Below are 56,408 nucleotides of genomic sequence, written 5' to 3' on the forward strand. Positions count from 1 at the left end.
TTCAGGATGCCGACAGCTGCGGGCAGGCAGAGAGCGGCGACGGCCCAGAAGGTTGCCCGCCAGCCGAGCAAGGTACCGAGCACCGAGCCACCGGGGACCCCGGCGATCGTGGCGACCGTCGTGCCCGACAGCAGCACGGCCAGCGCACGTCCCTTCTTGTCGGGCGAGACCAGCGTGGCGGCAGCCGTCAGAGCGACCGCGAGGAACCCCGCGTTCGCGAGCGCGGCGACGATCCGGGAGGCGAACAGGACCGGAAAGCTGGTGGTGAGGGCGCCCAGCACGTGGGCTGCCGCGAAAGCGAGGATGAACCCGAGAAGGCTGGAACGCCTGGGCCAGTTGCGGGCAAGCGCGGCCACCAGAGGGGCGCCGACGATCATTCCGATCGCGAAGGCCGAGGTGAGCACGCCTGCCGTCCCCACGGGGACGTCGAGATCAGAGGCGATGTCCGGCAAGAGACCGGCGAGCATGAACTCCGAGGTGCCCATGGCGAAGACCGCCATGGCAAGCAGGTACAGCGGGAAAGGCATCGAGTGGCTCCGAGGTGAGGAGAGGCATGAGAAGGTCATCTCGTCACCGCGGCCAGCCCCAGGGCACACACCGTCCCACCACAGAACGTGGTGCGACGACAGGGCTACAAGCTCAGTGGTTCAGGGGGCTGACGGCGTGACCGAAAGCCCCCACCGTGTCTGACTCAGGACTCGACATGGCCCGCACAGTACCCGACCGACGCCCGTGGAGACACCTTGGTCTCCCGGTGGCTGCCCATGGTCGCGGTCGGGCCGATCCCAGGACGGCCTTAAACGAAATGCCGTTCGTCGACCTGCCGTGGCACAGTCATCGGATGTCCAACGACGTCGCTTTCCCCGTCTTCCGTACCCCCGATCCGGTACTCGCCCTGAGCACCGCGCGCCGTCTCATGGAGTTCGGCTGCTGCGAGTATTCCAGGGTCTCCGCGTACGCGGAGTTTCACTCTGTCGCCGAGGTGCGGCGGGTCGCGAAGCTCATGCCCGGGGGATGGTTCTGCGGGGCATCGGAGCTCGAGGAATTCGAAGGGGTGCCGTTCAAGGACCAGCCCCCTTTCGTGGTGGGTGTCCCGGCGGCCGACCTGCCGGTCGAGGCGTCCGCGTTCGAGGGGCGGCTACCGGTGGAGTGGCAGGTGACCGGCCAGCCGGTCGGCAGCATCGAGGATGCTTTCACCGCGGCGATCGGTCCTGACATGGGCGAGATCCACTGGGATGCGTTGCAGTGGCCAGAGGCGCCCGAGGCGGGCTTCGCCGGCGAGTCCAAGCATGCCGAAGTGACACTCGTCTTCAACACCCACACCCGCTACACGAACGAGCCCGCCGACGATCACACCGTCCTCGTCCACGTCCGCAGCGTCAATATCGACGGTCGCCAGAGAAGAGAGCCGTACGCCCACTGGCTCGCCGCGCAGGTGGGACTCACGGTCATCGGCCCTGCGCAGGAGAACTGACGACGGCCGGCCTCGACCGCACACCGGACGGCGCAGCCGCCGGGACGACGGCACCGCCCGCCAGACCCGGGCGCCCGTGTCACGACGGCGCGAGCCTGACCGGTCATCATCAGCGAGGTGTGGCGCCTGTCCCCTGCCTGCCTATCGCAGCGGCGAGCGCGAGGAGCGCCTCGGCCTGGGCCATCCGCACGCGGGTCTCAGCACTCAGGCGCCCCTTCGACTCCCGCTCGACCGTTTCAAGCAACTTCTGAGCATTGTGTGCATGAGTGGCGTAGTCAGCCATGTGACCTCCAGTGTGAGTGATCCGTACGGTACCGGCCCTTCGAGGCCGGTGACGTCTCGACGGCTCGACCAGGTTCGCGACAGACCACCCTCTCGATCATGCGGCAGTTCGTGAGAGCTCGTTCCGACTGACCTCGCACGAAAATGGATCTTCGCGCACTGTCGGTTGTGACAGGGTGCTCGCATGTCGAATCCCATCGCGTACCCGGTCTTCCGCACCACCGACCCGGCACTGGCGCTGCACGTGGCGCGTCAGCTTGTGGCAGTGGGCGGCCAGCAGTACGCGGAGGTGTCGGTGGACGTCGAGCTGTGCACCGTCCCGGAAGTGTTGCGGATACGCGAGGCGCTGCCGGATGCCTGGTTCCGGAAAGAGGATGTCGAGGACTGGGCGCGGGACCCTTCTGACCCGACGGGCCTGCACGGCGGTGTCCATGCGCCCGAGCTCTCCAGTGATCCGGACTTCCTCAGCTCGCACCTGCCGCTCTGGGCATCAATGGAATACCGCGCCGTTGGCAGCGTCGAGGAAGAGTTCGCCGCCTTGGTGGGCCCGAACATCGGCGAGATCTGGTGGTCCGGTTTGATCTGGCCCGACGTACCGGACCGTGACATCCACGCCGAAGCCAACCACGCCGGGGTGTCACTGCTGTTCAACTGCCGCACTCAAGACCTCGACGAGCACGCCGATGCCCACACTGTGCTCGTCCATGTGCGCCGCAGGAATCGCGACGGGGCCGAGGAACGGCACGCTGCCTGGCTGGCCGAGCAGATCGGCCAGTCCGTCATCGGCCCACCACAGACATAGCCCCCGAGCAGAACCAGCCGCTCCAGGTCGACCACGTGACTGTCCCGTCTTCTCTCCGTTCGGGGAGGGCATGGGGCGGGAGGATCTGAGCGCTGCGGAGTGGGAATGGTTGGGGCCTTCCTCCCGGTCAGTACCAGGCGTTGTGGCAGGTGGCGGGGCCCCGGCAGGTGATCGACGGGATCCTGTACCGGGGGCGGACCGGGATGCAGTGACGTGACCTGCCCGAACGGATCGGGCCATGGAAGACCGTCCACGAAAGGACTTGCACCACGAACGCCTCGCAGGCTGCCTACTTCCCACCGGCCGGGACCGTCCGACGGAACTTGGGAACGACTGCTTCAGCAGGTCCAGTACGGTGCCGACGCAGCGGGTGAGATCGACCGGGGCATCTCGTCGACTCCACCATCGTGCGAGCGCATCAGTACTCGGCCGACGCCCGCATCGAGCTGCATCCGCCCTCTCCCATCCCTGCGCCGCGGCATCTGACTGAGGGAGGGATCCCCTCGCGGCCCCAGGTGCAGAACGTATGCCGGAAGTCAGACCGATTACCCGGAAGCCCGCCAGAGGCATGTGTTGGGACAGTGGCGCTACGGTCCTCAGCCACACCGGCTGGCCGACACGCAAGGAAATCCCCAGCCCGTGAGACGGGCGACCTGTGCCACTGGACTGCGACAGGGAAAGAGCCGCAGGTCCGCGGACACATCCGTGCCACTGATCATGAGACCCTACAGGGGTCCGCCCTCAGGCTAAGCAGACTCCCACCGTGATCGCATACCCCGGCAAGCTCCTCCAGGGCTATAACGAGGCGGCCGATTCAGGCGAGGTCTGCTCGGGTTACAAGGGTGCCAATTCCACCCTGCCGGTGAAGCTGCCACCTACTTGATCGGCAAGCCAGTGGACGCGGGCGGTCTGGTCGCCGTTCCGGTCCCGGGCGTGCACGTGGACGGTGTGGTCCTGCGAAAGTTCGTCCTGCTAGAGGTCCCGGGAATTCACGGTCAGCGTGAGGTAGGCGTACTTCTGCGAGATCTCTTCCAGTCCGGCTTCCAGAACCTCAGGCCATCCGTTCAGATCCCACCGGACAGCCGCGGGGTCTGGCCCCAGGGCGGCGATGAAGGGTTCAGCGAGGTCCCGCGGGCGCCCCCCAGCCCAACACTCGGATCAGCCGACAGTCTGCTGGGTCGTCGCCGGTCTCCGAAGACCCATGCTGTTTGCCGGCCAACGCCCACCATTCGAAGTCGGCAGGCAGTACCCGACGTACTCGCGCCATGACATCCGGCGATCTGATCTCAGCCTCGAAGTCGACCTCTCCCTGCTGGAGGCCTGCCACGCCAAGCAAGGTACGCACCGCACGTATCGCTGCAGACAGGTCGCTAGCTGCAAGAGAGTTACTCACCCCGGAACCTTAGGACGGCATCCACGCACTGGCCCGAACAGGTCACCCCGCCCCACGCCCACAGGAACGACTGCGCTCACAGGCATACAGTGACGGGCGTGGACATGCGGACAGTCGTTGAGAACCTCGTAGAGGAAGCCGATCAGCAGATCCGCGATCAGGTGTGGGTCCCCACCAGCGGCGACCGTGCCGTCGCTGCGAAGGCGGCCGCCGACCTGCAAGCCGCCATTGGCGCTCCACACTGTCAGGAGGCGTTGCCCGCGGTCGACCGGCTGGCACACCTGCGGGAAGCACTCGCCGCTCTGGCCATTGCCCTCGCCCACGTACACGGACGCCTGGCCTGGTTCCTCGGCGCAGCCGTCACCGTCTTCACACCAGTCCTGCACTGGCGCGCCCTGCCATCTGAAGACGGCCCGACCTTCGGCGCCATCACCCCAGAACCCCAGCAGTACACCGAAGCCGAAGACGCGATCCGCCGACTCCAGGGCGCCCTCGCCAGCATCACGGCCGCCTGACGCCACCCCCTAGCGTGTCTGCCGCCAGACGCCACTCGCGCGTGTCCGGGCCGGGTGGCGGTTGAGCCGCGGGGCGGGCTGCCTACGGGGGCCACGTGAAGGGCCGCGCGCGTGGCTAGAAGTCCGAGGGCATCTTGACGTTGAGGACCGCCACCATGCCGTCGGGTCGGGTCGAGGGTCGGGCCCCCGGAACACCACCGCGTCGGCCGTCTCCAGCCCCAGGAGCCGCGCGGCGCTTGTGCCCGGATGCGCGGTCGCCACATGCGCGCCGGCCTCCGTGAGGATCGTCGCCATCGGGTCACTCGCCAGGACCACCCGGCCCACTCCCGAACACCCCTTGCACCGCACCCAGGCCACGTCTACGCCCGTCTTGCTGATCGTCTCAGTGCCGTACGCAACGAGCCCCACCCTGGTGGATCACGGCCCACGGCCGGAAGGATCGAAGGCGGCCCGCCGGTACTGCTCCGAAGTGGGCCGGTCCCCCCGCGCCACGGGATGTGCGCGGACCCAAGGGACGGGGCCGCAGGACTAGCCGACTGGCGCGCGGTTGAGCCGGGGCGGGAAGTCGGCTTCCTGGATTGCTGGGTTTCAGGCGGCGTTGTCGAGGCCGATGTCGAGTGCGTGCCGGGTGCCGGTGAGGTCGAGCAGGCGGGCGAGCGGTCCGGGAAGCGGGCCGATGAGGACGTGCCGCTCGGGCCGGCACTGTGTGTCGGTCAGTGCGTGGACGAACGCGGAGTCGCCGAAGCGCACGGCCGCCAGATCGAGCAGGACCAGCTCGATCTGCGGGGTGCGTACCGCGTCAAGAGCCTCGTGCAGGCAGGGGACGGTGTCGGCGTCGAACTCGCCGGTGAGGACCAGGGCGGCCGTCGTCGGGGAGCCGACGGGGGCGTAGCGGACGAGGGCGTGGCCTCCGTCGGGGCGCCAGGCGGGGACGCCGTCGATGAAGTGGAGGGGGGTGCGGGGTCTGTCGCGCTGGGGTCGGTCGGGTATCACGGGCATCGCCTCGATCCGTGCGGAGAGCCCTCCGGCATGGTGCGCCCGCTGGCCTCCGCGGGGTGCCAGGCGTCGGGGCCTGGCGTCGAGGCGACATCACCGCGGGCGGGAAGGTGGAACGCCGGCGGGACCCGGATCGGTCCGGTCCCCCCACCATCCTCTCCACCGAGCCGGAATGCACACCCCGCAGGTCAAAGCCGTCGGAGAGAGGGGACGGGGTGGCGTGGGGCTGCGGGCCTACGTGACTGGTGCTGTCGTGTGGGCGCCGCGCCTGAGAATCCTTCCGGAGGCAGATCCCCGCATCAGGCGGGTCTGGGCCGCTTGATGCGTGCTGGCCGTAGCGCCTGGACTGACGTGAAGGCAGGGTGAATCACATGGTCTGCCAGCCTGCGGGGTGGCCGCCCGGGTCGTCGGCCAGGACGAGGGTTTAGATCCCCGCTGCCGACGTGCACCGTCTGCTCGACGACAGCACCCGCCCCGCCTTCGGCTCCTACCGGCGAGCGTTCGCCGCCATCGCTGCCACACACCGCGGCCGGCTCGCCGCCCAATCGTGCCGCTTCTGCGCGCGGCTTTCTTCACTGTAGTGGGCCCTGCCCACGGCGGAGCCCCGCCCCGGCCCCCGATCCACGGATTGCGCGGGGACGGGGCCCCGTTGATGCAGTGCTGTCAGTGGCCGGGCGACAGCGCGTCGCCGGAGTGGTCGATGACATTGCCGTTGGAGCAGTTGTTCTTGTGGTTGCCGGTCCAGTCACTCAGGGCGGGAACCACGGCGAGCTCCTGAATGCACACGTCAGCGGCGGTGAAGTTCCAGTTGTTCGCCGCGTTGACCCCACTGCCGAAGTTGCTGTCGTTGTCGGCGAAGGCAGGCGTGGCGGCGGAAAGAGCCGCGGCAGCCAGCAGTCCGCAAGTGATGATCTTTCGCATGACTGGTGAACGGTCCTTGCTTGTGTAGGTCACGCGAAACCGGCCGAACGTGAAGGGCCCGCGCCTCCGGTCACGGATTCAGCGAAGGACGGTACCGAGGTCTTGCGGGAACCTAGCGTTCCCGCAAGTCTTGCGGCGGTCCCACGACCGTACGTCCTCCCGGGCGGGGACGCGGTCATGCGCCCCCGGCCGATGCGCGGACGGCCTGGCCTGCGGCTTCGCTGAGCGTTCGCGCGCCGGAGGTGCTGAGGCGGCCGCTGCCGCTCTCCAGATGGGCGCGGACGAACCATTGGAACTGCTCCAGCTTCGCCAACTGCCCGATCAGCATGTCCTCCGTCACCGGGTCGATGTCGCCGGCCGTCTTCATAGCGGCCCGATGGTCCTCGATGACCCCGGTATAAACCAGGTCCAGCGCGCCGAGGTGTGCGACGGCGTCGGCGCGTCCCACTTCGTAGTCGTCCCAGGTGCGCCCCGCGACGAGGACGCCCGGCGTGCCGATCGGGACCCCGCCGAGGGCGGCCATGCGCTCCGCCGTGGAGCGGCCCTGAGTCTCTCGCGGTCAGCCGGCCTTGGCCGGTTCCTCCGCTCGGGCTCGGGTGGAGGCGAGGGGGTAGGAGTCGGTGCCGGTCTCGATGATGGTGCCGTTGAAGGTTAGGAGGTCGACGATGGCCGCGCAGAGTCGGGGGTCGGTGAAGGTCTTGGTCCAGCCGCCGAACTGGTGGTCTGCTCGGCCATCGCCGGGGCTCCTTGGTGTCGGTGGCGCCTTCCTGGGTGGTGCGCATCCATCAGACCGGGTACGGGCTGCCTGCTGTAGAGCAAGGACTGGTGACTTTCTGGGGGAAAGGTAGGCAGTGGTCAGCGCAGGTCCAGCAGTGTCTCCACGGCCCGCTGGTGGATGGCGTAGACGGTGGGGAGCTCGGCCAGGGAGGCGCGCTCGTCGATGCCGTGCAGGCCTTCGTAGGGGACGCCGAACCCGGCTGTGGCGGGGATGCCGTGCCCGGCGAGGAGGTTGCCGATGTTCGACGGGCCCGCAGTCTTGGCCCGGACGTTGAGCCCCGCGGCTCGGGCGGCGGACAGCAGCGCAGCGGCCGGCTGTTCGTTCTCCTCCAGCCGGAACGCCGGCCAGGAAGCGACTTCGGTCACCCTCGTCGGCAAGGGGGCGGCCAGCTCGGCGTCGAGTTCGATGGCGGCCTTGCGGACCAGGGTCTCGGCGGCGTGCGCGTCGAAGGAGGGCGTGGTGCGGACATCGACGTTGATGTCGACCCGGTCAGGGGTCACAGAGAAGCCCTCACCGCCGTGGAAGGCGGTGACGGTGAGCTTCGGCCCGAGCAGGAACCCGGAGGCGCCGTCGGGACCCGGCAGCTCGGCGGCGTCGAGCAGGCCCACCAGGCGCGCGGCGCGGGTGATGGCGCCGGTGACGGTGCGGCTGGAGCCCGAGTGCCCGGACGGCGCGTGCACGGCGATCGTGGCGCGCCATAGGCCGCGGCCGCCGACGACGACCTCGTCCATGCCGGGATACCCGATGATCACCCCGGCCGGGCGGGCGGCGTCAGGGTCGGTGAGGTAGGCGCGGGCGCCGCCGAAGTTGCCGGTGTGCTCGTCGACGTCCAGGAGCACGGCGAGGCCGCCCGCGAAGCCGCGCCCGCGGGAGGCGAGGTCTGCGGCAAGGTGGCAGTACATCGCGGCGGCAAGCTTCGAGTCCGCCGCGCCCCGTCCCAGCAGCCACCCGTCCCTCACCTGCCCGCAGGTGGGATGGAACGACCAGCGGGTGCTGTCGCCGTACGGGGCGGTGTCCACGCATGCGTCGAGAGTCCACCACGGGCCCGGCCGGTCGCCGGCGACCTCGACAAGGAGCCCGACCAGAGCGCCCGCGCTGTCGTGCAGGCGCCGGTGCGACACTGCGCGGGCGGTCAGCCACTCCTCCAGGACGCCGAGGACGGGGCCGTAGTCGTCGATCCCGCCACGGCTCGGCTGGCGGATCAGGTCATGCGCGAGCCTCACCACCGACCGCATCGTCTCGTCCTGCCCGGCCTCCCGAGGGCTACTGCTCATGCCCTTGCCACCCCAACTTCCCTATCTGTGGCGCACGGGCACATCCCGCACGTCCCGTATCGTGCCCAGCAGCCGCCCCGCCGCGCATGCCTCTCGCCCGTGGTGGACCAGCCCGGCCGCGGCCTCGCGGCCTCGCGGCCTCGCGGCCGAGGACGATGCCGCAGTCGAAGCCGTCCGCACTGTGCAGGAACGGCAGCGGCACCACGGCCTGGCTCTCCGAGGCCACAAAGAAGCGCTCCAGCGTCTCCCCCCGGTCGACCAGCCCGATGCTCAGGGTCCGGACCCCGTTGCGGCGCTCAGCCGGATCCCTCAGCTCCATGAGCCGCATCAGGTGCTCGGCCAATTCCGGGTGACGAGGCGGCCCGTAAAGCACCCGCGTGTGCATGAGGTCCGGGTTCTGCGCGACGGCCAATTCGATCGCACTCAGATACGCCTTCTCGCGGCTCCGGCTCCCCGCCACCACCAGGTGCTGCTTAGCGCCGACCACCACCGAGGTCATCGCCTCCACCAGGTCGGCCCACCGCGTGATGAGCGTGCCCTGCGCCTGGTGCAGAGCCTGCGCAACACCGTTCTGCCCGTCCTGGTGAGCGAACAGCACCTCACTCGGCTTGCCGTACAGCTCCACCAGACCGCGCCGGTTCCGCAGCCCGTACGCCGCCGTCCCGACTCCCACGCGCTGAGCTGACTGGTGTCGCTCGTCCCGCCCGTGTGTTCAGCTCCGCGACTACCTCCTCCAGCGTGAGGTTCTTCTCCAGCCGTGCGCGCTTGAGTTCCGACTCTCCAGACGTTCTCATCGTCGTCTCCTCCCGACTCAGCCGTGCCCTCAGAGGTCTCAGATCGCCGTGCGGTTGTGCCAGGTGGCACAGAGCGGGGACGGGAGCGCGCCACCAGATGCGTCCCATGCCCGCGTCCCTGCGGCTCACCCTGTTCGTGCAGGGTGCAAGACCACGCGTCTGTTTCCCGGGAGCAGCATGAGGAAGTCCATGCGCAGGTTCTGCATGGCCTGTGGTCCGCGTTCGCGGAGGGTCTTGGGGTCCCAGTGGAGCCAGATCTCCGGCCGGAGGGCGGGTAGGTCGTTCAGGTGGTCCCAGTGGGCGTGGGGACGCTACCTGACGACGGCCTCCACTTCGAGCGACCCCTACGGCGTCCCATGCCGCTTCCGCCGGTCCTTGGGCGAGTCCGAAATCGATCCGGACGCAGAGCCGCCGGAGGCGGGCAGGCAGTGGACGAAGGCCTGCTCGATGCGCTTACGCAGTGTGGAATGCGGCCACACGCGTTCGGGTCGGTCACGGGGCGGTTGAGGCGGTTCGGGACATGGGGTCCGGTGCGTTGGTGATGATGAGGGAGACGTTTTGCCCGCCGAAGCCGAAGGAGTTGCTGAGTACGGCCTCTTGGGGGGCGTCTCGTCGGTCTGCGACGATATCGAGGTCGATGTCGGGATCGACGCCCGCGGTGGTGAGGTTGCGGGTGGGTGGGATGACGCCGTGCTTCACGCTGAGGACGGCAATGAGCGCTTCGATGGCGCCGGCGGCGCCGAAGAGATGGCCAAGGGCCGCTTTGGGGGCGGTGACGGTGGCGCGGCCGAAGACTTCCCTGATTGCGTGTGCCTCGGCGACGTCGCCGACGGGGGTCCCGGTGGCATGGGCGTTGATGTGGCTGATGTGTTCGGGGGTCATGCGGGCTTGTGCGAGGGCTTTGCGCATGGCTGAGATCTGGCCGGAGCCGTCGGTTGCGGGTGCTGTGATGTGGTGGGCGTCAGCGGCGATGCCGGCGCCCGCGAGCGTTGCGTGGACGCGTGCGCCTCGTGCGGTGGCGTGTTCGGCGCTTTCGAGCACGACGACGGCGGCGCCCTCGCTGAGGACGAATCCGGTGCGGTCCGCTGCGAACGGCCGGGAGGCTGAGGCGGGTTCGGTGGTGTGGCGCGACAAGGCTTGCGCCTGGACGAAGCCGGCGACGGTGATCGGGGTGATAGCGGCCTCGGTCCCGCCTGCGATGACGACGTCCGCCTCGCCTGAACGGATGAGCATGGCGCCCAGAGCGATCGCTTCGGCGCCGGAAGAGCACGCCGAGACCGGCGTGTAAACCCCGGCCCGCGCGCCGTATTCGATACTGATCAGCGCTGCCGCCGCGTTGGGCATGAGCATCGGGACCGTGCGTGGCGAGACACGCCGGGTCCCCGCCGTCTCCAGTACGTCGTCTTGCTTGAGCAGCGTCCTCACGCCCCCGATGCCGGTGCCGATCGCTGATGCGAGTCGGTCGGCATCCACCTGCGGGGTGCCGGCGTCGGCCCAGGCCTCGGCCGCCGCTATGAGGGCTGCCTGCTGTGAGCGGTCAAGGCGCCTGGCCTGTACTGGAAGGAGGAGGTCGGCGGGGTCGATCGCCATGGTGCCCGCGATGACCTTGGGGAGGCCGGTGTCTCGGTGGCTTGGCAGGACATCCCCGCGAATGCCGGACTCGCCGGCCAGCAGGGCGTTCCATGTGGACTCCACGTCTTGACCGAGTGGTGTGATCGCACCGAGTCCGGTGACGACGACTTCTGTCCGGTGCATGCCCGTAGACCTTTCTTGTATGCGATACAAGCGAACGGCTTTGTTGTATCACATACAATGATGGTGTGGAGAAGAAGCGAACCGCAGCACGATCGACGCCGGCTCCGTCGCGGGACCGGGGTCGTGCGACGAGGCGCCGTCTGATCGAGGCAGCCGCACGGCTCTGCCGTGAGCGGCCCGGCGCCGAGGTAAGCGTCGCGGAGATCGCGGACGCGGCGGACGCCTTCCCCAACCAGGTCACCTACTACTTCGGCTCCAAGGACTCGCTGCTCGTGCACGCCGCCTTTCTGGCCTTGCTGCACGACGCCCGCCGCATTGAGCGCCTCGGTCGTCAGGCCGCCGATGCGGCGGCATTCCGACGCAACATCGCACGCGCAGTCCTGGCCATGCCCTCGCTCCCCTCGGTCGCGCGAGCACTCGCCGGCGGGATCTCCAAGCCGGAACTCGCCCCCGTGGTCGACCGACACCTCCAGCTGCTGTTCCGGCAATCCGAACACTTCGTGAGCCAGATCATCGACAGCCGCGGCTGGAAAACCCACCGCCCGCTCAGCGTGGAGACCAGGACGTTCTGGAGCACCGCGCTCGGCGCAGTACTCCTCGTCCGCGCCGGCGCACACGGCACCGTCGCCGAACTCGACCTCGCCGGAGCGCTGACCATCCACGACCAGCCGGAACACGACTAGGCAGTTTCTTACGGATCACTGCACGAGACCCGAGCGTTGGTGGTGTGATGACTTCCTGCGACCTGAGCACTGTGTGACCAGGAACCACATCGAGGTGTGGCAAGAACGCGTGCTGTCGTCGGGGCCGGAATGGATCAGGTTCGGGACGGTGCTGCGCGGCTCACTCCTGCCGATCCTGGTCTGGACCGGAGTCGCCTGCTTCGTGTACTTCGTCTACAACCCGCTCGTAGCGACGGTCCTCGCCGGTCTCTTCGCGTTGTCGTTCATCGTGGGGTTCGCGTGCGTCGCAAGGCGAATCAGTCGGTCCGCTGCAGCGTCTACGGTGCGCTGGGCGGGGTGCTCGACAAGTCCATGGCTGGGTTCTGAGGCATTGCGGCACAGGCGACCCCTCGTTGTATTGAGCGTGTTGACCGACGCCCAGTGGGCCAGGATCGAGCCCCTGTTGCCGGACCGGACTCCACCGCCGAGGGGAAGGTGGCGTGATCACCGGCAGGTGATCGACGCGATCGCCTGGAAGTACCGGACTGGATCTCCATGGATGGATCTGCCCGCGGAGTTCGGCTCGTGGAAAGGCGCCTACAGCCGTCTGCGGAACTGGGCGATCGACGGGACCTGGGAGCGAGTGTTCACCACCCTGCTGGCGCAGGCGGACGCTGATGAGGACCTGAACTGGGTGGTATCCGTCGACTCCACGGTCGTTCGGGCACATCAGCATGCGGCTGGATCCCGCAATAAGGGGCTCCGGCCGACGAGCCAGCGGACCACGCCATCGGCCGCTCCCGAGGCGGGCTGACTACGAAGATCCACCTCGCCGCCGACGGCAACTGCCGGCCGCTGGCTTTCGTGCTTACGGCCGGACAGGCCGCCGGCGACGCGCCCGCCTTCACTGACGTGATGGCACGACTGCGCGTCCCCCGCCGTGTCGGACGTCCCCGGACTCGACCCGACATGGTTCTGGCCGACAAGGCGTACTCCTCCCGGGCCATCCGCGAACACCTACGACGGCGAGGGATTCGGACGGTCATCCTGGCCCCAGCCGACCAGCAGGGCCACCGGCTCCGTCGGGGCAGCCACGGCGGCCGGCCGCCCGCCTTCGACCATGAGGCATAAAAGCAGCTCAACACCGTGGAGCGATGCATCAACCGCCTCAAACAGTGGCGAGGGATTGCCACCCGCTACGAGAAGACCGCCACTGTCTGCCTAAGGGCTGTCCCGTAAATGATCTTTGGGGTGGGGGGCTAGATCCTTCCTCGCACGAACCGGGTCCGGTGCCCGAGTACCTGGCCCAGCTCCGTGATGAACTCCGGCAGCAGCGCGGGCCCGTTCCGGAACTCAAACCCCAGGTAAGCGAAGGCGAACCCGTCCCCAGCCCACTCCCATGCGGCCAGCGACACCACCCGTCCGCACGCCGGACACAACACTTCACTCCTGCCGGTGTTCCACCATTCGTCCATGGCCGTCGAGAACACCTCACGGTGTCCGTCCCCGAACGCCACCGCGCAGTAAGGACAGACCGGCGGGCCGCTCTGCTGCGGCGAGAAGAACACCGTCCGCCCCGTGACAACAGTCAGCCCATCGCTCCCGCTCGCTTCCCGAGACCCGGTCACCCGCTCCCACCGTGGCCCGGGATCGTGGTCCGGCAGCCTCACGATTCCCTCGCCCACCAGCCATGCCGTCACCCGTTCCCCGTGCGCGACGGCGTCCTCGGCGGTCGCCTCCAGGTCAACGATCGTCTGAAAAGAGCTGCTCACAGCCGAACGGTAGGCGGCGTACTCGATTCCGCACAGCCCGGGCCATCCTGCACCGCTGCCGCCTGCGACAAGAGAAGGAGGCCAGACTTCCCCATGTGCAGCACGTCCCACATCACCGGCAAGACCTCCTGAGTCCCAGAGATCTTTTACGGGACAGCCCTTAGCCGGACTCCACGTCGCAGCCATCCTCATCTGGTCGGCGCGATGATCCGAGAGAATCTGCCTAGACCGGTTCACCTGCATCACTGCCGCCGTCCGAGGATGCCGTGGACGACATCCACTGACCTCACCGCGCCAGCGCACAGATCCCGTCCTCTGCGACCTTGCCGGCGTGACGCTGATTGCTGTCGCCGTTGACGCGTAGAGCGTCGAGGCATCTGCCCTGCGGCGCATGTCCGGAACCGCGATCGGTACCTCGTACACGCGGCGGGCGGAACGGAGGCGGCTCCGCACGGGGCCATCCCGGCGAACAACGCCGTGCCAACCAGCCCCGCCAGCCGGAGTTCCGGCGCGCCGCGGGCTGACGTGCAGCGGGCGCGGATCGAGCCGCTGCTCCCGCACGAACACCGCGGCGCAGGCGGGGAAGCTGCAGGCGCAGGTGCCATGCAGAGGTAACCGACGCGAGCACCTGCATGCCTTCGCCGGGACCACAGTGGATCCACTGTCTCGCGCAATACGACACGTGCGATGCGCCTGCGACCGGCCGCGGATGTGGAGAAGGGGTCGCGGGCCCTGGGCCCTGAATTCCGCCCAACCCCCTCGGCAGTTGCGCCCAGCCCTCGGCCCTTGCGCACCTGCCCGTGCATGGCGGGGTCGTTGTCGCCCCCCCTACGCCGAAGCTGCGGTCCCTGCGCTGGGGGCGAACCCGCCCCCTGCTCGGCGAACACCTTGATCGCAGCACCCAAGAACTCCACCAGGTCGGGATGGTAGGAATCGTGGAACGCCCTCATGGCCTCGCTCTCGGCATAGAAGAGCGACATGCCGACGTAAGCCTGCCTGGAAGGGATATAGAACCGGCAGGCGATGTCGAAGTGCCTGCGGACAAGCTCCTGGATCTGCTGGTCCCAGGGCAGGGAACCGCCGTCCAGTAGAGCCGTGATCTCCCGGTACAGGACAGTCCAGTCCTGGTGGACTGCCCCCTGTCCACGTGCGACCAGTTGTCGGTTGCGGCAAGGCTCTTCGCCTGCTCCTCAGCCAACGCGCGACGGCACTCATCCTCATAGCTGTTCCCCACGGCACCACTTCCCATCGTTTCCCCACCTCTCGGGTGGGTCCGAGAGGCCGCCGACATGGCGACATCGACCGACCGTCGATGATCAAATGCCGGACCAGGCCGAACGGTGGCACACAGCCATCCCGGCGACAAACCATTTCTCGACCGGCAGCGGGCATCGGAGGGCGCAGCCCTGGCCGCGGGCCGCCGGAGCAGGGCGGTCGGCCACCCGCCCGGGGCCCCTAGGCTCTGTCGTCAAATGTCACGCCCACATCAGGAGTGATGCAAGGGTGAGGGCTGCTTCGTAGGACTCGGTGGTCTTGTCATTTCGGGTGGCGAGGCCACGCCATTGCTTCAGTCGGTTGAAGGCGCGTTCCACGACGTTGCGGTGCTTGCAGGCCTCGCGGTCGAAGGCCTGCGGGCGGCCCCCGCGGCTGCCCCGCCGGGCCCGGTTGCGGGCCGGGTAGGCCCGCTCAGGAATCGTGTGCGGTATGCCGCGGCGGCGGAGCCAGGCGCGGATCGCTTTCGCGCTATAGCCCCTGTCGCCCAGAACATGCTTGGGCCGGACGCGGGGCCGTCCCGGCCCGATCCGGGGCGCCCGGATCGCTTCCATCACCGCGGTGAACCGGGCGCAGTCGTTGGTGTTGCCCCCGTGACGACGAAGGAGAGCGGCCGGCCGCGGAGGTTGCCTGGTGAGCGGAGTCCTGTACGCCGCGCTACCCGAACTTCTCGGCGGCTTCGGCACCGGACTCCTGCTGGCCCTCACCAACGCGCTCGTGCGCTTGCTCCGGGCCAGGTTCAAGCGGGCGCCGGCAGCCCAGTCCGACGGCGCCGCCGTGCCATAGCGCGGCACTACGACTAGAGCGTGTCCCTTGGGAGCGGGCTTCTGCGGCGCTCCTTGCGGTGGCGGATGCCGATGAGCTTCTCCTGGAGGAGCGTGCGGCATGTATCGCAACCTGGCTTCTGAGTGGTGATGCGGTCCGCGGCCTCCCGATCGTGACAGCCCACGCTCGTACCAATCCGCCGGCACTCTGGGCCAGGTCGAGAGGCGTGAGGGACACGAGCAGCAGTGACATCCGGGGCGACACGGGGTCCGCTTATCGATTAGCGGACCCCGGTGTCCGGCATGAACGCGGCCCTGTCATCCGTCCATAAGTCTCTTACGCACGCGTCAATGGAGACTCTGCAGTGGCGCGGCCGCGTATCCCTTACGGTTCAGCTCGTTCGGCGTCCCGCGGGCGGGACCGGCGGGTCTTCCGCAGGGAGCGCACGACGCCCATGAGGGTGAGCACGGTTCCGTTGAGGATGAAGCTCGCTACCAGCGCCAGCGTGAGGGAAGAGCCGGTCAGCATTCCCGCCAGTACCAGCAGGGTGTTGAGGATGATCACGATGAGCGCGACGGTGTCGTCGCCGATCCAGGTGGGCCGCCGAGAGTGCGGGGGCTCAGCTGCCACCTGAGGGGAGGGGATGTCTACGGAGATGGAGTTGCCCAGCCGCAGACTGATCGCTGTGACACCCCCGGCTTCAATCGATCTGTGAACGGCGACCTCGGCCAACTGCAACCGACGGAGCTCCAGTTCCGTTTCCCGATGCTCTGCCTGGTCCTGGAAACCCTGGCGTGTGCGCTCCCTCTCGTCCTCCCGGGCCCACATCTCGCGCCGCTCGTAGTGCCTCAGCTCCTCCTTCCTCAGCGCCACCATCTCGGGGTTGAGGCGCTCCTCGGGCGAACTCGGAGGCGCGGTGTAGTACGCCCCGCTGACGTCGTCGGTGAGCCCCTCACTCTCTTCAGGACCCAGCTGGCCGAGGTCGTCTTCGAGGGCCGGACGAGCGAGGAGCCAGCGTCGTGCACCGCGGCGTTCAGCGTGTCGATGCGTGCTGTTTCGTCGGGGTCGAGGGCGAGCTTGTCCAGGGCGAGCCCGAAGCGCCGAATCCTCTCCCGCTCCAGCGTTTCAGCGTTCAGTGCGTCGATGCGTCCCGCCTCGTCGGGGTCGAGGGCGAGCTTGTCCAGGGCGAGCCCAAAGCGCCGGATCCTCTCCCGCTCCAGCGTTTCGGCGCCGGCGGTGTTCCGCTCCTGTGCTTCGTGCATGGTCACTGGTCACCTCCTCGCCCGTCGGGCTCTTGCTCGAGCGCTCGTCGTAGCGCCCTCAGTCCGTCGTGGCAGTGGCGCTTGACGGTGCCTTCCGCGATGCCCAGGGCCGTGCTGACCTCTGCGACGCTCAACTGGTGCAGGTGGCGGAGCTTGACGACGGAGGCTTGACGTTCGGGCAGCATCTGCAGCGCCTCGTGGACAACGATGGAGGCGATCACCTCCTCGTCGGCCGACACTCTCGCCTCCTCGTACTCGCGCGCCAACTTCTGGGCCAGTTCCCTGTCCTGGTAGACCGTCTTCCAGTAGGCCTGACGCAGGTCTCCGCGCCCACTGACGCCGGACAGCGAGGAACGCGTCCTGCAAGATCGTCTCGGCCTCGCCCGCCGGGACCCCGGATGTCAACAGTCTGCGGTGCATGGAATCACCGTGCAGGGCGAAGAGAGCGATAACCTCGCCGTCGAACTCCTCGTCGCTCACGAAGTGATCTCCCCCGGCGTGGGGCTCTGCCGACTGGGCTCGAGCGGCGCCGAACTCGACGTCCGGCGGATGACCCTCGTACGCCCGCCCGGTTCCGACTCGAAGAAGTCCATGCCGTCCTTGACCTGCGTAACCAGGTCCACGCTCGCCTTGTTGCGTTCGCGTTCGAGCTCCACAGCGGCTGGGCACGGACCCGCTCAGTGAGATACACCCACACACCCCCCAGGCCGCGAATGCCCCTCAATGCCCCCCGGACCGCTGCCGCCGCTTCCATCATGTCGCTACCCCTCCGCTCCCTCAGGTGGACCGTTGACAGCTATATGGGTCAGGCGAAGGAGAGGGTTGGGTCCGTTCACCAGATTTTTCCGGTTGTCCGCCTCTGCCATGGCCTCTGAGTGCTGATGCGGTCCGCGGCCTGCCGATCACGCCCAGCCCGCGCCCGCAGGCTTCTCCCGTGTCGGACGATGACATGCCGGTGCCCCGTCTTCCGCTGGGGACGTAGCGGAAGACGGGGCACGAGTGGGGTCAGCGGCGGTGGTGGCGGTGGCCCCAGGACTCGGTGTCGACGGTGCGGTTGCGGGCGTCGCGCAGGGTCGCGGTGTCGGACTTGTTGTCCCACACGTAGTTGCGGCGGTCCTGGTACACGTCGGTGCGGGTGTCGCGGCCCTCACCGGTGTGGACGAGCGGCCGGCGGGAGGAAAGTCGTTGCACTTGTAGCGGTGGCCGTCCTCGTCCTTCAGGGTCCAGCCGTCGAGGTCGATCACCTGGCGGGTGTTGTTGCTGATCTCGACCCACTCGGCGTTCAGCGACCGCACGGAGCGGTTGTCGCGTCGGGGGATGTCGGCCTGGACACGGCTGATCTCCACCTTCGGCGTCCGGTGACGGTCGCCGTCGTAAGCGGAGGCCGGCAGGGCGACGATCGAGACCATGGCCCCGGCCACGAGGACGGTCGCGGCGATACGGCGGGCGGACGAAGAAGCAGACATGGGGGATGTCCCCTCAAGAACGGTGCCCCACAAGCCGAAAGAAGCTGGTGAAGCGGTGCGGTTCCGGCCCGGTGCGGGGCCGAGGACCCCGAACTCCGCGGCCCCGCCCCGCCTGTTGGAACGCCGACTGAGGCCCGATACCGGGTGCGGACATTCCCGTCACAGTCGCCTGCACCCGGCACGCATATGCCACAGACGTCCCGGACATTCACTGACAGCTACACCCACCCGCACAGTGATCACCGGCAAGCCCTTCCACGCTCCGGCGCACCACCAGGAGCACCACCCGGCGCACTGGGCCAGTCGCGTGACTCGGGCGGGTAACAGCTGTCCTGCACGTTTCTTCGCACAGGCCTGCCCCCTTCCGCACATGCGAGCGTCTTTCGAATGCGGTCTAACTGCCTCCGAGCGTGGGCGATGTCAGTGGCGGTCAGGCGCTCGCGGCCGGGGCGTGCTCGGTCAGCGTGATCACTGCCGCAGGACGAAGTCAGCCTCCCGCCCTGCCTACACCAAACCCTGTGAACCCCAGTGAGATGCCCCGGACCTGGTCCTCAGGTCCGGGGCATCTCGCTGGGTACTCGCCGGCGACGCGCTCATGGTGCGTCTACGGCTGCCTCACAGGCGGTTCGAGGGGTCGGCGTAGTAGCCGCCGACCTGGCGGTGGTAGTCCTCGTTGCCGAGGTGCTTGTCCTTCTCGAACTCCGGGGCGGCCTTGATCTGGTCCTTGGTCCAGCCGACGTAGACCTTCTCCTCCTGCGCGTCGACCCGGTCGATCGTGCCCGCCGGCAGAAGAACCTCCTTGCCGAAGATCCACGGGCCGGTGTCGACCACGATGTACGAGGAGCCGACCTCGTCGGAGTGCTTGTCGACCTTGCCGATCGAGCCGTCGGCCGCCTCGACCTTGTAACCCGTCAGGTCGGCACCGACCGTACGACCGGACGTCTCGCGGTAACTTGGTCCCGAGCATGACGGGCATCCCTGGGCAGGGCCGCGATCAGTCCCGTCGTAGCAGGGTCCGCCCATACGGACGTTGAAAGCGGCCTGGCCGGGCATCCAGTCCCGTCGAGAACGACGACGGGGGGCAGGCTTGTCACCCAGACGGACCGTGACACCATCACGTTTGTTCAGAACGGCGGTGTGCCGGGCCAGGGACTGGGTGACGGTGGGGGCGGCTTGGGGTGGTGCTCCTGAAGGACGACTACGGCTTGTTCCACGCGGCCGAGGTCGATGAGGTACCCAGCCAGGTCATGTCTGTTGGCCGGCGAGTGGGGTTCGAGTGCGGCGACGGCCTCCTCGAGACGTCCGGCGCCGGCCAGCAGGCTGGCAACGTGTGACACCGCGTACGACGTCCCGCCCTCGGGATGATTACTGGTCTGCTCAACCGCTTCGTCAACCCGGTCACAGGCGGCCATCAGCGGAAGCCGGATCCAGAAGAGCTCCCACTCCTCCTCGTCGCGACGTGCCTTGAGGGCGTCGAGGTAGGCCAGGCCGTCCTGGGGACGGCCCTGGTCGGTATAGAGGGTGCAGAGCATGTGGACGATCCAGTCCTCGGCTCCGCCGGGCGCGTCGGCCAGTGCGCGCATCACCTCAACCGCCTCTTCGACCCGGCCGTGGCGCGACAGGAGTTGTGCGAGATCCACTGCCACGTTTCCCGGGCAGATGGACGCGTCACCGGCCTGCCGGTACACGGCGATCGCGCCCTCCACGTCGCCGCGTTCCTCCAGCAGTTCCGCCAGACGCCGAGCGGCGTGCCCGAGCGGCTCGGTTGCCGCGTAGGCGTGCAGTTCCTCGGTTCGGCCTTGCCGGGCCAGCAGATCGGCCAGCTGATCCTGGTTGTTGAGCGAGTTGTTTTCCCGGGTGCGCAGCATGGCGATGGCGTCGTCGATGTGGCCTTGGCGTTCGCGGATCGTGGCGAGCAGTCCGATCGCAGTGTCGGGGTCGAGGCCACGGCAGCACCATGGTTCGTCGCACCGGTGCTCGTCGGGGATCTGGGCGGCGAGCAGCGCGGCCGCTTCGTCGTCCCGGCCGGCGTCGTCCGCGACGTCGGTCAGGGCAGCGGCGAGGGACCGGTCCTGAATGTGGGGTCGCAGCAGGTCGAAGGCCTCGTCGCCGCGGCCGTGGCGAGCGAGCAGCCGTGCGTGGAATTCCAGTGCCTGCGGGTGCCCGGCCTGCATGCGTGATCGGGACAGCGCGATCGCCTCGTCGGCCCGCCCCCAGCTCTCCAGCAGTTCCGCCGTGGTCCTGACAGCCGTCCACCATCCCGTGGCGACGTAGGGTGTGAGCACCTCCAGCGCCTGTTCCTCGCGGCCCTGACCGGCCAGCAGCCGCGCCCACTCCCGGGCGCAGAACCACTCCCCACGACCGGCCCACAACTCCACCTCCTCGACATGGCCGAGTTCGAGAAGCCGGGAGACCAGATGCGGCGGGATGCAGCCGGACTGCGTCCGGACCCGATAGTCAAGAGCACCAATGTCCACGACGACGTACCGTAGCCCCACCCACTGACGGCGCCGGTAACTTTCGTGCCGTCCCCATGGAAAGCGAGCGACGGAACCACACGCTGCCTGCATCGCTGGCGCGAGCCTCTCCATCACCGGGGCGGAGCGGGAATACCACACGGTTCGAATGACGCTCCCCACCAACTGGCGCGAGCGCCTGGACCGCGGCCCGGCGTGAGGCCTACGCGAACGACAGGACGCGGCCGCGAGCCTGGTAGCCGTGACCGGTCGGTCGAACCGGTCGAAGAGCGACCGGGACCCGCAGGGCTGGATGCCGCCCCTGCCCGACGCCCACTGCCGGTATATCTCCGAATGGGTCGCCACCAAGCTCCGCTGGGGCCTCACCGTCGACCAGGGCGAGGCCGACGCGCTGAGGGTGTACGCCGAAGCCTGCGAGACCACCGTCGTCCACTACACCCCCGCCCCGTAACCAGGTCAGAGACGTACTGCGCCCCTCCACCGGGGATCGATGGTGCAGGGGCGCACGGGGACGCGGATCAACAACCAGTCGGCCCGAGCGGTGACATGCCTGTTGACGGCGGAAGTCTGCTGACGGTCCGCCTCGGCACCCGAGGGCAGACCGTGGACAGCACTCCCCACACCCGTCGGTATTCGTCGCGCACGGAAACAGATCAACGACCAGTCGCCCCGACCTCCCCCTGACCAACATAGAGACCTGGCGGCGACCTGCTGATGGATCGTCGCTCGCAGGATCGATTCCGCCACGCGGATGACTGAAGCGCTGCGGCATGATTTGCCGATCCCCCGGCCTCTGTTGGTCACCTTCTTCCGCGGCCGGTCTAAGGCGGAGCGCTGCCGGTTGGCCTCGCGCGCGGCCGGGTCGATGATTCCGGCGACCGTGGTCGGGCTACGGAGCGGGACGAGTCCGGTCTCGGGCAGGTCGCCCGGGACCGGTCGTTCAGTGGCGGATCAGAAAGCGGTGGCGCCGCTCAGAGCCCACCAGGAGTAGTTGTAGTGGTCGACCTTGCGCAGGCCGCCGCCGGAAAGCCCCTGGTACTCGTAGAGCCGGCCACTGCCGGACGCCTGCAGGTCAGGGCGTCCATCGCCGGAAGTGTCGCCGACGGCAAAGATGTGCTCCATGGAGTTCCAGCCGCCGGCGCCGATGAGCTTGCGCGCACCGAGGCCTCCGGAAGCCGTTCCGGGATAGAGCCACAGCTTGCCTGTGCCCTTCTCCCTGGCGACCAGGTCGGCGCGGCTGTCCCCGGTCATGTCGCCGGCGCCGACGAGGGCGTTCAAGCCGTTCCAGCCGCCGGCGCCGATGAGCTTGCGCGCACCGAGGCCTCCGGAAGCCGTTCCGGGGTAGAGCCACAGCTTGCCCGTGGTCTTTTCCACAGCAAGGAGGTCGGAGCGACCGTCGCCGGACAGGTCGCCGAATGCGCTCAGCGAGCCCAGAGAGTTCCAGCCACCGCTGCCGATGAGCTTGCGCGCTCCGAGGTTCCCGTTGCCGGTGCCCGGGTAGAGCCACAGCTTGCCCGTGGCCTTCTCCCGGGCGATCACGTCCTCGCGGCCGTCACGGCTGAAGTCACCGTGCCGTGCGAGCGCGTCAAACGCCTTCCAGCCGCCGGAGCCGATCAGACGTCCTGTGCCCTGACCGGTCAGGAACCACAGACGCCCGGCCTCGTCACGCAGCAGGGCGTCCGCGCGCCGGTCGCCGTTCATGTCGCCGAACCCGCCGGCTCTCGGCGATGTCTTGCTCTCCCAGTACGGATACGGATCCGCCTCACAGTCGCGCAGCGCGGGTACGATCCTGATGGAGCTGATCTCATCGCTGCCGCCGCTGGTCGGAATGTTCTGGTCAGGGCTATCCCAGGAGAACCCGCCCGGGCGTGCGTAGTTCTGCTGGTCGTACATGCAGACGTGCAAGCCGGTGCGGTTGTACCGCAGTCGGATCTTGTTGTCCCAGCTGCCCAGGGTGGGCACGCTCGTCTTCGTTTTGAACATCGCGCCGGTGCCGTTGGTGTTTGCCCAGGCACAGAAGTAGCCCTTCGGGCAGTCGCTGGTCGCCGCTTGCGCGGGCGTCGCACCGGCGCCAAGCAGCCCCAGCGAAGCGATCCCCAGCGTCGTGGCCAACGCGGCCGCGCGCTGAAGCAGAGTGTTGCGCATGGATTCCCTCCCTTACGCGGCACGGAGAACAGTCTCGACACGCCGCGCCAGGAAGATAACCCAACCTACGGGCAGGCTGATCAAGCACCTGGGGTCGTCACCGGATCCGTGGCGGCGCCATCCGCCCGTCAGTCCTCGGCACGCCCTCCCCGGGACCAGCCCGACCCGCCCCGCTACCCGTTCCGGCCCGGCCCGACGTCGAGGCCGATCAAGACCGAAAGCCGTCCCTATGGGGCAACGGCCTGCCGCTACGGTTGCGTCATGGATCCTGGGAACGCGTTCGCCGGCGAAGAGCTTTCCCCGGCGTCCAGCCCTGGGACGTGGTGTATGACGCGTTGTGGGTGTCGCACAGCGAGTTCTGGCTGGCTGCGAGTGACGGGCTGGGCGGCGGGCGCTGTAGCTGCCGGGCTGGTCGGCGGTGCGGGGTCAGAAGGTGCGGGGGGTCACCAGGCCTGATTCGTAGGCAAGGACGACGAGCTGGGCGCGGTCGCGGGCGTTGAGCTTGGTCATGGCCCGGTTGATGTGGGTCTTGGCGGTCGACGGGCTGATGACCATGCGGCCGGCGATCTCGTCGTTGGACAGACCCTGTGCGGCGAAAGTGACCGCTTCGCGTTCACGGCTGGTCAGCTCCTCCAGGCCACTGCCGGCGGGGGTGGGACGCGGCTGCATGACGTACCGGTCGATGAGTTTACGGGTGATCGCGGGCGCGAGCAGGGCATCGCCGCGGGCGGCGACGCGCACGGCGTGCAGGAAGTCCTCCGGCACGATGTCCTTGACGAGGAACCCCGCGGCACCGGCGCGCAGCGCGTCGAAGACGTACTCGTCCATGCCGTAGTTGGTCAGCATGACGACGTGCACGCCGGACAAGGCCGGTTCCGCGGCGATACGCCGAGTTGCTTCGATGCCGTCCATGACGGGCATCTGGATGTCGATGAGCGCGACATCGGGCAGGTGCTTGCTGGCGAGCGCCAGGCCCTCCTCGCCGTCGGCGGCTTCGCCCACTACCTCGATGTCGTCTTCGAGGTCGAGCAGTGCGCGGAATCCGCTGCGCAGGAGCGGCTGGTCGTCGACCAGGAGGACGCGGATCACGACGCTCCGTTCGTGGGGAGTTCGGCCTGGACGGTGAAGCCGCCTGCGCTGCGGGGCTGTGTGCGCAGGCGGCCGCCCAGGGCTGTGACGCGTTCGCGCATGCCGAGCAGTCCTAGGCCGGGCGTCGGCGCGAAGTCCGGCGTGGTCTTTCCGTCATCGTCGACACGGATGGCGAGGGTGCCTGGCTGGTAGTCGATGAGCACCGAGGCGGTGGTGGCGGCGGCGTGCCGGGAGACGTTGGTGAGCGACTCCTGAACGATGCGGTAAGCGGTGCGGCCTACCGCGGCCGGCACGGCATGCGGATGGCCGTCGATCGTTAGCGCGGCGCGGATGCCGGTCGCTTGGAACTGTTCCACCAGGTGGGGGATGTGATCGAGTCCGTGCGGTGGGGTGAGGTCGTCGTCGCGCAGCGCCTCAAGGGTCGCGCGCAGCTCCCGGCTCGCCTCCCGGCCGGCTTCCTGGATTGCCAGCAGGGCCTGCGGCACCTGCTCGCCCCGCCGCCGGGCTACGTGGACAGCGACCTCGGACTGCACCTTGATGACTGAGATCTGGTGGGTGAGCGAGTCGTGCAGTTCCCGCGCGATACGCAGCCTCTCCTCGTCGGCCCGGCGCCTGGCAGTCTCTTCGCGGGTCCGCTCGGCTTCGTCCGCCCGCCGTTCGGCCTGCCGCACCGCCTCGCCGGCGGCAAAGGCGGCGATCAGCCAGGCGATCTCCAGGGTGGTTCGAGCCTGTGACACGACCTCACGCGCAGGACCACCGGGCAAGAGCAGGGAGGTGAGCAGGAGAACGGCCAGCAGGCCTACGGACACGGTCAGGGTGACGGCGCGGTGCCCGGCGCGTACGGCGCTGTACACCGCGACCAGGTAGGAGACGGCGAGCACCTCGAACCCGGCCGCCTGGTAGCCCACCGCGGACAGCCCGGCGACGGCCAGCACCACGAGTGGTGCCTGGCGCCGCGCGGCCACCGCCAGCGCGCCGGCCGCCAGCAGCGCCACGCCGAGCAGCTCCCGGCCCCCGGAGGGGTGGGGCCCGGACAGCCCGCCGGCAAGCACCAGCGCCGTCACACCCACGGCGATCGACCAGTCGGTGACCTTGGCCGGAACTGCGAACCGCCCCTTGTTCATGGGTGCACCGTAGCCGGATGCGATGACGGGCGAGTCCGGCTCATGGACGAGCGGCCGACTACCGCAGTCGCGGTACTTACGCGCCGCCTGCCGCATCCGCAGTAGCCGGATACGGCAGCGGCGGGAGGGGAAAGAGACTGCGCCTGTGGGACGACCGGCAGGAGAGCCAGAGCGCATGCTCAAGGCACATCACAGCTCGGATTCGGCGACGGAGAAGGGAAGCGCGGTATGAACGCTTCAGCAGTGCTGATGACAGCCGCAGAGGGCGGGATCATCGGCGACGGGCGGACGGGGGCCAATCTGGCTCTCGGGGTAGGGCTGCTCGGCCTGGCGATCGGCTGGCTCGCCCTGGCCCGCGTCGGCGGCCGGATCAACACCGGCAGCGCGCGCACCGGAGGGATCGCGGCCGTTGCGGTGGGGACGGTCGGCACCGTCCTCGCGGCGTTGCACCTGGCCACCTCCAACGGGGGTCCCGGCACCGGCAACGGGCTCGTCGGCGCCGTCGTCGCTGTCCCGCTGGGACTGGGCGGCGTGTTCCTCGGCCGCCTGGCACTGACGCGCCTGCGCCGCGCCGGCAGACCGGCGCCGATCGGATGACCGGGCCACCGCCGGGTCACGGCTGGGTGCGGCCACCGTGTCACCCAACCCGTTGGCAGCGGCGCCAAGGGCCGGGAGAGGCCGTCGGGCGTCGGGCGTCGGGCGTCGGGGAGCCAACGGACAGCAGCGTGCCCCGGTGTGACGCAGGGCTCGCGGCGGACTGGTGGGCGGTCGGTCTCGACGGCGACACGGCGGTGCGCCGATCGTCCAGCGCGTGGTTGAGGCGTTCGTCGGTGAGCTCGTCACGGGTGCGGGAGCCGTCGGGGACGGTGCTGACGATGTCGCAGTCGCGCAGGCAGACCGGGCGCTTCGGCAGGCAGGTCCGCGAGACACCGTTGGATGCAACGCCACCGCAGGTACCGGTACGCTCCTGCGCACGACCGCAGCCTCATCAGGTCGGCCCAGGCCCGGGCCAGGCGGGGAACTTCGTATGGCCGACGCTCCACGGTTCACCCGATCGTGGACCAGCCCGGGGGCACTCGGCCGGGGAGCGCGAAAAGCCAGCGCCCCCTTTGCCGGTGCCCCCGGTTCCGCAACGATGTGGGGGCAGGTCAGGCCGGGTTGATGTTCTCCGCCTGGGGGCCCTTCTGGCCCTGGGTGACGTCGAACGTCACGGTCTGGCCTTCCTGGAGCTCACGGAAGCCCGAGGAGTTGATCGCCGAGTAGTGGGCGAACACGTCCGGGCCGCCACCGTCCTGGGCGATGAAGCCGAAGCCCTTCTCCGCGTTGAACCACTTCACAGTTCCCGTAGCCATGTTCATGCCTTCCAGTCGATGGACGCCTCCCACACGATGCGGAAGGCGGAGGTGATCGCCCTGGTTCCTGCGGCACAGCACAGCAAAACGCCCACGCCGAAGGCGTGGGCAAAGGGAACTTCCGAACCACGACAGCTGACGCAGACGGTACACGCCCGCACACCCCGTCACCAGAGGAAAGGCACCCGCTGGGTGAGTGCGTGGCGGCCGGCCGACGGGTGCCGTCTCAGGCCGCGGCCGGCGGGTGGGCCGTTTCGGCGGCGCGCCGGTATTCGGCGTTGCTGCGCTGCGCCTCTTCGAGCTGGTCCTCGAGGACGATGATGCGGCAGGCGGCCTCGATCGGTGTGCCCTGGTCGACGGGTTCCCGGGCGCGGGCGGCGATACGCAGTTGATAGCGGGAGTAGCGGCGGTGGCCGCCCTCGGAGCGCAGGGGGGTGATGAGGCGGGCTTCGCCGATGGCGCGGAGGAGGCCCTGGGTGGTGCCGAGCATCTCGGCGGCCAGGCCCATCGTGTAGGCGGGGTAGTCGTCGTCGAGACGGCCGTTACCTACTGTGCCGGGTCCGCGAGCGGCCTCCGACATGAATGTGCGGACGTGACGACACCTTCGTGATGCAGGCGCGAGGCCGTCTCGCTCGGGTGTCGGACCGGTCTGGCACTGTCGGGCAGAACTGACCGGCGGCTGGCCGGCGGCCCTGATGACAGGAGGTCCCCGATGCTGCCGCGCCCTGGCAGGACTTCTGATGAGGCGCTCGAACTCCTGAAGAACGTGCCGGATCAGGGTCTGAACGACGTGCAGAACTCTGTGCCGCATCTCTTCCCGTCCGGAGACGAGGAGGACGCCGTACGGCGCGCACTCACAGGATCAAGCATCTGTGCCATGTGGTGAACCAGTACGACCATTGGACGCTCCAGGCGACACCGCCGGGTGCCGGGTGACGAGCCGCGCGCAGTCTCCAGGCCCAAAGCCTTGTCCAGCACATCGGCGAGCGCGTCCCACCTGGAGGGCCAGCTCGTCGCGTGTAACTCTGCCATGGACTCCCTTGACCGCATCAACGCCCTGGTGCACTCCCTCACCGAGCTCGCGGACCGACCACGGTGTCCGCGGGGACCGGCTCGCACGACGATCAGCGAGTATCAGCAGGCTGCCGAAGAGAAGAGGCGTGAGCACGCCGCACGGGTCTCGTACTGGGTCGACGTCCAGACTGACGGCACACCACGCCTCCACCTGACGAACAGGTCGCCCGATCCGATCGCCGACGCCCCCATGCTCTTCTATACCGACCAGCCGGGGCACACCAGTGCAAGCGGGTAGGTGGTATCCGTCGTCAAAGCGCCCAGTGTGCCGCCTTGTTCCGACTCGGTCCTCACTTCGAACGGCATGCGATTCGGCGCGTACGAGAACGTGACTCACCCTGCGGATGGACGCCTCCTTCCTGGGTGACTTGCAACGGCTCACACAATGAGCCAAGTGGTCAGTGGCTGACCGAGCGGGAGCCAGGTCGACGGCCATGCGCTAAGTGTTCGACTGAAGCCTGTGGGCGAATCTCTGTGTGTTCAGGACCGCTCGTTGCAGTCCGGCCCGACGAGGCGTGCCCCTACTGCCAGGACCATAAGCACTGCGGTGCAACCGCCTAGCAGCATGACCGCGGACGGAGATGTGCGGTCCAGGATGACTCCCCCTACGAGTGCACCAATCGAGATCGTTGCCTGAAAAGAAGCCGTGAACAAGACCGATGCCGCTTCCGGAGCGTGCGGTGCCGCCTTGGAGAACCAGGTCTGCGACGCGACTGGTACGGCGCCATACGCGATGCCCCACACGATCAGCAGCATCACTGCGCCGGTCTCCCAGCGGCCCAACGCTGGAAGCAGGAGAGTCACCGTGGCGATCAGGGCGGCCGCGAGCCCGAAGACGCTCCGCGGATACCGGGCCACCCAGGCGCCGCCCAGGAAGTTGCCGAGGATGCCAGCGGCACCATAGAGCAGCAAGAATGCAGTGATCAGACCACCGCTGGCGTGGGTGACCTGTTCCAAAAATGGTGTCACGTAGGTGTAGGTGCCGAAGTGAGCCAGCACAACAAGGAACGTCAGCAGGAGTGCGAAGCGAGTGTTGACGCTGCGGAGCATGCCGCCCAGGACGCCCAGTCGTGTGGCCCGGACCGGAGGAAGCGGTGGAACGAACAAGAGCAGCATGATCAGTACACCGACTGTCAGAGCTCCCATGACGGTGAAGGCCGTTCGCCATCCAGCAAGATCTCCGATGAGGGTGCCCGCCGGCACGCCGAGGACGGATCCCAGCGGGACGGCAGAGAAGATCACAGCAGTTGCCCTGCCGACCGAGGCCGGCGGCACCAGTCGTTCCGCCAACCCGGCTCCGATCGACCAGAAGCCCCCAATCGTGATCCCGACCATGATCCGGGAGGTCAGTACGAGCCAGTAGTCGGGTGCCGCGGCGGCAAGAAAGTTCGCCAGTGCCAGCAAGAGCATGAAGACGCACAGCATCAGTCGGCGGTCGAAGCGTGCCGTGGCCACGGTGACAAGCGGAGCGGCGATCGCCGCCAGAAAGCCCGGCATGGTCATCACCAGTCCAGCCATCCCGTCCGAGACGGTGAAACTGGATCCGATCGAGGTCAGCAGACCGATCGGCAGGATCTCTGTGGTGACGATGGCGAAGATCCCCAGCATCACCGAGACCACAGCCAGCCACCCCATCAGCGGGGACCGAGGGGGTAAGAGTTTGCCGTTGACTGAAGCTGTGGTGGTTGCCGGCATGGCGTTCCGTCCTGTGAAAGGCAGCGCGTTTCGTGATCAGTTCAGCAGGTCTCATCGAGAGGTGGCTGGCAGATCTGCGACTGCACCCTTGCCCTTCATGGGTGATGTCGCATTCCGGCTATCAACGGCCAACGCAGTGAGGTGGCCTTGGCCCTAGCTGTGGTGCCCGCAGGGGGGGGAGCATTCTGATCACATGGGGGCTTCACCGTGGATCGTGTCGGATGAGCTGTGGGAGCGGATCGAACCGCTGCTCCCTTGCAAGCAACGGCGGTTCCGGTATCCGGGGCGCAAGCCCGTGCCGGACCGGAAGGTTCTCTGCGGCATCTAGTACGTGCTGCACACCGGCGTTCAGTGGGAGTACCTGCCCACCGAGAGGGGCTTCGGGTCGGGCATGACCTGTTGGAGACGACTACGAGACTGGAATCAGGCCGGAGTCTGGCAACGACTGCATGAGGCACTACTTGCCGAGCTCAATGCCGCAACGCGGCTCGACTGGTCGCGCTGCGTTGTCGACTCCAGTCACGTGCGAGCGTTGAAAGGGGGGATCCACACAGGCCCGTCGCCGGTCGACTGGCGCCGGGCGGGCCGGCTCCAAACACCATCTGATCACCGACGGGCGCGGCACTCCGCTCGCGGTCATCCTCACCGGAGGCAACCGCAACGACGTTACCCAACTGCTGCCGCTGCTCGACGCCATCCGGCCAGTCCGCGGCCGGGTCGGCGGTCCCCGCCGCAAGCCTGACTCACTGTTCGCCGACCGCGGCTACGACCACGACATCTACCGCGACAAGGTTCGTGCCCGCCGAATCCTGCCCGTCATCGCCCGCCGCGGCACACCCCACGGCAGCGGACTGGGTGTCTACCGCTCTGGGTGGTAGAGCGCACGTTCGCCTGGCTGCACGGCTTCCGACGTCTCCGGGTGCGCTGGAAAAGGCGGGCCGACATCCCCGAGGCGCTCCTCAAACTCGCCTGCTGCCTCATCACCCACCGGCAACTCAGCTCATTATGTCAGCTGTTGTTACACCGATCGCGACGGAGCGCTGCGGAAGCGCCATGGCTCAGGCCTTCTCACCCAGCCCACCGAATCGGAGTTCACCACCGAACCAGGGCTGCCAGGCGCCGTACTGGCCGTACAACCGGAGTCCCTGAAGGGCTGCTCCTGAAGGGCTGCTCAGACGATGTCGGCTTGGCACCTTCAACGACGTAAGCCGACCGGGCGGGCTTCCGCCGGGTTGTGAAGAGGCCCCCTACTGCCCCGCGAAGGACTGCGGGAGGGCATTGCGGATGGCGGTGATGAGGGTCCGGCTGGTGCTGAAGGTGGCGGCCATGGCCTGGGCGGGGTGGGTACCGGCCTGCTGGTGGAGGACGACGCCGAGGATGAGACGGGGGGTTCCACCGATGTTCTTGGTGGCGGCCCACATGAGGTTGCCGCCGGCCGGGGTCGAGGAACCGGTCTTCAGACCGATCACCCCGTCCTGGCCAAGGAGCCTGTTGCTGTTGCGGATCTGCACACCGGTCCCGGGTGCCGTGACGGCGGGCGTGGCGACGATCCTGCGGAAGGCTTCGTTCTTCATGACGGCGCGGGCGAGTTTCAGCTGGTCCCTCGCAGTGCTCTTCGTACTGGACTCAATGCCCGAAGCTCCCGTGTAGTCCGTGTGGTCCATGCCGAGTTTCGAGGCAGCCTCGTTCATCTTCCTGGTGAACTCCTCCTGGCTGCCCGCGTCCCAGCGGGCCAGAAGCCGGGCCACGTTGTTGCCGGAGGGCAGCATCATGAGCTCCAGAAGCTGACGCTGCGTGTAGTCCCGGCCGGCAACGAGAGGTGCCGTCGACTCCGTTGCGGAGTACGACTCGTCGGCGGCCTGCTGGTCGGCCGTTATCTTGATGCCCTGCTCGTCCGCGGACATCGGGTGATCGGTGAGGATCACGTGGGCGGTCATGACCTTGGTGATGCTGGCGATCGGCACCGGTGTCTGCTCGCCCCTGGTCCCCAGGCTGCCGAGGCCGTCGACTTCCGCGCTCGACTGCCCTTCCGCCGGCCACGGCAGGTCCGCCGCCCAGCTCGGGACGGGGCCTGCTGCGGTGCCCGCGGCGCCGGGGCCGGTAAGCCCTGAGCCGGAGAGCTCATTCCCGGCGAAGGTGTACCAGCCGGCCGCGCTGCTCAGGAGGAGGGCGGCGGACAGGTACGCGACGGCAGGCAGGCGCAGAAGGGCGCGGCCACGGCGGGGGCCGGCGGACATGGGAGCGGGCATGGGAGACCTCCAAGGCGGGACGGGTGCGGATCGGGGCACCTGAATTCACCTTCGAGGGCTCGCACTTCCGAAGGAGCGCGCCCCCGTTTCCGTCGCCAGGGGGTCTTGTTGCGGTTACGTTTCAGACGGGGAAGGAAACAGGTCGAGGGTGGCGGTCGCACCTGCGTCGGGGTCGTTGGCGAAGGTCAGCCGGGCTCCGAGGACACCGGCCTGCCCCAGCGCGATGGTGAGTCCCAGGCCGTGACCGCGTCCCCGCGCGGAAGTCCCCGTACGGAAACGCTGCGGCCCTTCCTCGAGAAGCGCCGTAGGCATGCCGGGCCCGTGGTCCCGCACCACGATCCGCCTGCCCGTGACGGTGACCTCCACGGGGGCCGCTCCGTGACGGTGAGCGTTGGTAACCAGGTTGACCACGATCCGTTCCACCCTCCGCGGGTCGGTCTCCACCTCAGCGGCGTCTCTGAGCGTGACGAGGGTCTGCGACCCGGTCCGGCGTACGACGTCGACCACCAGCTCCCCCAACGGCACCACATCGGTCCGCGCCCGCTCAGCCCCGGCGTCGAGCCGGGAGATCTCCAGGAGGTCCTCGACCAGAGCGGTCAGTGCCAGGGCCCGGTCGCGTACGAGTTCAGCCGCTTCGTCGTCCCGCGGGAGCAGTTCGGCGGCGGTGGACAGGCCCATCAGCGGGGTGCGCAGTTCATGGGCGACGTCCGCGGTGAAACGCCTCTCGTTCTCGAGCTTGCGCTGCAGGGTCCCGGCCATCACGTCCATGGCGGCCGACATCTCGGTGATCTCGTCACGGGCCCGGCCACGGCGGCCGATCCGGGCGTCGAGGTCGCCGTCGGCGATCGCGCGGGCGGTGCGGGAACCGTGACGCAGCCGGCGGTTGATCGGCTCGGTGGCCAGGGCGGCGAGCGGCACGATGACCGCGAGGGCGGCCAGCACGGCTTTGATGATGCTGCGGTCCAGGAGCTGCAGGCTGCGTACCTCGGCACTCATGTCCGTCCGGGCGACCAGTACGCGGTCGCCCTCGACGGGCATGACCGCCCACAGCCAGTACCAGTTGGGGGGCTTCTTGTCGTACCAGGTCGCGTACAGACCCTTCGGGTCCTTGGCCGCCAACGCGCGTGCGAGGGGCGCGTCCAGTTGTTGGGGCGTGAGGATCTCGACGTCGAGAGGCGCGGTGCCGGTGCGGGTGTACTCGCGCTCCGCCGCGGACAGGCGGGCGCCGACGCGCTGTTCGCCGGTACGGTCGCCACGCTCGGCCATCGCCTGGTGGACGAGCACGCCGATCACCGCGGCCACCGCGCAGCAGGCGGCCGCGGTCAGGCCCGCGATCTTCCAGCGCAGGGCGCGTGGGTTGAAGAGTGCCATGGGCCGTGGTGGTCTCTCAGTCACGGACGAGTTTGTAGCCGAACCCGCGGACCGTCTCGATCCGGCCGGCTCCGATCTTCTTGCGGAGGCGCAGGACGCAGAGGTCCACGACCCGGGTGTCGCCTTCCCACCCGTAGTCCCAGACATCACGGAGCAGCCGCCGGCGATCCAGCACGATGCCGGGTGCCGCGGCGAACTGGAGGAGGAGGCGTAGTTCGGTGGGGGTCAGCGGGACGGGATGGCCCTCGCGGTGCACTTCCAGACCGATGGTGTTCACGGTCACGTCGCCGAAGACCAGCAGCTTGGGGGGCACTGCCCCGGCCTGGCCCAGGGGCATCGCACCAGCTTGGTTAGAGGTCGCCGCACCGGCTTGGTCGGCACGTGCGCCGGTGTCCGGGGGGCGGATGGAAGGGTTCTGTGCTTGTTCAGGTCGCTGGAAGCTCGCACGGCGCAGCAGCATACGGATACGGGCGACGAGGACAGCGGTGTCGACGGGTTTGACGACGTAGTCGTCGGCCCCTGCCTCCAGGCCCGCGACGACATCGAGGGCATCACCACGAGCGGACATCATCAGGATCGGAACCAGGCTCTCCTCCCGAATCCGCTGACACAGCCCGATTCCGTCGAGCTCGGGCAGCATGACGTCCAGAATCAGCAGGTCATGGGCGCCGGCCCGGAACGCCTCCAGGCCGGCCAGTCCATCCTCCGCCACCGCGACCACGTAGCCGTAACGCTCCAGGAAGAGCTGGACAGAGCGGCGGATGGCGGCATCGTCCTCGACGACGAGAACACTGACAGAGCCGGGTACACGGTTGACCGACATGTCACCTATCTACTCATGGGCGGGCAAATGTTGAGCTGTCATGGTAAGCAGCCGGCCGGGGGGTGCAGGCGGCCGGGTGGCGGGTAGTCCCGTCAGCCGGGGGCGGCGGACAGTGCAGTCAGCCGGCCCGGACGGTGCAGTCGTCAAGACGGGCCGCCTGGTCACAGCCGCAGCGAGGCCGCGACAGGGAGGTGGTCACTGCCCGTGGCCGGCAGCGACCAGGAAGAGACGGGGCTCACTCCCCTGACGAAGATCTGATCGATGCGGACCAACGGGAACGACGCCGGCCAGGTGAATCCGAAACCAGCGCCCGCCTCCCCCTGCGCGGAGCGCAGCTGCGAAGTCAGCGGCCTCAGCGCAGTGTCCTCGCCCGTACCGTTGAAGTCACCCACCACCACGACTCGGGGCAGCCGCTCCGCCCGCACGACCTCGGCGAGGTTCCTTCCCGCCTCGTTGCGGCGGGCAGTGGCAAACCCGGCGGCCGGGGACACTCGTACCGACGCGAGATGAGCGGCGAACACAGCGACGGGCCCCTTCGGAGTATGAACGGTGGCCCGCACCGCACGCGTCCACGGCATGATCGGCACCGGTTCCACTTCGCGCAGCGGATACGTACTCCACAGCCCTACACCCTGGTGCACCGAGTGATACGGGAAGTCCGCGGCCAGCTCACGCTCGTACACGGGTGTCGTCTTCGACGACAGCTCTTCCAAAGCAAGCACGTCCGCCCCGGACCGGGCCAGCGCACGCGCAGTCCGCCCGGGCTCACGGTTCGCCTCGCCCACGTTATGAGTGACCACGACCAGGTCTCCGCCGGCGGAGGTCTTGTCGACGACCACACCACCGAAGAGAGAGACCCACGCGACCGCGGGCGCGATCACGGCTACCGCCGCGACCCGGGAACGCCGAACCACCGCCCACGCGAGCAGCACGGGGACACACAATCCAGCCCACGGCAGAAACGTCTCAAGCAAACTGCCCAGGCCGAACCCGTTCGGGACCTGCGCGTGCAGCACCATCAGCAACGCACCACACAACGCCGTCACGGCGATCAACCGGTCGCTGCGACCCGCGGGGATCCAGCCCGCACGACGCGACCGTGCACCGTCCTCATACGGGGCAGCCGGGTCAGACGGCCCCGCCTTCGGGTCGACAGAGCCCGCCAAGACCGCGGATCCCGTCCGGGCAGCGGGTCCCGCATGGCCGGTGGGTCCCGCATGGCCGGTGGGTCCCGCATGGCCGGTGGGTCCCGTGGGGGCGGCTGACCCCGTCTGAGCGGCAGGCGCCACCTGGACGGTCGCGTCGGGGCGGTGGGGAGTACTCGGCATGGCAACAACCTCCGGCATCACGTACACCGGGCATCGGGTACAGACACACGATCACGCGGCCACACTTCCGGCCGACCCGGGCACCGCTTCCAGCGCCCCACAACCATGTTTCAAACACGTATCGGCCCCGAACCGCCAGAACCGTTGAGGGCGCCGGCCGCCGAGGGCAGTGAGGGTGATGGCGTTGAGTTCGAGGCCGGCCGCGGGTGGACGAGGTCGCTGATGTGTTCGCGGCGGTCTGAAGGGTGTTGCAGAAGGTCCTGCTTCTGCAGGCCGAAGTGGCTTCTGGCCTGCTGATTCATCGTGTCATGGCGAGGTTGTGCATAGTGGCGACGGCCTGGAGGCGTAGTGGAGGCGTCTCCTTTCTGGCGGCCCTCGCGGAAGGGCTTCCCGTTCTTCATCCGGGCGGAGGTGTGCTCGACGCGGGCCCGGACCTGTCGGTGTGTTCGGCGTTGTCCTCCTCCTGGCCGCGCAGGAGGGCGTCCGGCTCTTCTGCGGTGCGGGAGGATCCGGCCGGTGCCGAGGTAGGTGCCGTCCGCGATCGCCGTCGTCCCGGCGGCCGTGGCCGGCAGGCCCGGCTCCCGCCACACGTGAGCGTCGGCCATGTTGCCCGGCGCGGGCCGGGCTGAGGCGATGACCGGGCGGCTGTCCGCGTCGATGATGACCTGCACGTTCGCCGAGAACCGGTGGTTGCCACGGCATCCCGGCGGTCCCTGTCCAGCGCAAGGCCCGCTGCGAGTACGAGAACCGCATCAGCGTGCTCGCGCGACCGGGACCATGATCGTTCTCAGCGCCAAGCGCCGTATCGATGCTCCAAGCGCCGCCAATCGCATCGGATGCGAACTGGCGACAGTTGATGTGTCGCCACGAGCGAGGGCGGACGACACCTCGCTGAACAGGGACGTCGGATGCGTGATCTGAAGCCTTCGACGATCCGCGCGTACTCCGCGGCCATCCGCTCCTTCTGCCACTTCGCTACCGACCCCCTCTACGAATGGGCCACCACGTGTGAAGGGCGCTTCGGCTCCCATCCGGTCCAAATCGTGCACGAGTGGAACACCGCGGTGCACGTCCAGGACAACGAGTCCGATGCGAAGAAGCGCGCCTGCACAAAGGCCGAGCTGCACGCCTTCTTCGCTCACTGCGACGACGAGGTGGCCCGCATCCGGGCCTTCGGCCGCAAGCGCTGGCTGCCCCTGCTCCGCGACGCGACGTTGTTCAAGACCGCGTACGCCTTTGGCACGCGACGTAACGAAACACGGATGCTGGACGCCGCTGACTTCGACCGCACCCCTCACGGAGCCGAGTACGGCGAGTCCGGTCTGTGCCGCGTCCGGTTCGGCAAAGCCAAGAAGGGCTCACCGCACAAGCGACGCACAGTGCTGACCGTCTGGGACTGAGCCCCCGACATCCTGGACGAGTGGTTCCCGAGGTCCGGCCGCTGTTCGGAGGTGAAGGGAGCCCGGCCGCCTGGCCCTCCGAGCGCGGACTGCGGATCGGCTGCCAGCGGCTCAACTCCCGGTTCATCAACAGGTCATGGCCGCGCTCTGCGACATCTGCTCCTCCACGCCGGCAGACCTGGTCACCACGACCGCCGAGAACGCCGGAGTCCGCAAGACCGCGACCGGTGATCTCCCTGCCTTGCCGACGGCGGTCGCGAAACTGCGGCCCTGACCGGCCCGAATCCTCCCCGACGAATGAGCCCCGCCTACACCCCCGAGGAATGCGAACGCTGGCACAAGAAGACGTGCCCGCCCGCTGTCAACGCCACGGCTGGTTCGCCGCCCGCTGGCCCGACGGCTATGTCTGCCGCACCTGCCACGACAAAGCTCTCTGCGCTCGTGGAACCTGTCCCGAATGCCGAATCGAGCGTGCTCTTCCGGGTCTACGGCCCGGCGACCGCACGCCGATCTGCTCCGACTGCGCGGGCTTCATGATGTCCTATCGATGCTCCCACTGCGGAGAGGAAGGCAAGCTGCACAAGAGGCCGGCTCTGCACCCGCTGCATCGTTGCCGACCGGCTGTCCCAGCTACTGGACGAGGGCACCGGCCGCATCCGCCCGAACTCGTTCCGCTGGCCGACTCGCTCCGCACCATGGACAGCCCGTTGTCCGGCCTCGGCTGGCTCGACCGGAACAAGGAACGCCCCGATTCCACCGCCGACTGGCAACGCAGACTGGCCACCGGCGACATCGAGCTGACCCACAAAGCCTTCTACAGCCTCGAACCCTCGCGGGCCGCTGCCCACCTGCGGGAACTCCTCATGTCCTGCGGTGTCCTACCCCCGTCGACATGCCGCTAACCAGGTTAAGCAGGCCACAGCCTTCCTCACCTGGCTCGCCGCCCGTGATCACACCCTAGGCACCTGCGGCCAGACCGGCATCGACGCCTGGCACACGGAGCAGAACGAGTACACCCGCAACACCATGCGAGCCTTCCTGCTCTGGTGCTCGGCCAGCAAGCTCACCCGAGCCTTCCGGCCACCCCCGGCCCACATCCGCCGGGCCACCCCGATGCCGCAGCCCGAACGACTGGAACTGATCGGGCACCTCTTCGCCGACCCGGACCTATCGCTTCGTATTCGGGTCGCGGGCGTGCCCGCGCCGGTCGCCGCTGAGGCTCCCGGCTGTCACCGGGTCACCACAGCCAAGCTCTCGTCCGAGACCGGAGGCACTTGGAGCCGATACGTCGCCGGAGACCCCCGGCTGGACCCCACAGAGCAGTACCTGAATCCGCGGTCGGCCGAATGAACCTGCTACTCCGCAGGAAGAGGACTCAACGGGACCTGGGACAACGCCCAGCGCGTGAACGTGAGCAGATCCTCGCCGACGATGTCCTCAAGCCGGTCGAAATCCTCCGGCAGTACGTCGAGCAGGAAGTGCTCGACTTCCCGGTCGGCCCGCTTGATCAGGACGAGGCAGCGATAGCAGGGCTTGGGAGGACGCTCAAGAAGGATCGCTCGCAGAGACCCCGTCGCATCGTCGGCCAGGTACTGATCCAGCCATGCAGGCTCGCGTCCCCTGCCGAGGTTGAGGCGCTCGCTCTTCGAACTCAGCTCTCCGAGGACCTGCTTGTTCACACGCTTGATCTCTTTGGGGACGTTCAGCGGCATGAAGGCAGGTTATCCACTAACGGCCAGAACGCGAGGGGCTGCCAGCGCAGACCATGACCTGCGGCGCCCCAGCACACAGGGACCGCACCGACGCTTTGGCAGCAATACTCGCGACAGTTGAATACGCGAGCCCACCAGTATCGAGGCCGGGGAGGGCCGTGAGTTCAGGGGGGCACTGAAGGGGCTTCAGTGGGAATCCGAGGGTCGGATGGTGTGCTCTGCGGGGATCGATCGGCGGGTTCGTCTCCAGCTCACGGTGAGGCATCCACATCTGCGGGCGTCATCGCCTCGTGAAGATGGGCTTCAACCGGGCCCAGGTGCTGGTCATAGGCCAGGATGATTTCGTCCGCGAGATTGAGGACACGGATGCTCCCTCTCGCGAACCGCAGAGCGATGCCGACGGCGAAGTCGAGGTGGTCGTGCCGGTAGCGGATCTCTCGGGTGGAGAGGATCTGCCGGCCGACGAACCGGGTCATGGGGAAGTCGGGTAGGTCGTCCTCGACCGTGGTGTGGCCGTATTCGTCCATGTCGTAGGGGCCATGAGGCTGGTCGACCTCCATGGACAATCCATCGCCCGGCGTGTGGAACCGGACGGGGCCGACGCCGTCCATATGCAGCCACATGTGCAGGAGAGAGGGCTCGGTCTCCTCGTAGTGGTGCCAGGACGTCGTCACCTTCAGCAGGCGTCTGCCGACCAGGTCCTCAGCATTGATCATCGACCGATGCTGTCACAGCGCTCAACGACTCGGCACGGGTTTCCAGGAGGCGCCGGGCCGAGTCCGCGTGGCGCATCGCGGTCTTCTCGTCGCGTTCGCCCGCCCGGGGACGGCCCCGTAACCGCCCCGCCTCGACGGCATCCTGCGCCCCTCGGCCACCGGGGGCGGTGGGGTGGACTTCCCGCCGTCAGGCGGGGTCGTTCGACGGGGCCGGCGTGACGGAGACGGGCGCCGTCAGAGCTGCGAGCTCCAGGGATCTCAGCATCGCTTCCCGGTCCGCCGGCACGTACTCGTCCCCGGCGGCGGCCGCGTCCAGCACCTCCCGGACCTGGGCGGACGTGAGGCTGCGCGCCTCGGCCGCGGCCAGCAGACCATCCGCCCGTCCCCGGGGCAGGCCTCGTTCCGAGGCGATCAGGTCCCGCAGCGCTTCCTCGCGCACCGCGAAACGGCTCATTCCACAGTCGAGGCCGTCATCGTCCAACTCATCCGGGTACGGCGCGCGGGCCCAGGCACCGTTCTCGTACCAGTACACGCAGCCCAGCTCCCAGCCCTCCAGCAGCCGGCGCAGGCGGTCATACGGCAGCCAGTCCGGCCCCTGCGCCAGCATGTCGATCGGGGGCTCGTGCCATTTCACGGCACTGGACTCGTCCTCGCCGTACAACAGGTAGCGGCCCTCTCCCACCTGCTGGAACGTCCACCAGGTGCAGCCACGGTCGTCGAGATGCAGACCCTGGCCGTCGATCCACGTGCCGCTGCGGCGGCCGCCCCGGGCCTCCGCCTCCGCCGTGGCCTCCAGTACGGCGGCCAGGGCCCAGCGCGCCCACAGCACTTCGGCTGCCGGCAGGTCCTCCGGCCGGCCAGGCCTGTCGATCGCCATTCCGTCCCCCAGTCCGTCCATTACTCGTACGGCGTCCCGCACGATCGCAGAACCGTGATCGTAGAACAGTGCCGGGACGGATCCGGAACGGACGGGGCGGCGAACGGTGCGGAGGCGGGTTCGACCGCGGTCGTCGTGCCACCACGAAACGATCGTCGCCGCTCGAACGGACCTGGCTGCCGCCTGGGTGACCCCCGCCGGCTATGGCCCGGCCGCCTCCGGGATCATCACCGCCAGGTGCTCGTTTCGAGTGGGCCGTCGCCACGTGGCGCTGAGGCCGTCCTCGAGTCGGCCGCGAACCGCGACGTACGCCCGCCGGAGCGGTCAGAGCCGGACCGTCCAGCTGACCGTGGACCTCATCGTTCGGGCGATGCCGCGGTCCCGCACCGAAGGCGTGCGGTCCTCGGCCGTGAGGGACAGCGTGTGCTTCCGGAGATCGAGCAGTCGCAGGGCCAGGTCGGTCACCCGCACGTGGCTGCGGCCCGCGAGGGCCTTCATCTCCCGCCCGTCGAGATACCAGCGGATCGTGAGTTGGCGCCCGTCCACCCCCGTCAGCCGGGGTACGAGGGCTTTGGCGGTGTCGCCCGCGCGGAGGGTACGACCGGTGGCCGTGACGGGGGAGGCGATGCGCGCCTCGCGGTAGAAGCCGGCGATCATCGCCTCCACTCCGGGCAGGTTGAAGGGCTTGCCGAGGGAGCGCATCAAGGAATCCTCGGTGGGGCGCCGCAGCCCGGTGACGTAGTAGCCGCCGCCTTCGTACGCGCCGACGATGCCGCCGTCGGGAGACTGCTCGCCGAGCCAGCGGTGCCACTTGGTGCCCCGGTCGGCCATGCCGTCGGCGGTGAGGGTGGTGATGTTGGAGTCGGCGGGCTCGGGGCCCAGGTACCGCTCGTAGCCGGGGTAGTCGGCATAGAAGTACTCGTCGGCGAGCTTGCCCAAGGAGTGGCCGGTCTCGTGGAGCGCGACCTGGCCGGACTTCTCGTTGCCTGCCGAGGCCGTCGATATGCCCTCGTAGCCGAGGGTCTCGCTGCGCTCGTTGTAGCCGGCGCCGCCGTACTTGGTGCTGTTGGCGAGGACGAGGACCAGGTCGGCCTCCGGCGCCTTCGCGACGTACTCGTCGACCTTGCCCTGGTCGACGCAGAGCAGCCGCTCGATCTCGTCGCACCAGAAGTACGAGCCGAGGGCCGTGTCGCGGACGGTGTCGGGTGAGGGGTCGCCGGAGACGCCTGACTGGTTCGAGACGGCGTCGACGGTCCACACGTTGAAGAGGTTGCGGTAGGTGGCGTAGGGCTCGACGGCCGTCAGCTCGGCCCATTTCCTCTGGGCGTCGGCGTGGAACCGGGGCAGTTCGGCGAGGGTGTAGCCGTCTCCGACGACGACGATGTCGAGGCGGTCGGCGGTGGGGCCGTTGTCGACCGTCTTGGTCACCTCGCCGTCGGCGGCCACCTCTGTCGACGTCAGGCGTGAGGCCGTCCGGTTCCGGCCCTCCGACGGCACGTGCGTGTGGCCGGAGCCGGCGACCGTCCCGTCTTCCGGACCCGGTATCTCGACCGCGACTCCGGCCGTGCGCGGTGCCGGCGGGGCCGCGGCGGCGCCGCCGGGTGCGGCGGCGAGTACGGCCGTGAGGGCGACGGTCACTCCGACCGTCATGGCCCCTCGTCGTGCTGAACGCATGAAATCAGCCCCTTGGCAGGCGAGTTAAGTGAGGGAGTAACTATGCTGAACAAGTCGCTTAACCTAGGGGGCGGGCGGGGGCGTGCGCAATGCCTACTGCTTCTGGATACTGAGGAGTTCACGAACCAGGGGGTCCTCATGGACGATCCGGCCGCGATCGGCCGCCGAGTGCAGCGACTGCGCGCCGAACGCGGTCTGACGCAAAGGCAGTTGGCCGATCCCTCGTACACCCCCGCGTACGTGTCGACGCTGGAGTCGGGCCGGGTCAGGCCCTCGGAGACCGCGCTGCGCTTCCTCGCGGAGCGGCTCGGTACGTCGTACGAGGAGCTGGCCACCGGCAGGCCCGCGCACCTCGCCACGGAGCTGCGGCTGGCTCTCGTCGAGGCGCGCCGACAGCTGGCCACCGGCACGGCGGAGGAGGCCGCCGAGCGCTACCGGTGCCTGCTCACCGACGCGGAGCACCTCGACCTCGTACCCGAGCAGGCCGAGGCGCTGCTCGGGCTCGGCGACTGCGCCTTGGAGACCGGACAACTGGTGGACGCGCGGCACCACTTCCACGCCGCCGAGCGGCTCCTCGCCGAGGAGCCGCTGCCACGCCGCGCACGCGCTGTCCGGGGCCGTGCCGTCGCGCACCTCCTGGCCGGCGAGCTGCGTTACGCCTGCTACCTCCTCGAATCCGCCATCGACGAGCTCGGAGCGAGCGGCCTGGCTGACCCCGAGGCGCTGGTCGTCCTGTACGCCGCCGTGATCGGCCCGTACATGGACATGGGCGCCCACGCTCGGGCCGCCCACGCCGCCGAGCTCGCCCTCGCGCTGGCTCCACAGGTCGACGACCCGGCACTGGTGGCGGGCATGCATCGCCAGGTGGCCCGCACCTTCCTCGCCGAGGGGCGCACGGCTGACGCGGACGCCTCACTGGCCAAAGCGCAGGCGATCTACCAACAGCTGAGCCTGCGTACCGACCTCGCGCACTGCCACTGGATGCGTGGCTACGTGCTGGCGCAGAGCGGAGAACTGACAGCAGCTGAAACGGAGTTGCGTGCCGCCCGGGACATGCTGAACGTCAGACGTGCGGCGCTGTTCACCGCGCAGGTCGAGGTGGAGCTGGCGGATGTCCTTCGGCGGCTCGGACGGCACGACGAGGCGTCGGATCTGCTCTCGGCGTTTCTCGAGCTGGGTGACCGGCACGGCGCGGTGCACGCGGGGGGCGCGCACCGGCTGCTCGGGCTGATCGCCGAGGAGCGAGGGGACAGCGAGACCGCAGAGGAGCACTACGTCACGGCCCTGGGGCTGCTGGAGCGCAGCGGCGCGAGCGGCGACCTCGCCGATCTGTGCCGTCTACTGGGCGACCTTCTGCGCCGGGGCGGCCGTACCGAGGCCGCCCTGGACGCCTACCGTACGGGGCTTGGTCACCGGTCGCCGCCCGGCACGACGACGCTGGGGCCGGCTCCGACGACACCGGCGTTCCTTCGGCGCTGAACGGGCAGCCGACCGTGCACTTCGGCATGGCCGGGCGGTTGCCCGGGTGAGCAGCGGGCCCAGGTGTACTGGCCCCGGTGTTGTTGACGCAGTTGAGGGGTGGGCGTCCGTCGAGTGCGGGGTGGCAGCGGTCGGTTCCAGACGGCGATGGCGGTGCGTCGGCGTTCGGCGGGCAGGATTTCGCCGAAGGCCAGGCGGGAGTGGTCGTCCGCCCGCCGCACGCCACGACGACGGCCGTTCCCACGCGTGGGCCGTCGGTGCGGAAGGCCGGGCTGGGCTGGTGCGGCTGATGCATAGGGGGGCCGGCTGCGGGCAGCCGTGCCTGGACTGTGCTTGCGCGTCAACTGGGCGCTTCTTGATGGGGGTTGTGCTGTGAGGGGATTGCTGCGTGCTTCGGTGAGAGAGGCGGCTGTCGTTGCCGCGGCAGGCGCACTGCTGGTCACCGGGGTGGCGTCACCGGCCTCGTCGGTGGCGACGCCTGCTTCGCCGGCTACGGCGATGCCTGCGGACGCTACGTTCGGCTACCGAGCCAATCCAGGCTATGACAGTTCCGTGTCGGGAGCCACGGCCAAACCGCCGTTCAAGAGACTGTGGGCGCGCGACCTCGGGTCGGTCGTATCCGCACCCGTAGCGGTCGGGGGCCGGGTATTCGCGGTCGTCAACGCCGACCAGGGAGGTGAAGGCGGTCCTCGGATGGAGCTTGTCGGACTCGACGCGGCTACGGGCAAGGCCTTGTGGCCGCAGAAGTCGCTGACCCGCGAGCCTGCCGCCACCGTGACCTTCGGCGGCGGGCTCCTCTATACGCAGACACTCAGTGGCCAGGTTCGCGCCTGGGACCCTGTCAGCGGGGCTCTGAAGTGGACCGTCGACCTCGAGAACGGCCTGTGCCAATACCCGCCCACCTGGTACGGCAACGTCCTCTACACGCAGAACGGCCGCGGCAAGGCCGTGGCCCTGAGGGCGGAGAACGGCCAGCGGCTGTGGGAGGCGCCCCTGGTGGAGAACGGCTGGGCTCCTGTCGTCGTCGACGAGGTGGGCGTCTGGATCGGGTTCGACAACCTCGCCTACCAGCTCCTGGACAGGGCCACCGGCAAGGAACTGCGGCGATTCGACGTTCCCGACATGTCCGGAGGGGGAAACAACCCCGTCGCGTTGGGAGCCGGGGCGCTGTGGCTGCGCAACAGTTTCAGCGACGACTCCAACGCCGTGGCCTACGACCGCCGGACGGGAACCGTGCTGCGCCGCCTGCCCGCCGACGCTACACCGGCCTTCGGCACGAACCGTGTGTATGTCGCCAACCGTGGCGTCGTGCGGGCCCTCGACACCAGCGCCGGGTACGCCACGCGGTGGACCTACACGAGTCCTCGGCAGGCCGCCACGGTCCGCCTGGTTGCCGGCGGCTTCGTCTACGTGCAGGACGGCACCGGGGAGCTCGTGGTCCTGAACGAGAAGACCGGGGTGAAGGCGTGGTCCTACCGTCTCGGGGCCGAACCGCACCCGATGGAGAACGTGGTCGCGGAGGCGGACTGGAACGGTTGGACAGTCCCCGGCCTGGCGACGGCGCAGGGCCGGCTGTTCGCCCCGGCCCAGGACGGCGTGCTGATCGCCTTCGGCCAGGCGTGAGCGCCCTGCTGGCGGGGAGGCTCCAGGCGGCCAAGGCCCGACTTCAGACCGGGGCCTGAAGGTGTCCTTGGCCTCCGCATGGGCGACGACGGTGTCCTGGTGGGATACGCGGTGGCGCTGCCCGGCAAGACGGCGGGAAACCGCAGTCAGCCTGTCCGGTTCTCCGGGAGCCCCCGCGCGTACCAGGCCGCGGCCGTGGCAGTCCCCCAGGCTGTGAGGGCGCCTCCGGAGATCCTGATGTGCTCCGGAGCGGATCAGCCTTGGTCGGAGTCCTGGCTGACTGCGAGCAAGGCGGCGGGGGGCGGGAGCCCTCGACGCCGTTTCCGCGAGCCGGAGTTCCTGACCGCCGACGAATGAGCCTCGTCCGGCGCTCCACGGTGTGCGCCCAGAGGTGGGCGGTGGTGGGCGGGGTTCTCAGGCGGTCTCCGGAATCGGGTGTTCCTCCACGGAGCGGGAATCGGTGGGGCTCAGTGCACCGCCGGCGGCGATCAGGCCGACGACGACGGCGAGGAGGGCTTGGGTGATGCGCCCGCCGTGGAAGGAAGGAAGAAGGACGCGACGAGGTCGCTGCTCCAGGTGCCGACGGGGAGCCGTGCAGGCGCCACTGACCTGCCTCGAGGGTGACCTTGGTCGTGCTCTCCTGCCGTTGCGTGTCTCGGAAAGCGCCGCTTCACACGGCTCGGGTCAGTCGACCGTCGTCGCCTGTGTCGCGTCCGGTGTCTGTTGGGCGGTCACGCGGTGGGACGGCGGGTCCACGGCACTCCGGCTCCCGGCGGGGGCGGCGCCGACGGAGCCTGTCAGCGTGACGCCGAGGGCGGCCAGGGCGGCGCTCTTGGCGAGCAGTCGCCGCGGGCGGTGGGGCGACCTGGTCATCGGCTCCGCCTTCGTGGGTGTGGTCCGCCCGCTCGGGAGCGTACCGGGCGAGCGGCGGATTCCGGACGGGCGGGCGGGGCCCCCGGGCGCCGGCACCGGCTGTGCAGCGTGCCGGGCGTCGTATGCGTCGGGGATCGGCAGCGCGGCCAGTGCTTGCTGGCAGGTGCGGGCGTCGGGACGGCTGGAGGCCTCGTGCGCCGTCATGGCCTTCAGCAGCTCGCCGAGTCCCGGGGGGAGTCCGTCGGGCAGCTGCGGCGGGCGGTGCAGCCGTGCGAGCGCCGCCTCCAGGGGCCGGCCGTCGTACTCCCGTTCGCCCTTGAGGGCCTCCAGGAGCACGAGTCCGAGGCTGTAGACGTCGGCCCGCGGCCCCGTGGTCAGGCCGAGTGCCTGTTCCGGTGCCATGTAGCAGGCCGTCCCGACGAGGGTGTCCTCGCCGTCGCTGGCCGGGGCGGCCGCGCTGCCCGCGGCGTCGTCGGGCTCGGCCGCAGGATTGTCGGTGGTGGCGAAGCGGCGGGAGATCCCGAAGTCCGTCAGGCGCGGGGCGTCGGTCGGGTCCAGGAGGATGTTCGACGGCTTGACGTCACGGTGGACTATTCCTGTTCCGTGCACATGGGCGAGTGCGGAGGACAGCGCGACCCCCATGCGGCAGGTCTCGGTCACCGAGAGCGCGCAGCGGGCGAGGCGCCGGCGCAGGGTCGTCCCTCTGACGAGCTCCATCACCAGGAAGGGGCGGCCTTCGTCGCGACCGGAGTCGAAGAGGGTCACCAGACCGGGATGCTGCAACTGGGCCAGGAGACGCCCCTCGTTGTCGGAGTGCTGCTCCGTCCGGGTGTCGCCGCGGCGGAAGACCTTCACCGCGACGGGCCTGCGCAGCCGGAGGTCCACGGCTTCGTAGACGTCGGCCGCTCCTCCTCTCCCCAGCAGGCCGTCGAGCCGGTACCGGCCGGCGACGGCGTGAGCCGTCAGCCGGGAGTCGGGTTGGACGCGCCACGGACGGACCTGCATCTCGGTGCTCCCTGTGTTCCGTTGCCGCCTTCTGCCGTCCGCCTTCTCGTCGGCGGCGGTGTGCCGCCTTTCGCCCCCGCCCGGTGCGGACCTACCGGGCCCGGAGCGGTGGTCGCCTCCGAACGTCGCGGCCGTGCGGCCGCCGCGTGCGGACCTCGCGGTACGGCTGCCCCGGATGCGCCGGGACATCCCTGAGTCGTCCGCTCATTCGGCCGACGCGGGTGGTCGGCCGCGTTCGTGCGGTGGAGGACGCCTGCCGGATGTTCCCGGGGGCGGCGTGAACTCCCCGCGCCGACGCGGGTCGTTCGCGGTGTCGGAGGTTGTCGGGGAGCGGGCGCCGATGCGCCCGCCCGTGCGTCCGCGCGCCCCTGCGTGAGGGATGGCCGTGGCCGGATCTCGCCTCCACGATGAAGCGCGTCCCGTCCCGCTCGGAGGCAGGCGGGACGCTGCGCGTTCGGCGGCGCGAGGGGGCCGGTCCGGCCGCGCGTCCACTTCGGCGATCCGTACGGGGGGATCCATGGGCAGGCGCTGGTTGATCACGGGGTGTTCTTCGGGCCTCGGAAGAGCGTTGGCCGCCGCGGCGGCACGGGAGGGGCACGAACTCGTGGTCACCGCCCGCAAGACAGCGGACCTGGAGGACCTCACCGCCGCCTGGCCCGGACGGACCGTCCCGGTCCCGCTGGAACTCCGGGACCCGGCCTCCTGCCAGGAGGCCGTCCGGACGGCAGTCGACCGCCTCGGAGGCATCGACGTCCTCGTCAACAACGCCGGCGTCGGTCTCTTCGGCGCGGTCGAGGAGGTGTCCGACGCCGAACTCCGGGAACAGTTGGAGATCCTGGTCGTCGGGCCCTGGAGACTCACGCGGCTCGCACTGCCCCTGATGCGGGCCCAGGGGCACGGCCACATCCTGAACGTCTCGTCCATCGTCGGCCGGATGGCCTTCCCGGGTCTCGGCGCCTACGTGGCCGCGAAGCACGCGCTGGAGGGCATGAGCGAGGCCCTCGCGGTGGAGGCGGCCCCGCACGGCATCCGCGTCACGGTCGTCGAACCCGGCATGTTCGCCACCCGCTACGGCACCGCCATGACGGAGGCCGCCCACCGGGTCCCCGCCTACGACGTGACCAACCGCGAGATGCTCGAAGGCGCGCGCGGGCTCGCCGACAGCCCCGAGACCGGACGTCCCGACGACTTCGCCGCGCGGGTCCTGGCCATCGTCCACACCGAGGGCCCCACGCCCCTGCGCATCCCGGTCGGCGCCGACGCGTACGGCTACCTGGACGTCGCGGAGCAGGCCGCCCGCGAGGAGTACGCCGCGGCGCGGGCTCTGGTCGACGGGCCGCCGCCCGCCGTTTGACGGACCGTCGCGCATCGCCCTCGGCCGCGAGGCCTGTGCCGTCGGGCCGCCAGGAGCGGGGCGCCTCTTCCGTGCGCCGCACCGTCTGCCGCGCCCGGGGGAGGCTTCCGCCCCGTCCCCACCGTCTGCCCCGGGGGCGGGGTCCGTCGTGCGGACCGGAGGCCATGCGCGGGGCTGTTGTTACCTGTGCGTTCCGCATAGGTGGAAGGTGACAGCGGCGACTTTCGGGGCCCTCGGGGGACGTGACAGCGTCGTGTCTGTCACCGACCGAGGGAGTGCGCAGTGAACAAGGGGTACGCGGTGTTCTGCGACGCCGACCGTCACTTCTACGACGCGCCGCACCGTCTGGTCTTCGCCGAGGGAGCGGGTGACTCCCTCTACCGGGCGGCCACCCTCCCCGTACCCGAGGGCTGGACGTCTCACCGTACGGGCGACTGGCTCGCCCTGCGCCCCCTGGACCACCCGCTCCCGTCGCAGGGCTGGAAGATCCACGTCTCGGCCTGTCTCGACAACGCGGAGGCGATCCTCGCCACGGTCCGCGAGTACTGTCTGGGACAGGGCGTGGCCTTCAAGTTCGTCCCCAGCCGCTATCTGCTGCACCAGCGCAACGCCAAGTACGCGGACCGCTCGGCGAGCGGCAAGTTCATCACCGTGTATCCGGCCGACGACGAGCAGTGCGAGCGCGTGGCCACCGATCTGGCGGGGCTGCTGGAGGGCCGGCCGGGTCCGTACATCCTCAGCGATCTGCGCTGGGGCCGGGGCCCCGTGCACCTGCGGTACGGCAGCTTCACCCTCCGCCACTGCTACGACGAGCACGGGGAGCTGCGGCCGGCCGTCGAGGACGGGTCCGGCACGCTCGTACCCGACCGGCGCGATCCCGTCTTCCACGTGCCCGCCTGGGTGACTCCCCCCGCCTTCCTGCGTCCGCACCTGGAGGCCAGGGCTTCGGTGACCGTCCAGGACATGCCGTACGACATCGAGAAGGCCCTGCACTTCTCCAACGGCGGTGGAGTGTACGAGGCCCGGGACCGGCGGACCGGGCGGCGGGTCGTCCTGAAGGAGGCGCGGCCGTACGCCGGTCTCGCCGCCGACGGCGCGGACGCCGTGACGCGGCTGCACCGCGAACGCGAGGCGCTGGAGAGGCTCTCCGGGCTCGCCTGCACGCCGGAGGTCCTCGGCGGCTTCACGGTGGGCGACCACCACTTCCTGGCTCTGGAGTTCGTGGAGGGCAAGCCGCTCAACACCTTCTTCGCGCGGAGGCATCCGCTGATGGAGGCCGATCCGCCGGCGGAGCGACTCGCCGAGTACACGGAGTGGGCGCTGCGGATCCACGGGCTCGTCGAGCGGGCCGTGGCCGCGGTCCACGCCCGCGGGATCGTCTTCAACGACCTGCATCTGTTCAACATCATGGTGTCCGAGGACGAGTCCTCGGTGGTGCTGCTGGACTTCGAGGCGGCCCAGCCTGCCTCGGAGGGCGGTCGCCAGACCGTCGCCAACCCGGCGTTCGTGGCGCCCGCCGACCGGCGGGGCTTCGATGTGGACCGGTACGCCCTCGCGTGCCTCCGGATCGCGCTGTTCATCCCGCTCACGAGTCTGCTGGCGGTGGACCGGGGCAAGGCCGCGCACCTGGCGGAGGCCGCCGCCGCGCGGTTCCCGCTGCCCCCCGGTTTCCTGGACGAGGCGGTTCGGGAGATCACGCGCGACCCGGCCGGCGGCCGGCCCGGCGGAAGCTCGCGGGCGCCCGACCGTCCGGCGGACCGCTCCCGCTTCCTGCCCGCCGAGCCGGGCGACTGGCCGAACAGCCGTGACTCCATGGTGGACGCGATCCTGGCTTCGGCGACGCCCGAAAGGGAGGATCGTTTCTTCCCCGGGGACATCGCGCAGTTCGCCACGGCCGGCGGGGGCATGACCGTCGGACACGGCACCGCCGGAGTGCTCCACGCTCTGCACGAGAGCGGGGCACCACGGTGCCCCGAAGCCGAGGACAGGCTCCTGCGGCACGCCAAGCAGCCCGACTCCGGCACGCCGCTCGGCTTCTACGACGGGCTCGCCGGTGTCGCGTGGACCCTCGAACGACTCGGGCACACGGCCGCCGCGCTCGAACTGGCCTCACTCGTCGTCGAACAGGACCACGAGGGCCTCGCCCCCGACCTGTACGGAGGGACGGCCGGTGTCGGCCTCGCCCTGGACGCCCTGGCCACCGCCACCGGTGAGAGCGGCCTCCACGCGGCGGCCCTGCGCTGCGCCGAACTGTCCGCCCGCCCGCTCCGGGCACCCGCCCCAACGGGAGCGGCGGGAGCGGCCCGACCGGCGGGAGCGGCGGGAGCGGCGGGCAAGGTGCGCACGGGACTCCTGCACGGCTCCGCCGGACGGGCCCTGCTGTTCGTACGGCTCTACGAACGCACCCGGGACACCGCCCTCCTCGACCTCGCCGCCGAGGCGCTCCACGACGACCTGAGCCGCTGCGTACGCGGTGCCTCCGGGACCCTGCAGGTCGACGAGGGCTGGCGCACGATGCCGTACCTCGGGGCGGGCAGCGTCGGCATCGGCATGGTCATCGACGACTACCTGCTCCACCGGCGCGACGCCGACCTGGACCGGGCGCGCCGCGAGATCGTGCGGGCGGCGCAGGCCACCTTCTACGCCCAGCCGGGTCTCTTCCGGGGCGTCGCCGGGATGGTGCTCCACCTCGCCCGTACGAACGTCGGCGGGCCCGGCACGACACCGGAGGACGTACGCCGCCAGGTCGGTTGCCTGAGCTGGCACGCCATGTCCTACCAGGGCCGTCTCGCCTTCCCCGGCGAGCAGATGATGCGCCTCTCCATGGACCTGTCCACCGGTACGGCGGGCGTCCTGCTCGCTCTCTCCGCGGCCCTGGGCGATCGCCCGGCCCACCTGCCGTTCCTTCCGCCGCTTCCGCGGCCCCACGAACCGGCCCCGTGACGGGGTCGTCCCGCACCACCCGTCCCCTACGAAAGGAAACGATCATGAACCTCTTCGACCTTCAGTCGCTGGAGACCCCCAAGGACGAGGCCATCGGCGACGTCGAGACCGGCAGCCGCGCGAGCCTCCTGCTCTGCGGTGACAGCAGCCTCAGCGTCACGACCTGTAACTGACCCGATCCGGCTTCCCGCACGGCGCCCCGGGCGCCGGTGAGGAGTCACGGGGCCCCGGGAGCGCTGCTCCCGGGGCCCCGGCCGTCGGAGCCGGACACCGGCGGCCCGGCGGGAACGTCGCTCCCGGAGGGGAAGAGAGGGGGTCGGATGGCCTCGCCGACCGGTTCCGACCGGCTGCTCCGCGGCGCCGTACGGCACACGGCGGGCACCACCGCGGCGCTGCTGCTCTGCTCGGTCGCCGGCGCGGCCTGCTCGCTCGCCGTACCCGCGCTCGCCGGCAAGACCCTGGACCTGATGCTGCGTCACCAGCCAGGGGCGGGGACGTGGTTGCGGTGGACGGCAGTGCTGCTCACGGCCGAAGTGCTCCTGGAGACCGGCTCGGTGCTTCTGACGCAGCTCGCCAACGCCCGCGCCACCGCCTGGATCCGGCTGCGCGCCCTGGGCGGTCTCCTCGGCACCGCGCCCCACCGGGCAGCACCCCACTCGGGCGGCGACGTCGCCACCCGGCTGTGCGTCAACGCCACCGACAGCGGCACGGCCCCGGCTGCTCTCGCGACGTCCGTGTCGTCCGTGCTCGTACCGATCGGCGCACTCGTGGCACTGGCGCTCATCCACCCCTGGACCGCCGCCGTCTTCGTGGCCGGTCTGCCCCTGCTCCTGCTGCTGCTCCGCGCGTTCGCCACCCAGTCCTCCGACTCGGTCGGCCACTACCAGCGGGCGCAGGGCGCCGTCGCCGCTCGGCTGACCGAGGCGCTGGGCGGCGCCCGTACCATCGCCGCCGCCGGCACGGCACGGCACGAGGAGGAGCGCGTCCTCGCCCCGCTGCCGGAGATGACACGGCACGGCACCCGCATGTGGCTCGTCCACGGCCGCGCCGTGGCCCGCAGCGGCGTCCTTCTGCCGCTGCTCACCACGGCCGTCGTCGCGGTCGCGGGGGTCGGTCTCGCCGCAGGCGAGGTCAGCGTGGGCGGTCTGCTCGCCGCCTCGCGGTACGCGGCGCTCGCCGCAGGGATCGGAGGCATCGCGGCGCCGCTCGGCACGCTGGTCCGAGCCCGCAGTGCGGGGCGACGCACCGCCGAACTCGCCGACCTGGCGCCGATGCCGCACGGCTCCGCGGTCCTGCCACCCGACGCGCCAGGGAATCTGGAACTGCGGGGCGTGCGGGTGACGCGCGGCGGTGTTCCGCTGATCACCGACGTGACGCTCTCGATCGACGGCGGATCCACCGTCGCCGTCGTGGGCCGCTCCGGAGCGGGCAAGTCGACCCTGGCCGCCGTCGCGGGCCGGCTGACCGACCCCGACGCCGGGAGCGTCCTCCTCGACGGAGTCGATCTGGCGGAACTGTCCCGCTCGGAGCTGCGCGGGGCGACTGCGTACGCCTTCGCGCGTCCCGTCTTCGACGGCGGGGCCACCCCCACGGTCGGCGCCGCGTTGGCCGCCGGGACCGGGCCGGCCCAGAGCCCGGCCACGCCGACGCGCGTCCGGGACGCCGCGACGGCCGCCTGCGCCGACGCCTTCGTCCGACTGCTGCCCCTTGGCTACGACACCCCCGTGGACGACGCCCCGCTCTCCGGCGGCGAGGCCCAACGCCTCGGCCTGGCAAGGGCGTTCATCGGCCGGGGCCGTCTGATGATCCTCGACGACGCGACGTCGAGCCTCGACACGGCCACCGAACGTCAGGTCGAGGCCGCCCTCGCCACGCCGTCACGGGCCTGCACCAGGCTGATCGTGGCCCATCGGGTGTCCACGGCCGCCCGGGCGGACCAGGTCGTCTGGATGGAGGCGGGCCGCGTACGGAGGTCCGGACCGCACAGCCTGCTCTGGGAGGAACCGGAGTACCGCGCGGTGTTCACCGCGGAGGCCCGGCCTGCGGGCACCCCACGCCGGTCGACCGGGCCGGGCGCTCCCCCGGAGACCGCCGGCTCCGGCGCTCCGCCGTCGTCGGCCGTCCCGAGGACGGGAGCGGGCGGGTGACGCCCGCTCCGCGCCCAGGGCGGGCGAATGAACCGACGAAGCCGAAGACGCCTGACGGTCCGGCACCGGCTGCTGCCGCGGGCGAGACGGACTCAGCCCGGCGCGTTGCCCGTCCGACGCCGGCTGCCGCCGCCGGCGGGACGGACTCGGCCCGGCGCGTCGCCCGCCCGGCGTCGGCTGCCGCCGCCGGCGACACGGACCCGGCCCGGCGCGTCACCCGTCCGACACCGGCGGCCGCCGCCGGCGATACGGACTCGGCCCGGCGTGTCTCGGCCTCACTCCGGTCCCTCCTCATGCGCCGCAAAGGCGTCCTGGTGAAGCTGGCGGCCTGGTCGGCCGCCGAATCCGCGCAGACGTTCCTCGGCGGGTTCTGCGTGGCCCGCTCCCTCGACGACGGATTCCTGAGGGGCGCGACGTCGATCGGGCTCCTGTGGCTGGCGGGGGCCGCCGTGGCCATCCTGTTCGGCGCTCCCGTCGTCCGGGGCGTCTTCGCCCAGCTCCCCCAGCTCACGGAACCGCTGCGCGACCAGCTCGTTCGGGGTTCGGTGGTACGCGCTCTGCGCACCGCCACGGCCACCGCCACGGGCGGGGGTGTGGACGCCACCGCGGTGTCCCGGCTGACGAGTCAGACCGAGATCGCGCGGGACAGCTTCGCCGGACTGGTGCTCGCCACCCGCTCTTTCGTCTTCGTGGGCGTGGGGGCCCTCGTCGGCCTGCTGTCGCTCGCGCCGCAGTTCCTCCTCGTCGTGCTTCCCCCTCTGGTCCTGGGCCTCGCCCTGTTCACGGCCTCCCTGCGGCCCATGGCGCGGGCCCAGCATCGGTACCTCGACGCGGACGAGGCCGTCGGCCGGCGCGCCGAGCTCACCCGCACCGCTCTGCGGGACACCGTGGCCTGCGGCGCCCAGGAGGCGACCGCCGAGCAGAACCGCCGTGCCGTCGACGAGGCGGCCGCCGCCCAGCGCGCCCTGGCCCGCTGGGCGTCCGTCCGTACGTTCGCGGTGGCGACGGCCGGACAGCTGCCGGTCCTCCTGCTGCTCGCCGCGGCGCCGTGGCTTCTCCGCCAGGGCGTCACGGCCGGGGCCGTGGTGGGCGCGCTCACCTACGTCCTCCAGTCACTGCTCCCCGCGCTGCACACACTGATGACCGTCCTGGGCGCCGCGGGCGCGCGGCTTTTCGTCGTCCTCGACCGGCTCACCCAGCCGCTGCCCCCGGCCCCTCCCCCGGCCGCCGCCCCGCCCGGCCCGCGCCGTACGGGCCCGACGGACACGGCGCTGGAGCTGCGCCACATACGCGCCGCGTACGGCCCCGGGGCCCGCCCCGTACTGGACGCGCTGGAACTGACCGTCGAGCAGGGTGAGCACATCGCCGTGGTCGGCCCGAGCGGCATCGGCAAGTCGACCCTGCTGCACGTCGCGGCGGGCATGCTCACCCCCGATCGGGGCGACGTACGGCTCTTCGGCCGCGCCGTCGCCGCCTGCCCGCCTTCGGAGCTCACCGCCCTGCGCGTGCTGATCCCCCAGGAGGCGTACGTCTTCACGGGCACCCTGCGGGACAACCTGCGGTACCTGCGGCCGGGCGCCGATCGGTCCGCCGTCGACCGGACCGTGGACGCGCTCGCCCTGGAACCCCTCGTCGACCGGGTGGGCGGGCTCGACCGTACGCTGGCGCCCGACGCCCTGTCCCTCGGCGAACGCCAGCTGATCGCGCTGGGGCGCGCCCATCTGGCCCCCGCCCCGCTGCTGCTGCTCGACGAGGCGACCTGCCATCTGGACCCCGTCGCGGAGGCCACGGCCGAGCTGGCTCTGAGCGCGCGGCCGGGAACCCTGGTCGTGGTCGCCCACCGGTTGTCGTCGGCACTCCGAGCCGACAGGATCCTCGTCCTCGACGGCACCCGGGCCCACTACGGAACGCACGACGAGCTGCTCGCGCGTTCCGCTCTCTACCGCGATCTGGTGGGGCACTGGAGCCAGGTCCAGGGGTGAGCGGACCGTGCGCCCGCCAGGACGCCGCGGGGCGGTGCTCAGGTCCACCCGGCGCCCTGGGCGATCCGGATGGCGTCCACGCGGTTCCGTGCGCCGACCTTGCGGATGACGCTCGCCATGTAGTTGCGGACGGTGCCCTTGGTCAGGAACAGCGTCGCGGCGATCTCGGCGACCGGCGCTCCGTCGGCGGCCAGCGAGAGGACGCTCAGCTCACGCCGGGTCAGAGGCATCTCCGCGGCCTGGAGGAACCCGAGGGCGAGCGTGTCGTCGATGAAGCGCTCCCCGTTGGCCAGACGGCGCACGGCCTCCAGTAATCGACCCTTCGGGGCGTTCTGGTCGACGAAGCCGGCCGCCCCTGCGGCATGGGCCCGTCGCAGCACCCCCGGCCGCTGCCCGGGGACGAGGGCCAACAGGGCGGGACGGCCACCCGAGTCCTCCCCCGAAGGCGGTGCGACAGCGGCCACGGGCCGCACCGCCGAGGGCGGCAGACACTCGGCGTCCGCCACGTACACATCGGGTTCGGACACCCCCGTCTCCTGGCCGTGCGGCCATCGGGGCAGCGAGGAGACCACCGTGACCCCGCCCGATCTCAGCAGTTCGACCAGCGCGGTCCGCAGGAGCTGCGCCTCGTAGACCACCGTCACTCGTATCATTCCCACCCCTTCGGTCCTCCGTCGTGCCAGGGGTGCACGACGCGAAAAGCCACCCCACCCCTCTGCCCTTGCCGCGCCGGGCGGAACACAGCATCGGGTGCACGGGGGGCGCACTCCGGAGCGCCTCGGCCGGATCCGGTTCGTCCCTTCGACGGCGAAGCAGGCCCACGGCGTGTGATGCCGGCCGGGCCGAACCAGGAATGTCCAGATCGAACCCGTACGGCGCACGGGGACGGGAGTGCGCCCCTCGGGGCAGCGCACCGGAAGCGGGTCCCACAGCGGGCCTTCCGGGTGCGGGAAGCCGTGGCAACGGTCCTCCAGGACCCGGGTGCACTCCGCTCCAGTCGACGTTCATGCCTCGATGCCGGAGTGGTGCTTGCCCTGCCGATTCACCGTGCCATGGCGAACTTGCGCATGGGGGTGCGGTTCAGGGGCACACGGACCCTGGAGCGGAGGGCGTGGCCGCTCCTTCCGGGCCTGCGGTCTCCCCCGTCCGCACAGGCCCGGGCATGGTGGAGACCGGTCCGCACCCGCCGTGGTGCGGGCCGGTCATCGTGTGTCCACCCATGCGACCTCGCCCGGGGATGCCGTGGTCACGGCCGGGACGCGGCGCGCGGGTGGCGGTCAGGTCGTCGAGCAGGCTGCTGGGCGAGAACGTGGGCACGAAGTGGACCCGGCCCGGGGAGCGGTGCGGCGGACCCGGAGCGGGGGCGGTGTGGAACAAGTGGGGTGGATGCGAGTGAGTGAGCACTGGATGGTGTCGGCCTTGTGCCGGACGGCACAGGCGGATGAGCTGTTCGTCGAGGGGGCGGCGCAGAGCCGGGCGAAGACGCTGTGCACCGGGTGCCCTGTCAGGGCCGAGTGCCTGGCTCATGCCTTGGACAGCCGGATCGAACACGGCATCTGGGGCGGAATGACAGAACGCGAGAGACGCGCCCTTCTGAAGCGCCGGCCCCTGGTGCGGTCCTGGAGCCGGCTGCTGGAAGCCGCGCGGCGTGAGCACGAGGCGGGAGCGTCGTCCGTGAAGCGTGGTGCCGCCTGATCGACTTCTCCAGGGGGC

General features: G+C 69.8%; 50 protein-coding genes and 8 pseudogenes. 21 read left to right on the forward strand and 37 right to left on the reverse strand.

Annotated features, from left to right (window positions below; genetic code table 11):
* On the reverse strand, positions 1–527 hold a 527-nt coding region (locus tag ACIP84_RS00005; RefSeq protein WP_401792590.1), incomplete at its 3' end, for an MFS transporter.
* A 314-nt stretch (positions 528–841) separates the two neighbouring features.
* On the opposite strand from ACIP84_RS00005, the gene ACIP84_RS00010 reads away from it, so the two are divergent.
* The 3 genes from ACIP84_RS00010 (at position 842) to ACIP84_RS00020 (ending at position 4,466) form a co-directional block, all read left to right on the forward strand.
* Complete coding sequence (locus tag ACIP84_RS00010) at positions 842–1,474, forward strand: hypothetical protein (RefSeq protein WP_401792593.1); 633 nt, start codon at positions 842–844, stop codon at positions 1,472–1,474.
* Between the two features lie 466 nt (positions 1,475–1,940).
* Positions 1,941–2,558: a hypothetical protein gene (locus ACIP84_RS00015; protein WP_401792596.1), complete on the forward strand. Its 618-nt coding sequence runs from the start codon at positions 1,941–1,943 to the stop codon at positions 2,556–2,558.
* A gap of 1,497 nt (positions 2,559–4,055) precedes the next feature.
* Positions 4,056–4,466, forward strand: coding sequence for a hypothetical protein (locus ACIP84_RS00020; RefSeq protein ID WP_401795551.1), 411 nt, complete (start codon positions 4,056–4,058; stop codon positions 4,464–4,466).
* 588 nt (positions 4,467–5,054) lie between these two features.
* On the opposite strand, the gene ACIP84_RS00025 is transcribed toward ACIP84_RS00020, so the two are convergent.
* From ACIP84_RS00025 to ACIP84_RS00055, 7 genes and pseudogenes are all read right to left on the reverse strand, one after another.
* On the reverse strand, positions 5,055–5,465 hold the full coding sequence (locus ACIP84_RS00025) for an STAS domain-containing protein (RefSeq protein WP_401792599.1): 411 nt from the start codon (positions 5,463–5,465) through the stop codon (positions 5,055–5,057).
* A gap of 660 nt (positions 5,466–6,125) precedes the next feature.
* Positions 6,126–6,383 (reverse strand): hypothetical protein, encoded by a 258-nt coding sequence (locus tag ACIP84_RS00030; RefSeq protein WP_355970433.1) that lies wholly within the window; start codon positions 6,381–6,383, stop codon positions 6,126–6,128.
* 175 nt (positions 6,384–6,558) lie between these two features.
* Positions 6,559–6,921: pseudogene (locus tag ACIP84_RS00035) on the reverse strand (Dps family protein); the annotation flags it as partial.
* 21 nt (positions 6,922–6,942) lie between these two features.
* Positions 6,943–7,098, reverse strand: a pseudogene (locus ACIP84_RS00040) (AAA family ATPase); the annotation flags it as partial.
* Positions 7,099–7,238: 140 nt separating this feature from the next.
* Positions 7,239–8,435 (reverse strand): M20 family metallopeptidase, encoded by a 1,197-nt coding sequence (locus ACIP84_RS00045; protein WP_401792602.1) that lies wholly within the window; start codon positions 8,433–8,435, stop codon positions 7,239–7,241.
* Complete coding sequence (locus tag ACIP84_RS00050) at positions 8,425–9,060, reverse strand: hypothetical protein (protein ID WP_401792605.1); 636 nt, start codon at positions 9,058–9,060, stop codon at positions 8,425–8,427. Before ACIP84_RS00050 ends, ACIP84_RS00045 begins: the two co-directional genes overlap by 11 nt.
* Before the next feature lie 661 nt (positions 9,061–9,721).
* Positions 9,722–10,984, reverse strand: a complete 1,263-nt coding sequence (locus ACIP84_RS00055; protein ID WP_401792608.1) for a beta-ketoacyl-[acyl-carrier-protein] synthase family protein — start codon at positions 10,982–10,984, stop codon at positions 9,722–9,724.
* Positions 10,985–11,049: 65 nt separating this feature from the next.
* Between ACIP84_RS00055 and ACIP84_RS00060 the strand changes: the two genes are divergently transcribed.
* Positions 11,050–11,667: a TetR/AcrR family transcriptional regulator C-terminal domain-containing protein gene (locus ACIP84_RS00060; RefSeq protein WP_401792611.1), complete on the forward strand. Its 618-nt coding sequence runs from the start codon at positions 11,050–11,052 to the stop codon at positions 11,665–11,667.
* Positions 11,668–12,064: 397 nt separating this feature from the next.
* Positions 12,065–12,885: pseudogene (locus ACIP84_RS00065) on the forward strand (IS5 family transposase).
* A 20-nt stretch (positions 12,886–12,905) separates the two neighbouring features.
* Here the strand turns inward: ACIP84_RS00065 and ACIP84_RS00070 are convergent.
* The 3 genes from ACIP84_RS00070 to ACIP84_RS00080 form a co-directional block, all read right to left on the reverse strand.
* On the reverse strand, positions 12,906–13,418 hold the full coding sequence (locus tag ACIP84_RS00070; protein WP_401792614.1) for a hypothetical protein: 513 nt from the start codon (positions 13,416–13,418) through the stop codon (positions 12,906–12,908).
* 242 nt (positions 13,419–13,660) lie between these two features.
* Positions 13,661–14,575 (reverse strand): TipAS antibiotic-recognition domain-containing protein, encoded by a 915-nt coding sequence (locus tag ACIP84_RS00075; RefSeq protein ID WP_401795554.1) that lies wholly within the window; start codon positions 14,573–14,575, stop codon positions 13,661–13,663.
* 318 nt (positions 14,576–14,893) lie between these two features.
* Complete coding sequence (locus ACIP84_RS00080; protein WP_401795557.1) at positions 14,894–15,397, reverse strand: transposase; 504 nt, start codon at positions 15,395–15,397, stop codon at positions 14,894–14,896.
* Between ACIP84_RS00080 and ACIP84_RS00085 the strand changes: the two genes are divergently transcribed.
* The gene (locus tag ACIP84_RS00085; protein WP_401795725.1) at positions 15,324–15,476 is read left to right on the forward strand and encodes a hypothetical protein; all 153 of its coding nucleotides are present in this window, start codon (positions 15,324–15,326) and stop codon (positions 15,474–15,476) included. The genes ACIP84_RS00080 and ACIP84_RS00085 overlap by 74 nt on opposite strands.
* 363 nt (positions 15,477–15,839) lie before the next feature.
* Here the strand turns inward: ACIP84_RS00085 and ACIP84_RS00090 are convergent, their stop codons facing one another.
* From ACIP84_RS00090 to ACIP84_RS00120, 7 genes and pseudogenes are all read right to left on the reverse strand, one after another.
* The gene (locus ACIP84_RS00090; protein ID WP_401792617.1) at positions 15,840–16,331 is read right to left on the reverse strand and encodes a hypothetical protein; all 492 of its coding nucleotides are present in this window, start codon (positions 16,329–16,331) and stop codon (positions 15,840–15,842) included.
* Positions 16,319–16,723: a hypothetical protein gene (locus tag ACIP84_RS00095; protein ID WP_401792619.1), complete on the reverse strand. Its 405-nt coding sequence runs from the start codon at positions 16,721–16,723 to the stop codon at positions 16,319–16,321. Before ACIP84_RS00095 ends, ACIP84_RS00090 begins: the two co-directional genes overlap by 13 nt.
* Positions 16,720–16,956 carry an RNA polymerase sigma factor gene (locus ACIP84_RS00100; RefSeq protein WP_401792622.1) on the reverse strand — a complete coding sequence of 79 codons (237 nt, stop codon included), beginning with the start codon at positions 16,954–16,956 and terminating at the stop codon, positions 16,720–16,722. The genes ACIP84_RS00095 and ACIP84_RS00100 overlap by 4 nt, the downstream gene beginning before the upstream one ends.
* 766 nt (positions 16,957–17,722) lie before the next feature.
* Positions 17,723–17,908: a lamin tail domain-containing protein gene (locus ACIP84_RS00105; RefSeq protein ID WP_401795728.1), complete on the reverse strand. Its 186-nt coding sequence runs from the start codon at positions 17,906–17,908 to the stop codon at positions 17,723–17,725.
* A 47-nt stretch (positions 17,909–17,955) separates the two neighbouring features.
* Positions 17,956–18,183, reverse strand: a pseudogene (locus tag ACIP84_RS00110) (lamin tail domain-containing protein); the annotation flags it as partial.
* A gap of 615 nt (positions 18,184–18,798) precedes the next feature.
* Complete coding sequence (locus ACIP84_RS00115) at positions 18,799–19,206, reverse strand: PRC-barrel domain-containing protein (RefSeq protein ID WP_401792625.1); 408 nt, start codon at positions 19,204–19,206, stop codon at positions 18,799–18,801.
* A gap of 101 nt (positions 19,207–19,307) precedes the next feature.
* On the reverse strand, positions 19,308–20,660 hold the full coding sequence (locus ACIP84_RS00120; RefSeq protein ID WP_401792628.1) for a tetratricopeptide repeat protein: 1,353 nt from the start codon (positions 20,658–20,660) through the stop codon (positions 19,308–19,310).
* A 164-nt stretch (positions 20,661–20,824) separates the two neighbouring features.
* Between ACIP84_RS00120 and ACIP84_RS00125 the strand changes: the two are divergent.
* Positions 20,825–21,111 (forward strand): annotated as a pseudogene (locus tag ACIP84_RS00125) (HNH endonuclease); the annotation flags it as partial.
* Positions 21,112–21,611: 500 nt separating this feature from the next.
* On the opposite strand, the gene ACIP84_RS00130 reads toward ACIP84_RS00125, so the two are convergent.
* The 3 genes from ACIP84_RS00130 to ACIP84_RS00140 form a co-directional block, all read right to left on the reverse strand.
* The gene (locus ACIP84_RS00130) at positions 21,612–22,805 is read right to left on the reverse strand and encodes a peptidase inhibitor family I36 protein (protein WP_401792631.1); all 1,194 of its coding nucleotides are present in this window, start codon (positions 22,803–22,805) and stop codon (positions 21,612–21,614) included.
* A gap of 426 nt (positions 22,806–23,231) precedes the next feature.
* Entirely contained in the window at positions 23,232–23,894 is a 663-nt protein-coding gene (locus ACIP84_RS00135) for a response regulator (protein WP_401792634.1), read from the reverse strand.
* Entirely contained in the window at positions 23,891–25,018 is a 1,128-nt protein-coding gene (locus tag ACIP84_RS00140; RefSeq protein WP_401792637.1) for a sensor histidine kinase, read from the reverse strand. The genes ACIP84_RS00135 and ACIP84_RS00140 overlap by 4 nt, the downstream gene beginning before the upstream one ends.
* Positions 25,019–25,246: 228 nt before the next feature.
* Here ACIP84_RS00140 and ACIP84_RS00145 point away from each other — a divergent pair, with 228 nt between their 5' ends.
* On the forward strand, positions 25,247–25,615 hold the full coding sequence (locus ACIP84_RS00145) for a DUF6223 family protein (RefSeq protein ID WP_401792640.1): 369 nt from the start codon (positions 25,247–25,249) through the stop codon (positions 25,613–25,615).
* 167 nt (positions 25,616–25,782) lie between these two features.
* Here the strand turns inward: ACIP84_RS00145 and ACIP84_RS00150 are convergent.
* From ACIP84_RS00150 to ACIP84_RS00165, 4 genes and pseudogenes are all read right to left on the reverse strand, one after another.
* Positions 25,783–25,955: pseudogene (locus ACIP84_RS00150) on the reverse strand (transcriptional regulator); the annotation flags it as partial.
* A gap of 211 nt (positions 25,956–26,166) precedes the next feature.
* Entirely contained in the window at positions 26,167–26,370 is a 204-nt protein-coding gene (locus ACIP84_RS00155) for a cold-shock protein (RefSeq protein WP_030224583.1), read from the reverse strand.
* A 226-nt stretch (positions 26,371–26,596) separates the two neighbouring features.
* A complete protein-coding gene (locus ACIP84_RS00160) occupies positions 26,597–26,950 on the reverse strand; it encodes a MerR family transcriptional regulator (RefSeq protein ID WP_401792643.1) in 354 nt (117 codons plus the stop codon).
* Between the two features lie 974 nt (positions 26,951–27,924).
* Entirely contained in the window at positions 27,925–29,139 is a 1,215-nt protein-coding gene (locus tag ACIP84_RS00165; RefSeq protein WP_401792645.1) for an MFS transporter, read from the reverse strand.
* Between the two features lie 193 nt (positions 29,140–29,332).
* Here ACIP84_RS00165 and ACIP84_RS00170 point away from each other — a divergent pair.
* A pseudogene (locus ACIP84_RS00170) lies at positions 29,333–30,136 on the forward strand (IS5 family transposase); the annotation flags it as partial.
* Between the two features lie 250 nt (positions 30,137–30,386).
* Here ACIP84_RS00170 and ACIP84_RS00175 read toward each other — a convergent pair.
* The 5 genes from ACIP84_RS00175 to ACIP84_RS00195 form a co-directional block, all read right to left on the reverse strand.
* The gene (locus ACIP84_RS00175) at positions 30,387–31,388 is read right to left on the reverse strand and encodes a D-alanyl-D-alanine carboxypeptidase family protein (RefSeq protein WP_401792647.1); all 1,002 of its coding nucleotides are present in this window, start codon (positions 31,386–31,388) and stop codon (positions 30,387–30,389) included.
* Between the two features lie 114 nt (positions 31,389–31,502).
* Positions 31,503–32,759: a sensor histidine kinase gene (locus tag ACIP84_RS00180; protein WP_401792650.1), complete on the reverse strand. Its 1,257-nt coding sequence runs from the start codon at positions 32,757–32,759 to the stop codon at positions 31,503–31,505.
* A gap of 16 nt (positions 32,760–32,775) precedes the next feature.
* Complete coding sequence (locus tag ACIP84_RS00185; RefSeq protein ID WP_401792653.1) at positions 32,776–33,582, reverse strand: response regulator transcription factor; 807 nt, start codon at positions 33,580–33,582, stop codon at positions 32,776–32,778.
* A 161-nt stretch (positions 33,583–33,743) separates the two neighbouring features.
* Entirely contained in the window at positions 33,744–34,910 is a 1,167-nt protein-coding gene (locus ACIP84_RS00190) for an endonuclease/exonuclease/phosphatase family protein (protein ID WP_401795561.1), read from the reverse strand.
* A gap of 110 nt (positions 34,911–35,020) precedes the next feature.
* Positions 35,021–35,581 (reverse strand): hypothetical protein, encoded by a 561-nt coding sequence (locus tag ACIP84_RS00195; RefSeq protein ID WP_401792655.1) that lies wholly within the window; start codon positions 35,579–35,581, stop codon positions 35,021–35,023.
* 237 nt (positions 35,582–35,818) lie between these two features.
* On the opposite strand from ACIP84_RS00195, the gene ACIP84_RS00200 reads away from it, so the two are divergent.
* The 4 genes from ACIP84_RS00200 to ACIP84_RS00215 all read left to right on the forward strand — a co-directional run bounded on the left by ACIP84_RS00200 (position 35,819) and on the right by ACIP84_RS00215 (position 37,660).
* Complete coding sequence (locus tag ACIP84_RS00200; protein WP_355966231.1) at positions 35,819–36,310, forward strand: hypothetical protein; 492 nt, start codon at positions 35,819–35,821, stop codon at positions 36,308–36,310.
* A 136-nt stretch (positions 36,311–36,446) separates the two neighbouring features.
* The gene (locus tag ACIP84_RS00205; RefSeq protein ID WP_355966228.1) at positions 36,447–36,584 is read left to right on the forward strand and encodes a hypothetical protein; all 138 of its coding nucleotides are present in this window, start codon (positions 36,447–36,449) and stop codon (positions 36,582–36,584) included.
* A 421-nt stretch (positions 36,585–37,005) separates the two neighbouring features.
* Entirely contained in the window at positions 37,006–37,212 is a 207-nt protein-coding gene (locus tag ACIP84_RS00210) for a hypothetical protein (RefSeq protein WP_401792658.1), read from the forward strand.
* Positions 37,184–37,660, forward strand: coding sequence for a hypothetical protein (locus tag ACIP84_RS00215; RefSeq protein ID WP_401792660.1), 477 nt, complete (start codon positions 37,184–37,186; stop codon positions 37,658–37,660). The genes ACIP84_RS00210 and ACIP84_RS00215 overlap by 29 nt, the downstream gene beginning before the upstream one ends.
* A 5-nt stretch (positions 37,661–37,665) precedes the next feature.
* Here the strand turns inward: ACIP84_RS00215 and ACIP84_RS00220 are convergent, their stop codons facing one another.
* From ACIP84_RS00220 to ACIP84_RS00235, 4 genes are all read right to left on the reverse strand, one after another.
* Entirely contained in the window at positions 37,666–38,022 is a 357-nt protein-coding gene (locus ACIP84_RS00220) for a hypothetical protein (protein ID WP_355966221.1), read from the reverse strand.
* A gap of 251 nt (positions 38,023–38,273) precedes the next feature.
* Positions 38,274–38,738: a hypothetical protein gene (locus tag ACIP84_RS00225; protein WP_401792663.1), complete on the reverse strand. Its 465-nt coding sequence runs from the start codon at positions 38,736–38,738 to the stop codon at positions 38,274–38,276.
* Between the two features lie 187 nt (positions 38,739–38,925).
* Positions 38,926–39,615, reverse strand: coding sequence for a hypothetical protein (locus ACIP84_RS00230; RefSeq protein WP_401792666.1), 690 nt, complete (start codon positions 39,613–39,615; stop codon positions 38,926–38,928).
* A 324-nt stretch (positions 39,616–39,939) separates the two neighbouring features.
* Complete coding sequence (locus ACIP84_RS00235; RefSeq protein WP_401792669.1) at positions 39,940–41,265, reverse strand: M64 family metallopeptidase; 1,326 nt, start codon at positions 41,263–41,265, stop codon at positions 39,940–39,942.
* 162 nt (positions 41,266–41,427) lie between these two features.
* Between ACIP84_RS00235 and ACIP84_RS00240 the strand changes: the two genes are divergently transcribed.
* A complete protein-coding gene (locus ACIP84_RS00240) occupies positions 41,428–42,768 on the forward strand; it encodes a tetratricopeptide repeat protein (RefSeq protein ID WP_401792671.1) in 1,341 nt (446 codons plus the stop codon).
* 498 nt (positions 42,769–43,266) lie between these two features.
* Positions 43,267–44,391, forward strand: coding sequence for a PQQ-binding-like beta-propeller repeat protein (locus ACIP84_RS00245; RefSeq protein ID WP_401795564.1), 1,125 nt, complete (start codon positions 43,267–43,269; stop codon positions 44,389–44,391).
* Between the two features lie 414 nt (positions 44,392–44,805).
* Here the strand turns inward: ACIP84_RS00245 and ACIP84_RS00250 are convergent.
* A pseudogene (locus tag ACIP84_RS00250) lies at positions 44,806–44,981 on the reverse strand (tetracycline resistance MFS efflux pump); the annotation flags it as partial.
* 94 nt (positions 44,982–45,075) lie between these two features.
* Positions 45,076–46,269, reverse strand: coding sequence for a serine/threonine-protein kinase (locus ACIP84_RS00255; protein WP_401792674.1), 1,194 nt, complete (start codon positions 46,267–46,269; stop codon positions 45,076–45,078).
* Between the two features lie 517 nt (positions 46,270–46,786).
* Between ACIP84_RS00255 and ACIP84_RS00260 the strand changes: the two genes are divergently transcribed.
* The 5 genes from ACIP84_RS00260 (at position 46,787) to ACIP84_RS00280 (ending at position 54,695) form a co-directional block, all read left to right on the forward strand.
* On the forward strand, positions 46,787–47,623 hold the full coding sequence (locus ACIP84_RS00260; protein ID WP_401792677.1) for an SDR family oxidoreductase: 837 nt from the start codon (positions 46,787–46,789) through the stop codon (positions 47,621–47,623).
* Positions 47,624–47,905: 282 nt separating this feature from the next.
* Positions 47,906–50,566, forward strand: a complete 2,661-nt coding sequence (lanKC, locus tag ACIP84_RS00265; RefSeq protein WP_401792680.1) for a class III lanthionine synthetase LanKC — start codon at positions 47,906–47,908, stop codon at positions 50,564–50,566.
* A 44-nt stretch (positions 50,567–50,610) separates the two neighbouring features.
* Complete coding sequence (locus ACIP84_RS00270; RefSeq protein WP_015037662.1) at positions 50,611–50,739, forward strand: SapB/AmfS family lanthipeptide; 129 nt, start codon at positions 50,611–50,613, stop codon at positions 50,737–50,739.
* Between the two features lie 147 nt (positions 50,740–50,886).
* Positions 50,887–52,713: an ABC transporter ATP-binding protein gene (locus ACIP84_RS00275; protein WP_401792684.1), complete on the forward strand. Its 1,827-nt coding sequence runs from the start codon at positions 50,887–50,889 to the stop codon at positions 52,711–52,713.
* Positions 52,714–53,006: 293 nt separating this feature from the next.
* Positions 53,007–54,695 carry an ATP-binding cassette domain-containing protein gene (locus tag ACIP84_RS00280; protein ID WP_401792687.1) on the forward strand — a complete coding sequence of 563 codons (1,689 nt, stop codon included), beginning with the start codon at positions 53,007–53,009 and terminating at the stop codon, positions 54,693–54,695.
* Positions 54,696–54,733: 38 nt separating this feature from the next.
* Here ACIP84_RS00280 and ACIP84_RS00285 read toward each other — a convergent pair whose 3' ends face one another.
* The gene (locus ACIP84_RS00285; RefSeq protein WP_401792690.1) at positions 54,734–55,348 is read right to left on the reverse strand and encodes a LuxR C-terminal-related transcriptional regulator; all 615 of its coding nucleotides are present in this window, start codon (positions 55,346–55,348) and stop codon (positions 54,734–54,736) included.
* A gap of 733 nt (positions 55,349–56,081) precedes the next feature.
* Here ACIP84_RS00285 and ACIP84_RS00290 point away from each other — a divergent pair.
* Positions 56,082–56,390: a WhiB family transcriptional regulator gene (locus ACIP84_RS00290; RefSeq protein WP_355966193.1), complete on the forward strand. Its 309-nt coding sequence runs from the start codon at positions 56,082–56,084 to the stop codon at positions 56,388–56,390.
* The last annotated feature ends 18 nt before the right edge of the window (positions 56,391–56,408 follow it).

This window comes from Streptomyces sp. NPDC088707, assembly GCF_044752725.1.
Classification (GTDB): Bacteria; Actinomycetota; Actinomycetes; order Streptomycetales; family Streptomycetaceae; genus Streptomyces.

Bases quoted from the DNA above. Each gene is read 5' to 3' on its own strand.
- ACIP84_RS00010 (WP_401792593.1), top strand. From the start codon at position 842: ATGTCCAACGACGTCGCTTTCCCCGTCTTCCGTACCCCCGATCCGGTA.
- ACIP84_RS00015 (WP_401792596.1), top strand. From the start codon at position 1,941: ATGTCGAATCCCATCGCGTACCCGGTCTTCCGCACCACCGACCCGGCA.
- ACIP84_RS00020 (WP_401795551.1), top strand. From the start codon at position 4,056: ATGCGGACAGTCGTTGAGAACCTCGTAGAGGAAGCCGATCAGCAGATC.
- ACIP84_RS00025 (WP_401792599.1), bottom strand. From the start codon at position 5,465: ATGCCCGTGATACCCGACCGACCCCAGCGCGACAGACCCCGCACCCCC.
- ACIP84_RS00030 (WP_355970433.1), bottom strand. From the start codon at position 6,383: ATGCGAAAGATCATCACTTGCGGACTGCTGGCTGCCGCGGCTCTTTCC.
- ACIP84_RS00045 (WP_401792602.1), bottom strand. From the start codon at position 8,435: ATGAGCAGTAGCCCTCGGGAGGCCGGGCAGGACGAGACGATGCGGTCG.
- ACIP84_RS00055 (WP_401792608.1), bottom strand. From the start codon at position 10,984: ATGCACCGGACAGAAGTCGTCGTCACCGGACTCGGTGCGATCACACCA.
- ACIP84_RS00090 (WP_401792617.1), bottom strand. From the start codon at position 16,331: ATGGTGGCGCTGAGGAAGGAGGAGCTGAGGCACTACGAGCGGCGCGAG.
- ACIP84_RS00115 (WP_401792625.1), bottom strand. From the start codon at position 19,206: ATGGGCGGACCCTGCTACGACGGGACTGATCGCGGCCCTGCCCAGGGA.
- ACIP84_RS00130 (WP_401792631.1), bottom strand. From the start codon at position 22,805: ATGCGCAACACTCTGCTTCAGCGCGCGGCCGCGTTGGCCACGACGCTG.
- ACIP84_RS00140 (WP_401792637.1), bottom strand. From the start codon at position 25,018: ATGAACAAGGGGCGGTTCGCAGTTCCGGCCAAGGTCACCGACTGGTCG.
- ACIP84_RS00145 (WP_401792640.1), top strand. From the start codon at position 25,247: ATGAACGCTTCAGCAGTGCTGATGACAGCCGCAGAGGGCGGGATCATC.
- ACIP84_RS00155 (WP_030224583.1), bottom strand. From the start codon at position 26,370: ATGGCTACGGGAACTGTGAAGTGGTTCAACGCGGAGAAGGGCTTCGGC.
- ACIP84_RS00160 (WP_401792643.1), bottom strand. From the start codon at position 26,950: ATGTCGGAGGCCGCTCGCGGACCCGGCACAGTAGGTAACGGCCGTCTC.
- ACIP84_RS00165 (WP_401792645.1), bottom strand. From the start codon at position 29,139: ATGCCGGCAACCACCACAGCTTCAGTCAACGGCAAACTCTTACCCCCT.
- ACIP84_RS00175 (WP_401792647.1), bottom strand. From the start codon at position 31,388: ATGCCCGCTCCCATGTCCGCCGGCCCCCGCCGTGGCCGCGCCCTTCTG.
- ACIP84_RS00180 (WP_401792650.1), bottom strand. From the start codon at position 32,759: ATGGCACTCTTCAACCCACGCGCCCTGCGCTGGAAGATCGCGGGCCTG.
- ACIP84_RS00185 (WP_401792653.1), bottom strand. From the start codon at position 33,582: ATGTCGGTCAACCGTGTACCCGGCTCTGTCAGTGTTCTCGTCGTCGAG.
- ACIP84_RS00190 (WP_401795561.1), bottom strand. From the start codon at position 34,910: ATGCCGAGTACTCCCCACCGCCCCGACGCGACCGTCCAGGTGGCGCCT.
- ACIP84_RS00200 (WP_355966231.1), top strand. From the start codon at position 35,819: ATGCGTGATCTGAAGCCTTCGACGATCCGCGCGTACTCCGCGGCCATC.
- ACIP84_RS00205 (WP_355966228.1), top strand. From the start codon at position 36,447: ATGGCCGCGCTCTGCGACATCTGCTCCTCCACGCCGGCAGACCTGGTC.
- ACIP84_RS00210 (WP_401792658.1), top strand. From the start codon at position 37,006: ATGGACAGCCCGTTGTCCGGCCTCGGCTGGCTCGACCGGAACAAGGAA.
- ACIP84_RS00220 (WP_355966221.1), bottom strand. From the start codon at position 38,022: ATGCCGCTGAACGTCCCCAAAGAGATCAAGCGTGTGAACAAGCAGGTC.
- ACIP84_RS00225 (WP_401792663.1), bottom strand. From the start codon at position 38,738: ATGATCAATGCTGAGGACCTGGTCGGCAGACGCCTGCTGAAGGTGACG.
- ACIP84_RS00230 (WP_401792666.1), bottom strand. From the start codon at position 39,615: ATGGCGATCGACAGGCCTGGCCGGCCGGAGGACCTGCCGGCAGCCGAA.
- ACIP84_RS00235 (WP_401792669.1), bottom strand. From the start codon at position 41,265: ATGACGGTCGGAGTGACCGTCGCCCTCACGGCCGTACTCGCCGCCGCA.
- ACIP84_RS00240 (WP_401792671.1), top strand. From the start codon at position 41,428: ATGGACGATCCGGCCGCGATCGGCCGCCGAGTGCAGCGACTGCGCGCC.
- ACIP84_RS00245 (WP_401795564.1), top strand. From the start codon at position 43,267: ATGCCTGCGGACGCTACGTTCGGCTACCGAGCCAATCCAGGCTATGAC.
- ACIP84_RS00255 (WP_401792674.1), bottom strand. From the start codon at position 46,269: ATGCAGGTCCGTCCGTGGCGCGTCCAACCCGACTCCCGGCTGACGGCT.
- ACIP84_RS00260 (WP_401792677.1), top strand. From the start codon at position 46,787: ATGGGCAGGCGCTGGTTGATCACGGGGTGTTCTTCGGGCCTCGGAAGA.
- ACIP84_RS00270 (WP_015037662.1), top strand. From the start codon at position 50,611: ATGAACCTCTTCGACCTTCAGTCGCTGGAGACCCCCAAGGACGAGGCC.
- ACIP84_RS00275 (WP_401792684.1), top strand. From the start codon at position 50,887: ATGGCCTCGCCGACCGGTTCCGACCGGCTGCTCCGCGGCGCCGTACGG.
- ACIP84_RS00280 (WP_401792687.1), top strand. From the start codon at position 53,007: ATGCGCCGCAAAGGCGTCCTGGTGAAGCTGGCGGCCTGGTCGGCCGCC.
- ACIP84_RS00285 (WP_401792690.1), bottom strand. From the start codon at position 55,348: ATGATACGAGTGACGGTGGTCTACGAGGCGCAGCTCCTGCGGACCGCG.
- ACIP84_RS00290 (WP_355966193.1), top strand. From the start codon at position 56,082: ATGCGAGTGAGTGAGCACTGGATGGTGTCGGCCTTGTGCCGGACGGCA.